Origin of the sequence: Actinocorallia aurantiaca (genome assembly GCF_039533685.1) — a bacterium.
In the GTDB taxonomy this organism is placed as follows: Bacteria; Actinomycetota; Actinomycetes; order Streptosporangiales; family Streptosporangiaceae; genus Actinocorallia; species Actinocorallia aurantiaca.
Genome location: NZ_BAAATZ010000004.1, coordinates 7,713 through 56,586 on the forward strand (window position 1 = coordinate 7,713; position 48,874 = coordinate 56,586).

General features: G+C 71.0%; 57 protein-coding genes, 1 tRNA gene and 2 riboswitches. Of the genes, 25 read left to right on the top strand and 33 right to left on the bottom strand.

The annotated features are described in order from the left end of the window. Positions 1–60 precede the first annotated feature (60 nt). The 8 genes from ABD327_RS05680 to purU form a co-directional block, all read right to left on the bottom strand. Positions 61–1,320, bottom strand: a complete 1,260-nt coding sequence (locus ABD327_RS05680) for a serine hydroxymethyltransferase (RefSeq protein WP_344449098.1) — start codon at positions 1,318–1,320, stop codon at positions 61–63. Continuing rightward, positions 1,317–1,703, bottom strand: coding sequence for a glycine cleavage system protein GcvH (gene gcvH, locus ABD327_RS05685; RefSeq protein ID WP_344449099.1), 387 nt, complete (start codon positions 1,701–1,703; stop codon positions 1,317–1,319). The genes ABD327_RS05680 and gcvH overlap by 4 nt, the downstream gene beginning before the upstream one ends. Beyond that, a complete protein-coding gene (gene gcvT, locus ABD327_RS05690; RefSeq protein WP_344449100.1) occupies positions 1,700–2,794 on the bottom strand; it encodes a glycine cleavage system aminomethyltransferase GcvT in 1,095 nt (364 codons plus the stop codon). The genes gcvH and gcvT overlap by 4 nt, the downstream gene beginning before the upstream one ends. A gap of 104 nt (positions 2,795–2,898) precedes the next feature. Continuing rightward, positions 2,899–2,991: riboswitch (glycine riboswitch) on the bottom strand. Next, positions 2,992–3,091: riboswitch (glycine riboswitch) on the bottom strand. A gap of 65 nt (positions 3,092–3,156) precedes the next feature. Then, positions 3,157–3,939 (bottom strand): TSUP family transporter, encoded by a 783-nt coding sequence (locus ABD327_RS05695; RefSeq protein ID WP_344449102.1) that lies wholly within the window; start codon positions 3,937–3,939, stop codon positions 3,157–3,159. Positions 3,940–4,203: 264 nt separating this feature from the next. Then, the gene (locus ABD327_RS05700) at positions 4,204–4,728 is read right to left on the bottom strand and encodes a hypothetical protein (RefSeq protein WP_344449103.1); all 525 of its coding nucleotides are present in this window, start codon (positions 4,726–4,728) and stop codon (positions 4,204–4,206) included. Further along, positions 4,728–5,330 (bottom strand): DUF6286 domain-containing protein, encoded by a 603-nt coding sequence (locus ABD327_RS05705; protein ID WP_344449104.1) that lies wholly within the window; start codon positions 5,328–5,330, stop codon positions 4,728–4,730. Before ABD327_RS05705 ends, ABD327_RS05700 begins: the two co-directional genes overlap by 1 nt. A gap of 74 nt (positions 5,331–5,404) precedes the next feature. Beyond that, positions 5,405–5,977: a YdeI/OmpD-associated family protein gene (locus tag ABD327_RS05710; RefSeq protein ID WP_344449105.1), complete on the bottom strand. Its 573-nt coding sequence runs from the start codon at positions 5,975–5,977 to the stop codon at positions 5,405–5,407. A 37-nt stretch (positions 5,978–6,014) separates the two neighbouring features. Next, positions 6,015–6,851, bottom strand: a complete 837-nt coding sequence (purU, locus tag ABD327_RS05715) for a formyltetrahydrofolate deformylase (protein ID WP_344449106.1) — start codon at positions 6,849–6,851, stop codon at positions 6,015–6,017. A gap of 146 nt (positions 6,852–6,997) precedes the next feature. Between purU and ABD327_RS05720 the strand changes: the two genes are divergently transcribed. Then, positions 6,998–7,894: a CE1 family esterase gene (locus tag ABD327_RS05720; RefSeq protein ID WP_344449107.1), complete on the top strand. Its 897-nt coding sequence runs from the start codon at positions 6,998–7,000 to the stop codon at positions 7,892–7,894. Positions 7,895–7,950: 56 nt separating this feature from the next. Beyond that, positions 7,951–9,129, top strand: coding sequence for an amino acid deaminase/aldolase (locus tag ABD327_RS05725; RefSeq protein WP_344449108.1), 1,179 nt, complete (start codon positions 7,951–7,953; stop codon positions 9,127–9,129). 53 nt (positions 9,130–9,182) lie between these two features. On the opposite strand, the gene ABD327_RS05730 is transcribed toward ABD327_RS05725, so the two are convergent. Then, positions 9,183–9,485, bottom strand: coding sequence for a DUF3618 domain-containing protein (locus ABD327_RS05730; RefSeq protein ID WP_344449109.1), 303 nt, complete (start codon positions 9,483–9,485; stop codon positions 9,183–9,185). A gap of 116 nt (positions 9,486–9,601) precedes the next feature. Here ABD327_RS05730 and bcp point away from each other — a divergent pair, with 116 nt between their 5' ends. The 6 genes from bcp to ABD327_RS05760 all read left to right on the top strand — a co-directional run bounded on the left by bcp (position 9,602) and on the right by ABD327_RS05760 (position 14,064). Further along, entirely contained in the window at positions 9,602–10,069 is a 468-nt protein-coding gene (gene bcp, locus ABD327_RS05735; protein ID WP_344449110.1) for a thioredoxin-dependent thiol peroxidase, read from the top strand. Positions 10,070–10,094: 25 nt separating this feature from the next. After that, positions 10,095–10,169, top strand: a tRNA-Leu gene (locus tag ABD327_RS05740). A 164-nt stretch (positions 10,170–10,333) separates the two neighbouring features. Then, positions 10,334–11,188, top strand: a complete 855-nt coding sequence (locus ABD327_RS05745; RefSeq protein WP_344449111.1) for an MEDS domain-containing protein — start codon at positions 10,334–10,336, stop codon at positions 11,186–11,188. Beyond that, a complete protein-coding gene (locus tag ABD327_RS05750) occupies positions 11,188–12,105 on the top strand; it encodes an anti-sigma factor RsbA family regulatory protein (RefSeq protein WP_344449112.1) in 918 nt (305 codons plus the stop codon). Before ABD327_RS05745 ends, ABD327_RS05750 begins: the two co-directional genes overlap by 1 nt. A 133-nt stretch (positions 12,106–12,238) precedes the next feature. After that, on the top strand, positions 12,239–13,126 hold the full coding sequence (locus ABD327_RS05755; protein WP_344449113.1) for an MEDS domain-containing protein: 888 nt from the start codon (positions 12,239–12,241) through the stop codon (positions 13,124–13,126). Further along, the gene (locus ABD327_RS05760) at positions 13,108–14,064 is read left to right on the top strand and encodes an anti-sigma factor RsbA family regulatory protein (RefSeq protein WP_344449114.1); all 957 of its coding nucleotides are present in this window, start codon (positions 13,108–13,110) and stop codon (positions 14,062–14,064) included. The genes ABD327_RS05755 and ABD327_RS05760 overlap by 19 nt, the downstream gene beginning before the upstream one ends. 16 nt (positions 14,065–14,080) lie before the next feature. Here ABD327_RS05760 and rdgB read toward each other — a convergent pair whose 3' ends face one another. The 5 genes from rdgB to ABD327_RS05785 are packed head-to-tail and all read right to left on the bottom strand — an operon-like array spanning position 14,081 to position 17,917. Continuing rightward, positions 14,081–14,692, bottom strand: a complete 612-nt coding sequence (rdgB, locus tag ABD327_RS05765; protein ID WP_344449115.1) for an RdgB/HAM1 family non-canonical purine NTP pyrophosphatase — start codon at positions 14,690–14,692, stop codon at positions 14,081–14,083. After that, complete coding sequence (gene rph / locus ABD327_RS05770; RefSeq protein ID WP_344449116.1) at positions 14,689–15,408, bottom strand: ribonuclease PH; 720 nt, start codon at positions 15,406–15,408, stop codon at positions 14,689–14,691. Before rph ends, rdgB begins: the two co-directional genes overlap by 4 nt. Before the next feature lie 40 nt (positions 15,409–15,448). Further along, positions 15,449–16,195, bottom strand: a complete 747-nt coding sequence (locus ABD327_RS05775) for an MBL fold metallo-hydrolase (protein ID WP_344449117.1) — start codon at positions 16,193–16,195, stop codon at positions 15,449–15,451. 27 nt (positions 16,196–16,222) lie between these two features. After that, on the bottom strand, positions 16,223–17,044 hold the full coding sequence (gene murI, locus ABD327_RS05780) for a glutamate racemase (RefSeq protein WP_344449118.1): 822 nt from the start codon (positions 17,042–17,044) through the stop codon (positions 16,223–16,225). Between the two features lie 60 nt (positions 17,045–17,104). Beyond that, the gene (locus tag ABD327_RS05785) at positions 17,105–17,917 is read right to left on the bottom strand and encodes a thioesterase family protein (protein WP_344449119.1); all 813 of its coding nucleotides are present in this window, start codon (positions 17,915–17,917) and stop codon (positions 17,105–17,107) included. A 136-nt stretch (positions 17,918–18,053) separates the two neighbouring features. On the opposite strand from ABD327_RS05785, the gene ABD327_RS05790 reads away from it, so the two are divergent. After that, positions 18,054–18,389 carry a ribosomal protein L7/L12 gene (locus tag ABD327_RS05790; RefSeq protein WP_344449120.1) on the top strand — a complete coding sequence of 112 codons (336 nt, stop codon included), beginning with the start codon at positions 18,054–18,056 and terminating at the stop codon, positions 18,387–18,389. A gap of 84 nt (positions 18,390–18,473) precedes the next feature. Here ABD327_RS05790 and ABD327_RS05795 read toward each other — a convergent pair whose 3' ends face one another. The 5 genes from ABD327_RS05795 to clpS all read right to left on the bottom strand — a co-directional run bounded on the left by ABD327_RS05795 (position 18,474) and on the right by clpS (position 21,120). After that, positions 18,474–19,421 (bottom strand): PLP-dependent cysteine synthase family protein, encoded by a 948-nt coding sequence (locus ABD327_RS05795; RefSeq protein WP_344449121.1) that lies wholly within the window; start codon positions 19,419–19,421, stop codon positions 18,474–18,476. Positions 19,422–19,424: 3 nt separating this feature from the next. Beyond that, the gene (locus ABD327_RS05800; RefSeq protein ID WP_344449194.1) at positions 19,425–19,697 is read right to left on the bottom strand and encodes a MoaD/ThiS family protein; all 273 of its coding nucleotides are present in this window, start codon (positions 19,695–19,697) and stop codon (positions 19,425–19,427) included. A gap of 131 nt (positions 19,698–19,828) precedes the next feature. Beyond that, complete coding sequence (locus ABD327_RS05805) at positions 19,829–20,251, bottom strand: M67 family metallopeptidase (protein WP_344449122.1); 423 nt, start codon at positions 20,249–20,251, stop codon at positions 19,829–19,831. 45 nt (positions 20,252–20,296) lie between these two features. Next, positions 20,297–20,830, bottom strand: coding sequence for a DUF2017 domain-containing protein (locus tag ABD327_RS05810; protein ID WP_344449123.1), 534 nt, complete (start codon positions 20,828–20,830; stop codon positions 20,297–20,299). After that, positions 20,830–21,120 (bottom strand): ATP-dependent Clp protease adapter ClpS, encoded by a 291-nt coding sequence (gene clpS / locus ABD327_RS05815; protein WP_344449124.1) that lies wholly within the window; start codon positions 21,118–21,120, stop codon positions 20,830–20,832. The genes ABD327_RS05810 and clpS overlap by 1 nt, the downstream gene beginning before the upstream one ends. A gap of 72 nt (positions 21,121–21,192) precedes the next feature. On the opposite strand from clpS, the gene ABD327_RS05820 reads away from it, so the two are divergent. Next, a complete protein-coding gene (locus ABD327_RS05820; protein WP_344449125.1) occupies positions 21,193–22,518 on the top strand; it encodes a nicotinate phosphoribosyltransferase in 1,326 nt (441 codons plus the stop codon). A 27-nt stretch (positions 22,519–22,545) separates the two neighbouring features. After that, positions 22,546–23,136 carry an isochorismatase family protein gene (locus ABD327_RS05825; RefSeq protein ID WP_344449126.1) on the top strand — a complete coding sequence of 197 codons (591 nt, stop codon included), beginning with the start codon at positions 22,546–22,548 and terminating at the stop codon, positions 23,134–23,136. A gap of 91 nt (positions 23,137–23,227) precedes the next feature. Here the strand turns inward: ABD327_RS05825 and ABD327_RS05830 are convergent, their stop codons facing one another. From ABD327_RS05830 to ABD327_RS05840, 3 genes are all read right to left on the bottom strand, one after another. Beyond that, positions 23,228–24,961 carry a DEAD/DEAH box helicase gene (locus ABD327_RS05830; protein WP_344449195.1) on the bottom strand — a complete coding sequence of 578 codons (1,734 nt, stop codon included), beginning with the start codon at positions 24,959–24,961 and terminating at the stop codon, positions 23,228–23,230. 89 nt (positions 24,962–25,050) lie between these two features. Then, entirely contained in the window at positions 25,051–25,809 is a 759-nt protein-coding gene (locus ABD327_RS05835; protein WP_344449127.1) for a hypothetical protein, read from the bottom strand. Positions 25,810–25,827: 18 nt separating this feature from the next. Beyond that, positions 25,828–26,232 (bottom strand): hypothetical protein, encoded by a 405-nt coding sequence (locus ABD327_RS05840; protein ID WP_344449128.1) that lies wholly within the window; start codon positions 26,230–26,232, stop codon positions 25,828–25,830. Between ABD327_RS05840 and ABD327_RS05845 the strand changes: the two genes are divergently transcribed. The 4 genes from ABD327_RS05845 to ABD327_RS05860 all read left to right on the top strand — a co-directional run bounded on the left by ABD327_RS05845 (position 26,222) and on the right by ABD327_RS05860 (position 28,683). Then, on the top strand, positions 26,222–26,647 hold the full coding sequence (locus ABD327_RS05845) for a hypothetical protein (protein ID WP_344449129.1): 426 nt from the start codon (positions 26,222–26,224) through the stop codon (positions 26,645–26,647). The genes ABD327_RS05840 and ABD327_RS05845 overlap by 11 nt on opposite strands. 114 nt (positions 26,648–26,761) lie before the next feature. Further along, positions 26,762–27,346, top strand: a complete 585-nt coding sequence (locus tag ABD327_RS05850; RefSeq protein WP_344449130.1) for a YqgE/AlgH family protein — start codon at positions 26,762–26,764, stop codon at positions 27,344–27,346. A gap of 49 nt (positions 27,347–27,395) precedes the next feature. Then, the gene (locus ABD327_RS05855) at positions 27,396–27,632 is read left to right on the top strand and encodes a DUF3039 domain-containing protein (RefSeq protein WP_425547074.1); all 237 of its coding nucleotides are present in this window, start codon (positions 27,396–27,398) and stop codon (positions 27,630–27,632) included. A 103-nt stretch (positions 27,633–27,735) separates the two neighbouring features. Continuing rightward, on the top strand, positions 27,736–28,683 hold the full coding sequence (locus ABD327_RS05860; RefSeq protein ID WP_344449133.1) for a zinc metalloprotease: 948 nt from the start codon (positions 27,736–27,738) through the stop codon (positions 28,681–28,683). A gap of 7 nt (positions 28,684–28,690) precedes the next feature. Here ABD327_RS05860 and ABD327_RS05865 read toward each other — a convergent pair whose 3' ends face one another. Together ABD327_RS05865 and ABD327_RS05870 are read right to left on the bottom strand one after the other, a co-directional pair. Next, positions 28,691–30,097, bottom strand: a complete 1,407-nt coding sequence (locus tag ABD327_RS05865) for an NAD-dependent malic enzyme (protein ID WP_344449134.1) — start codon at positions 30,095–30,097, stop codon at positions 28,691–28,693. Between the two features lie 204 nt (positions 30,098–30,301). Continuing rightward, a complete protein-coding gene (locus ABD327_RS05870) occupies positions 30,302–31,204 on the bottom strand; it encodes a co-chaperone YbbN (RefSeq protein WP_344449135.1) in 903 nt (300 codons plus the stop codon). Positions 31,205–31,501: 297 nt separating this feature from the next. On the opposite strand from ABD327_RS05870, the gene ABD327_RS05875 reads away from it, so the two are divergent. The 3 genes from ABD327_RS05875 to ABD327_RS05885 all read left to right on the top strand — a co-directional run bounded on the left by ABD327_RS05875 (position 31,502) and on the right by ABD327_RS05885 (position 34,317). Then, on the top strand, positions 31,502–32,260 hold the full coding sequence (locus ABD327_RS05875) for an ATP-binding cassette domain-containing protein (RefSeq protein ID WP_344449137.1): 759 nt from the start codon (positions 31,502–31,504) through the stop codon (positions 32,258–32,260). A gap of 70 nt (positions 32,261–32,330) precedes the next feature. Next, complete coding sequence (locus tag ABD327_RS05880) at positions 32,331–33,578, top strand: hypothetical protein (RefSeq protein WP_344449138.1); 1,248 nt, start codon at positions 32,331–32,333, stop codon at positions 33,576–33,578. Between the two features lie 85 nt (positions 33,579–33,663). Further along, the gene (locus ABD327_RS05885; protein ID WP_344449139.1) at positions 33,664–34,317 is read left to right on the top strand and encodes a DUF4230 domain-containing protein; all 654 of its coding nucleotides are present in this window, start codon (positions 33,664–33,666) and stop codon (positions 34,315–34,317) included. Positions 34,318–34,360: 43 nt separating this feature from the next. Here ABD327_RS05885 and ABD327_RS05890 read toward each other — a convergent pair whose 3' ends face one another. Continuing rightward, positions 34,361–35,536, bottom strand: a complete 1,176-nt coding sequence (locus ABD327_RS05890; RefSeq protein WP_344449140.1) for an acetyl-CoA C-acetyltransferase — start codon at positions 35,534–35,536, stop codon at positions 34,361–34,363. An 85-nt stretch (positions 35,537–35,621) separates the two neighbouring features. On the opposite strand from ABD327_RS05890, the gene mce reads away from it, so the two are divergent. The 3 genes from mce to ABD327_RS05905 all read left to right on the top strand — a co-directional run bounded on the left by mce (position 35,622) and on the right by ABD327_RS05905 (position 39,004). Further along, on the top strand, positions 35,622–36,056 hold the full coding sequence (gene mce / locus ABD327_RS05895; RefSeq protein ID WP_344449141.1) for a methylmalonyl-CoA epimerase: 435 nt from the start codon (positions 35,622–35,624) through the stop codon (positions 36,054–36,056). Positions 36,057–36,372: 316 nt separating this feature from the next. Beyond that, positions 36,373–37,674: a DivIVA domain-containing protein gene (locus ABD327_RS05900; protein ID WP_344449142.1), complete on the top strand. Its 1,302-nt coding sequence runs from the start codon at positions 36,373–36,375 to the stop codon at positions 37,672–37,674. Between the two features lie 103 nt (positions 37,675–37,777). After that, positions 37,778–39,004, top strand: a complete 1,227-nt coding sequence (locus ABD327_RS05905) for an AI-2E family transporter (protein ID WP_344449144.1) — start codon at positions 37,778–37,780, stop codon at positions 39,002–39,004. Positions 39,005–39,017: 13 nt separating this feature from the next. Here ABD327_RS05905 and ABD327_RS05910 read toward each other — a convergent pair whose 3' ends face one another. The 4 genes from ABD327_RS05910 to ABD327_RS05925 all read right to left on the bottom strand — a co-directional run bounded on the left by ABD327_RS05910 (position 39,018) and on the right by ABD327_RS05925 (position 41,997). Continuing rightward, complete coding sequence (locus ABD327_RS05910; RefSeq protein WP_344449146.1) at positions 39,018–39,803, bottom strand: alpha/beta fold hydrolase; 786 nt, start codon at positions 39,801–39,803, stop codon at positions 39,018–39,020. A gap of 121 nt (positions 39,804–39,924) precedes the next feature. Further along, complete coding sequence (locus tag ABD327_RS05915) at positions 39,925–40,638, bottom strand: alpha/beta hydrolase (protein ID WP_344449148.1); 714 nt, start codon at positions 40,636–40,638, stop codon at positions 39,925–39,927. Further along, positions 40,635–40,880: an ATP/GTP-binding protein gene (locus tag ABD327_RS05920; protein WP_344449149.1), complete on the bottom strand. Its 246-nt coding sequence runs from the start codon at positions 40,878–40,880 to the stop codon at positions 40,635–40,637. Before ABD327_RS05920 ends, ABD327_RS05915 begins: the two co-directional genes overlap by 4 nt. Positions 40,881–40,935: 55 nt before the next feature. Beyond that, positions 40,936–41,997, bottom strand: a complete 1,062-nt coding sequence (locus ABD327_RS05925) for a 3-hydroxyacyl-CoA dehydrogenase (RefSeq protein WP_344449150.1) — start codon at positions 41,995–41,997, stop codon at positions 40,936–40,938. Between the two features lie 65 nt (positions 41,998–42,062). On the opposite strand from ABD327_RS05925, the gene ABD327_RS05930 reads away from it, so the two are divergent. Next, positions 42,063–43,094, top strand: a complete 1,032-nt coding sequence (locus ABD327_RS05930) for an LLM class flavin-dependent oxidoreductase (RefSeq protein ID WP_344449151.1) — start codon at positions 42,063–42,065, stop codon at positions 43,092–43,094. Here the strand turns inward: ABD327_RS05930 and ABD327_RS05935 are convergent. The 4 genes from ABD327_RS05935 to ABD327_RS05950 all read right to left on the bottom strand — a co-directional run bounded on the left by ABD327_RS05935 (position 43,063) and on the right by ABD327_RS05950 (position 46,536). After that, positions 43,063–43,455, bottom strand: a complete 393-nt coding sequence (locus ABD327_RS05935) for an SCO5389 family protein (RefSeq protein ID WP_344449152.1) — start codon at positions 43,453–43,455, stop codon at positions 43,063–43,065. The genes ABD327_RS05930 and ABD327_RS05935 overlap by 32 nt on opposite strands. 119 nt (positions 43,456–43,574) lie before the next feature. Next, a complete protein-coding gene (locus ABD327_RS05940) occupies positions 43,575–45,074 on the bottom strand; it encodes an aldehyde dehydrogenase family protein (protein WP_344449153.1) in 1,500 nt (499 codons plus the stop codon). A 73-nt stretch (positions 45,075–45,147) separates the two neighbouring features. Next, positions 45,148–45,936, bottom strand: coding sequence for a site-2 protease family protein (locus tag ABD327_RS05945; protein ID WP_344449154.1), 789 nt, complete (start codon positions 45,934–45,936; stop codon positions 45,148–45,150). 36 nt (positions 45,937–45,972) lie between these two features. Next, positions 45,973–46,536 carry a TetR/AcrR family transcriptional regulator gene (locus ABD327_RS05950; protein WP_344449155.1) on the bottom strand — a complete coding sequence of 188 codons (564 nt, stop codon included), beginning with the start codon at positions 46,534–46,536 and terminating at the stop codon, positions 45,973–45,975. Positions 46,537–46,599: 63 nt separating this feature from the next. Between ABD327_RS05950 and ABD327_RS05955 the strand changes: the two genes are divergently transcribed. The 3 genes from ABD327_RS05955 to ABD327_RS05965 all read left to right on the top strand — a co-directional run bounded on the left by ABD327_RS05955 (position 46,600) and on the right by ABD327_RS05965 (position 48,815). Next, positions 46,600–47,490 (top strand): oxygenase MpaB family protein, encoded by an 891-nt coding sequence (locus ABD327_RS05955; RefSeq protein WP_344449157.1) that lies wholly within the window; start codon positions 46,600–46,602, stop codon positions 47,488–47,490. 248 nt (positions 47,491–47,738) lie between these two features. Continuing rightward, positions 47,739–48,257, top strand: a complete 519-nt coding sequence (locus ABD327_RS05960) for a hypothetical protein (protein ID WP_344449158.1) — start codon at positions 47,739–47,741, stop codon at positions 48,255–48,257. A gap of 261 nt (positions 48,258–48,518) precedes the next feature. Next, entirely contained in the window at positions 48,519–48,815 is a 297-nt protein-coding gene (locus tag ABD327_RS05965; RefSeq protein ID WP_344449159.1) for a hypothetical protein, read from the top strand. Positions 48,816–48,874 lie beyond the last annotated feature (59 nt).

A 48,874-nucleotide genomic window follows, 5' to 3' on the forward strand; every position in this document is an offset into this window, starting at 1 on the left:
GGGGCCTCACCTGTGAGCCGTCTCGGCGGCTTCGGGACGGGCCTCGGTGCTCGGGGCGGACTACAGGTCCGGGTAGAGCGGGTGCGCGTCGGCCAGGGCCTTGACGCGGGCGCTCAGGGCCGGGGCGTCGAAGCCGGGCTGGAGGGCCAGGGCGAGGATGTCGGCGACCTCCTCGAAGTCCTCCTTGCCGAAGCCGCGGGTGGCCAGGGCCGGGGTGCCGATCCGCAGGCCGGAGGTGACCATCGGCGGGCGCGAGTCGTTGGGGACGGCGTTGCGGTTGACCGTGATGCCGATCTCGTGCAGCCGGTCCTCGGCGTCGCGGCCGGTCAGCTCGGAGTCCACCAGGTCGACCAGGACCAGGTGCACGTCCGTGCCGCCCGTCAGCACCTTCACACCGGCCTTGGCGGCGTCCTCGCGGAGCAGCCGGTCGGCGATCAGCCGCGCCCCCTCCAGGGTGCGCTGCTGGCGGTCCTTGAACTCCTCGGACGCCGCGACCTTGAGCGCCACGGCCTTGGCCGCGATCACGTGCTCCAGCGGACCGCCCTGCATGCCGGGGAAGACCGCGGAGTTGATCTTCTTGCCGAAGGCCTCCTTCGCCAAGATCAGGCCGCCGCGCGGACCGCCGAGGGTCTTGTGCGTGGTGGTCGTGACGATGTCGGCGTACGGCACCGGCGACGGGTGCAGCCCGGCTGCCACCAGGCCCGCGAAGTGCGCCATGTCGACGAACAGCAGCGCGCCGACCGAGTCGGCGATCTCGCGGAACCGGGCGAAGTCCAGCTGCCGCGGGTAGGCCGACCAGCCCGCGACGATCATCTTGGGCCGGTGTTCGGCGGCCAGCGCCGCGACCTCGTCCATGTCGACCAGGCCGTCGGACTCCCGGACGTGGTAGGGCACCACGTTCAGGAACTTGCCCGAGTAGTTCAGCCGCATGCCGTGCGTCAGGTGCCCGCCGTGCGCCAGGTCGAGGCCGAGGATGGTGTCGCCGTGGTCGAGCAGCGCGAAGTACACGGCCGTGTTGGCCTGCGCGCCCGAGTGCGGCTGGACGTTGGCGTGCTCGGCGCCGAACAGCTCCTTGGCCCGGTCGATCGCCAGCTGCTCGGTGACGTCGACGTACTCGCAGCCGCCGTAGTAGCGCCGGCCCGGGTAGCCCTCGGCGTACTTGTTGGTGAGGACCGACCCCTGCGCCTCGAGCACCGCCACCGGGGCGAAGTTCTCGGAGGCGATCATCTCCAGGGTGTGCTGCTGGCGGCCCAGCTCGGCCCTGACCGCCTCGTGCACCTCCGGGTCGACCTCGGACAGGTGCTGGAAAAGGGTGCTCATGCTTCCTCGATGATCTTGGAGTAGGCCTCGGCGTCGAGCAACTCGGGGTTGTCGTCGTCGATCCGGATCCGGTACAGCCAGCCCTCGCCGTACGGGTCGGCGTTGATCGTGGCGGGGTCCTCGGTGACACCCTGGTTGACCGCCACGACCTCGCCGGACAGCGGCGAGTAGATGTCGGAGACCGACTTGGTGGACTCGGCCTCGCCGCACGGCTCGCCCGCGGTCACCGCCTGCCCCTCCTCGGGCAGCGAGACGTACACGATGTCGCCGAGGGCGTCGGCGGCGTAGTCGGTGATCCCGACGGTCACGACGCCGTCCTCACCGTCCAGGCCCGAGACCCATTCGTGCTCCTCGGTGTAACGGAGCTGCTCAGGAACGCTCACTTGTCTGTTCTCCTGTAGAAGGGCAGGTCGACGACGTCGACCGGTTCGTGCTTTCCGCGGATGTCGACGGCGACCGGCGTGCTGCCGGTCCCGACGTAGGCCATGGCGATGGGCTTGCCCAGAGTCGGAGAAGGCGCTCCGCTGGTCACGACGCCGCATTCGGTGCCGTCGTCGCCGATGACCGCGTATCCCGCGCGCGGGACGCGCCTGCCCCGGGCGACGAGCCCGACGAGCCTGCGGGACGGCTCTGCCTCGGCGACGGCCGCGAGGGCGTCGCGTCCGACGAAGTCCTTCTCCAGCCGTACGACCCGGCCGAGACCAGCATCGTACGGGGTCAGCTCCGCTGTCAGCTCATGCCCGTACAGCGGCATGCCCGCTTCGAGCCGGAGGGTGTCGCGCGCCGACAGCCCGCACGGCACGACCTCGTCGCCGCCCGCCTCGACGATCTTCTGCCAGAGCGGGACCGCGTCGCCCGCCTCGACGAAGAGCTCGAAGCCGTCCTCTCCGGTGTACCCGGTGCGGGCGATGAAGGCGACCACGCCCCCCACCGTGCCGCTGATCATGGCGTAGTACTTCAGCCCGGCCAGGTCGGCGTCGGTCAGCCGCTCCAGGATCGCCTGCGCCTTCGGGCCCTGGACGGCGATCAGCGCGTAGTTCTCGGACTGGTCGTCGACCGAGGCCTCGAAGTCCGCGGCCCGCCGCCGCAGCTCCTCCGCGACCACGGGGGCGTTGGAGGCGTTGGCCACGACGAGGAACCCGTGCAGGCTGAGCCGGTAGACGATCAGGTCGTCCAGCACCCGGCCCTCGGGGTCGACGATCATCGTGTAGCGGGCGCGGCCGGCCTCCAGCGCGGAGGCCTTGCCGACCAGCGCGTGGTCCAGCGCTTCGGCGGCCTGCTCGCCTGTAACGAAGATCTCACCCATGTGCGAGATGTCGAAGATCCCGGCGCTGGTCCGCACGGCCTGGTGCTCGGCCGTCTCGGACCCGTAGCGCAGCGGCATGAGGTACCCCGCGAAGTCGACGAGGTTGCCGCCGAGCTCCTTGTGCAGCTCGTACAGGGGCGTCGTTTTCAGTGTCTTCGATGCATCCATCGAAGCGGGCTTTTCAGAGGCGTTGGACACCGCGGGTGAGCTCCTTGCGACCGGCACACGGCAGAACGTTTCCCATCGTCCCATCCGTACACCTGCTGAGTGGGCCCTCCCCCTCTGTCTCGCTTGCCTGAGAGCTTCACCCGTGAGGGTTTTCACCTTCGGCGGAAGGCTCACGGACCTTCTCTTTCCAGAGGCCGCCCACCCTTGCGGTCCTTGCTGCCTGAGAGGTTCCGGGGAGGAATTGCTCCTTCGGCGGCCCGGACCCGAGGGGCCCGGACGCTCTCCCGCAAGGGATCATTCGGCGCCGCTCCCACTATAGGGCCTGCTCTCCCTCCCGTCTCAGGACGCCTCCCTCCTGCGGCTCAGCCGGCCAGGTAGAGCAGGGCCACGGCGATGGCGAGCCCGCCCAGCAGCAGCCTCAGCGCCTTCTCGGGGAGCCGCGGCTGGAGGCGGGCGCCCAGATAGCCGCCCATCAGGCCGCCCAGCCCGCACAGGAGGCCCAGGGTCCAGTCGGGGGCGATGTCTCCGGGGGTGAGCAGGGAGAGGACGGCGTAGGTGGCGGCTCCCACGATCGAGGTGACGAAGGTGGCGGCCAGCGCGGCGGGGGCCACCACCGCGACGGGCATGCCCCGGCCCACCAGGATCGGGCCGAGCAGGGAGCCGCCGCCGACTCCGTAGATCCCGCCGACGACCCCGACTCCCAGCGCCAGCAGGGACACCGAGGAGCGCGACGGGTCCGCGGCGGGCGGTCCGGCGGAGGGCCTCACCGTCCGCAGGCACAGCCACAGCCCGAGCGGCAGCAGGAAGGCGGCCACCAGCAGCTTGAACACCCGGGGGCCCGGCAGGGCGAAGACCCTGATCACCGCCCCCACGACGACACCGGGGACGGTCCCGGCCAGCAGCAGCCGGGCCAGGGGGCCGGTCAGCTGCCCCGTCCTGCGGAACCTGATCAGCGCTCCGGGGCCCGCCACCACGTTGAACAGCAGGTTGGTGGGGGTGACCGCCGGGCTGGGCACGCCGAGCACGCTCAGTTGGACGGGGAGCAGGAACACCGCTCCGGACACGCCCACGGGCGCGGTCACCACCGAGATCAGCAGCCCGGCGCAGAGGCCGAGGAGGCCGGTCTGCCAGAATTCCCCACTCACCCGACCAGGATCACATAAAACTCCCGCCCCGGGAGCATGAGACCGGCGACGCTGTCACGCGTCGCCGGTCTCGAGCAGAAGGTCTAGCTCTGTTGTCTCGATCTCTCGCAGACCCCCTTCACTGACCGGAACATGGGACAGGATGTCGCTGGTACTGCTGATCGACACCTCCTGTGCGAGGACTAAGAGCAACTTGCTTAGAACTGTACGAAGCGTGGCGATGCCTTGCGCTCTTATAACCGGCAAATGCTGGTAGAGCACTCTTTAGGCGATACGTGTCTCCTGGTAGACCAGCCGGAACCGCAGGACGGCGTGCAGGTCCGGCATCTCGATCACCTCGCGGAAGCGCACCAGCGAGTCCTCTCCGATCCGGGTGAGCAGCAGCCCCAGATCGGCGCTCTCGTGGCAGAGGATCTGCAGCATCACCCGCGGCCTGGACCTGGTGCCGGTGAACCGGACGCGCACGTCGTGCACCCCGGGCATCCCCATCACCTCCCGGGTGAGGGCGGCCACCGCCTCGTTCGTCAGCGCCTTCCTGCGCCCGCCCAGCAGAGTGAGGCGGCGCAGCGCCGCGGCCCGCCCCTGGGCCAGCAGCCAGCACACCCCGAGCACCGCCGTCATGGCCAGCAGGGCCGTCACCACCGGCCAGAACCAGACGTGCCCGGCGATGAAGTCGGAGGTGCCCTCGCCGAGCACCGCCCGGCCCCCCAGGAACCGGTTCATCGCGAGGACCGCCCCGCTCGTCGCGCACAGCGCCAGCCCCGCCAGCGCCAGTCCCCTGCGCGCCATCAGCCGCGCCGGCCCAGCCGGACGACGACCGGCCGGCGGCGCTGCGGGCGGATCTCCTCCAGCCTGGCGTGCACCGCCCTGCGCAGCGGTTCCCGCGCCTCGGGGGGCGTCCCGCGCGGCACGTACCCCCTGACCTTGATCTTCCAGCCGACGCGCACCCTGACCCCCTCGACCACCGGCACCCCCAGGGCCGCGTCCGCGAGCGCCCGCCGCAGCCCCTCCCTGGTCAGAGCGGCCGAGACCGCCGGATCATCGCCTTTGAGCAGTTCCAGCCGCGCGTGGCCCGGCAGCACCGCCAGCAGCAGCAGGACCATGCCCGCGGTCCACAGGAGGTAGCCGGCCAGCTCCACCGAGGGGTCGCCCCACAGCAGCGACCGCAACCCGGTGTTCAGCCGCTCCGTCCACTCGTACGGCACGAGGTAATGGCCGTACCTCCGGGCCAGAGCCTCGGCGGCTCCGACCCCGCCGCACGCCGCCATCGCGAAGGCGACGGTCAGCTCGGCCGCCGTCCGCTCCTTCTGGAACTCCCTGGCCGTACGCCTGCGCGCCTCACGGCGTCGCGCCGAATCCCCGAACAGCTCAGTGACCAGCGTCTCCCCCATAGAGGAACAGTAACCGAGCGAACACCCTCAGCGATCTTCCGGGACCCGAGTCTTTCCCGGTGGTTCCCCGCCGGTCACGGATGGAGCCTGCCGCCCTCCCGCAGCATCGCCACGAACTTCTCGATCCGGGCGGCGCGGGTCTGCGGCCGCTTCGCCTCCTCGACCCGGTGGAGGATGGAGTAGCGGTTGGTGCCGTCGAGGGCGGCGAAGGCCGCCGCGGCGGCGGGCACGGCGTCCAGCGCCGCCCGGAGGTCTTCCGGGACGACTGCGTTCTTCGGCGAGGCGTAGGCCCGCTCCCACCGGCCGTCCGCCTTGGCACGCTCGACCTCGGCCAGCCCCGCCGGGCGCATCCGGCCCTCGGCGGTCAGCTCGGCGACGCGCTCGGTGTTGACCTGCGACCACCTGCTGCGCCGGGCGCGGGGGGTGAACCGCAGCAGGTAGTACGTCTCGTCGAAGGAGGCCTTCTGCCCGTCGATCCAGCCGAAGCACAATGCCGCGTCGCGCGCCTCGGGGTAGGTGACGGACTCCACGCCGGAGCCCTTCTTGGCGAACTTGAGCCACAGCCCCGGCGAGGTCTCGTGCTCGGCCTCCAGCCACTCCTCGAAGGCGGCCCGGGACGGGAAGGCGAGTGTCGGCAGATCCCTCATGCCGCCGACGCTAACGGCCTCCTACGACATTTCCGGCTCAGCGGAAGACGATCGTCTTCTCGCCGTTCAGCAGGATCCGGTGCTCGGCGTGCCAGCGCACGGCGCGGGCCAGGGCCAGGCACTCCATGTCGCGGCCGACCCGGCGCAGGTCCTCGGGGGTGTGGGTGTGGTCGACCCGGGAGACCTCCTGCTCGATGATCGGCCCCTCGTCCAGGTCGGGCGTCACGTAGTGGGCGGTCGCGCCGATCAGCTTCACCCCGCGCTTGTACGCCTGGTGGTAGGGCTTGGCGCCCTTGAAGGACGGCAGGAACGAGTGGTGGATGTTGATCACCTTGCCCTGCAGCTTGGCGCACAGGTCGTCGGTGAGGATCTGCATGTACCGGGCGAGCACCACCAGGTCGGCGTCGTAGTGCTGGACCAGGGTGAGGATCTCGGCCTCCTGCGCGGGCTTGCCCATCGACATCGGCAGGTGGTGGTAGTCGATCCCGAACGACTGGGTGAGCGGGCGCAGGTCGGGGTGGTTGGAGACGACCGCGACCACGTCGATGTCCAGCAGGCCCGAACGCACCCGGAAGAGCAGGTCGTTCAGGCAGTGCCCCTCCTTGGACACCATGATCAGCACCTTCATGCGGGTGGCGGCGTCGCTCAGGTGCCAGTCGAAGGCGAACTCCCGGGCCATCGGCGCGAACAGGCCCTGGAGCTCCTCCAGGCCCTCCTTCGCGCTGAACTGCACGCGCAGGAAGAACCGTCCGGCGTCCTGGTCGCCGTACTGCTGGCTCTCCAGGATGTTGCACTGCCGGGAGGCGAGCAGGCCGGAGACCGCCGCGACGATGCCCGGGCGGTCGGGGCAGGACAGCGTGAGGATGTAGCTCAACTCTTCACCTTCGGTGGGCCGGAGCGGGCCGGGGCTCGGACGCGACGCCTCTGAGCAGGACGTCCGGGGCATGGAGACTTGCAATTTTATGCGCTGTCCGGAGGCGCCGTGTTTGGACGGCGGAGCGTGTGCCTACATTCAAGGACATGCGTCGGCTTCTAGCTATTTTGCTCGCTTTCGTCCTCCTCTCCGGATGCGCCGGATCCGAGGACGGGGACCCCGGCCCGTCCCGGTCCGGCGAGACGCCCGGGGACGGGACCGGGACCCGCCGCCCCGCGGAACAGGACGGCGTCCCCACCACGGCGGGCACCCACAAGCTCAAGCTCGAGGTCGGCACGCCCGGGCACCGCGAGTACCGGCTGCGCGTCCCGCCGGGGCTGCGCGACTCCCCCGGCCCCCTGCCGCTGGTGCTGGCCGTACACGGCGGGGCCTCCAACGCCGAGAAGTTCGAGGAGCTCAGCGGCTTCGACGGGGTCGCGGACGACGAGGGCTTCCTCGTCGCCTACCCCGAGGGCTTCGCCTTCAGCTGGAACGCCGGCCCGTGCTGCGGCCCGGCCAAGCTGGGCCGCGTCGACGACGTCGGGTTCCTGGAGAAGCTGATCGACCGGCTGGTCGGCGCCGGGGTGGCCGACCCGGCGCGGGTCTACGTCTCGGGCTTCTCCAACGGAGGCGGCATGGCCTACCGCATGGCCTGCGAGGGGCCGGGCGGGGTCAAGGCCATCGGAGTCGTCTCGGCCTCGCTGATCATCGACTGCGAGCCGAGCGAGCCCGTGTCCGTGATGATCGTCCACGGGAGGGCCGACAGGTCCGTCCCCTACGGGGGCGGCGGTCAGCGGGACTTCAACGACGAGCGCCCCTTCACCCCCGTCTCCCACGCGGTGGGCTTCTGGCGCAAGGCTCTCGGGGCGGGCTCCCTGCGGAAGGACGGCTCCTGCCGTACCGCCCGGGGCGAGGCCGTGGTGCGGTTCTGCCCGCACGGAGGCGGTCACGTCTGGCCCGAGGGAACCGCCGCCCGGCTCTGGGCGTTCTTCTCCTCGGTCTGACCGCCCAACAGACGCGAATACTTTTCATGTTTCACTTTTTATGGGAAAGTGAACGCATGGATCTCAAGGCGCGCTACGACTTCGCGACCGCGGAGTTCGACCCCCCGTTCGCGATCGTCGACCTCGCCGCCTTCCGCGCCAACGCCGAGGCGCTGGCACGCCGGGCGCACGGCAAGCCGATCAGGGTCGCCAGCAAGTCCGTCCGGGTCCGCGCGCTGCTCGAAGAGGTCCTCGCCATGGACGGCTTCGCGGGCGTCATGGCCTTCACCCTGTCCGAGGCCCTCTGGCTGGCGGAGCACCGCACCAGCGACGACATCCTCGTCGCCTACCCCACGGTCGACCGGGCGGCCCTCCTGCGCCTCACCCGGGACGAGCACGCCGCCCGCGTCGTCACTCTCATGGTGGACTGCCCCGAGCACCTGGAGCTCATCCCCTCCGGCGGCCACCCCGTCCGCGTGTGCCTCGACATGGACGCCGCCTACCCGGTGCTGGGCGGCCGGGTCAAGATCGGCGCGCGACGCTCCCCCCTGGCCACCGCCGGGCAGGCCGCGGCCTTCGCCGAGGAGATCGCCAAACGGCCGCACCTGCGGCTGGTCGGGCTGATGGGCTACGAGTCCCAGATCGCCGGGGTCGGCGACGCGCCCGCCGGACGGCCCGCCTACGGTCTGGCCGTCAAGGCGATGCGCTCCCGCTCCAGGGTGGAGCTCGCGCGGCGGCGCGGCGAGATCGTGCGGGCGGTCCGCGAGGTCGCCGACCTGGAGTTCGTCAACGGCGGCGGCACCGGAAGCCTGGAGTGGACCTCGGCGGAGAAGGCCGTCACCGAGGTCGCCGCCGGGTCGGGCCTGTTCCAGCCGCACCTGTTCGACCACTACAGCATGTTCAAGGCCACTCCCGCCGCCCTGTTCGCGCTGCCCGTCGTCCGGCGCCCCGCACCCGGCACCGTCACCTGCCTGGGCGGCGGATACCTCGCCTCGGGGCCGGCCGACGCGCTGCGGCTGCCGCAGCCCTACCTGCCGTCCGGGTTGAAGTACACCGGCACCGAGGGCGCCGGCGAGGTGCAGACCCCGCTCGTCGGGCCGGGCACCGCCGGGCTGGAGGTCGGCGACCGGGTCTGGTTCCGGCACACCAAGGCCGGCGAGCTGTGCGAACGTTTCGACGCGGTGCACCTGGTGCGCGACGAACGCCTCGTCCGCACCGTCCCCACCTACCGGGGCGAGGGGCGCACCTTCCTGTAGCGGACGCGAGACGGCTCCGGCCCCTCCCGAGAGGAGGGGGCCGGAGCCGTCCGCTACTTTCCGCCGCGCCGCGCCCGCATCACCAGGAGGGTGACACCCACCAGGATCACCCCGCCGATGATGAGCGCGCGCTTGCGCTGCTCGTCGGTCAGCGGCGAGCCGTCCTCGTCCCCCGGGCTCACGATCGAGCCGACCGTCACCGCCACCTGGTGCAGCTCCTCGCGGACCCGGTCCCCGGTCCGGTGGACGACATTGCTCGGGCTGACCCGGTCCGCGATCGCGTCGATGTTCCGGGCGAGGGCCTCGAGTTCGCCCTCGATCTCCTGCTCGATCCGGTCCGGATCTCTGTCGGCCATCCCGCGTCCTTCGTCTAGTTCCGGTGGGCGATCAGTCTTGCAGGTCGGGACCTCCGCCTCCGACCCGAGTGCGGGTAAGTTTGTCCCCCGCACCACCCTCCGCGAAAGGATGCCAGGTGACAGATCGTCTCGAGCCGGGTGACGAGGCCCCCGACTTCACGCTTCCCGACGCCGACGGCGAGCCCTTCTCCCTGTCCTCGCTGCGCGGCCGGAAGGTCTTCCTCTATTTCTACCCCGCGGCCATGACCCCCGGGTGCACGAAGGAGTCCGTGGACTTCGAGGAGTCCCTGCCGGACCTCGCCGAGGCGGGGGTCGCGGTGGTCGGCGTCTCCCCCGACGCCCCCGCCAAGCTCGCCAGGTTCCGCGAGCGCGACGGGCTGACGTTCCCCCTGCTGTCCGACCAGGACAGGACGGTGCTGAAGGCGTACGCCGCCTTCGGGGAGAAGAAGCTCTACGGCAGGGTCATGGAGGGCGTCATCCGCTCCACCTTCCTCATCGACGAGGAGGGGCGGATCGAGAAGGCCTACTACAACGTGAAGGCCACCGGGCACGTGGCCCGTCTTCGCCGGGAACTCGGGTCATAGGCGCGCTGGTAAGGTCTTAGCGCGCGGGGCCGTAGCCCAATCTGGCAGAGGCCGGCGGTTTAGGTCCGTCGTGTTGTGGGTTCGAGTCCCACCGGCCCCACAGAGAAAAGGGACAGCCGCCCGGCTGTCCCTTTCTCCATTCCGGAACCGTTCGCCGCTCTTCTCGCGCCGCCCGAGTCGATATATGAAAAAAAGACCCTTCCGTCAGGGTCGACCCGACGTACATTGGACGGGTCCGCGACGGTGGGAGGGGTCTGAGGCGTCATGTTCGTCCGGAGATCGGTCAGGGACCTGCTTCCGGGTGACCATGCCTGGCTTCCCTTCGGCTCCCCCGACGAGCAGGCCCACGTCATCGGTGCGTGGATCGAGCAGGGCCTGCGCACCCGCGACAGGGTCATCTACGTGACCGACGCCGAGCACTGGGAGCTTCCCGGCCTGTACGGGCGGGACCTTCGCCCCGCCATCAGGGCGGGGTTCCTGAGCCTGATCCCGGTGGGCGAGGCCTGCCTCACCGGCGGGATGTTCGATCCGGAGAAGATGCTCCAGACCCTCTCCGACGAGCTCGCCAAGGCCGAGGAGCAGGAGTTCCGCGGCGTCCGGTTCACCTCCGAGATGTCGTGGGCGCTGGCCCAGCCGTTCGGCGACACCCGCGTCGAGGTGTGCGAGCGGGAGATGGACGAACGCGTCGCGCCGAGCGTGACGGTCACCGCGATCTGCCAGACGGACCTGCGTCGCTGCTCGCCCGCCCAGTTCGACCTGCTGGCCGCCCGCCACGAGGTGCGGGTGGTGCCCGACCCCGACTTCGACGACCCGGTGCTCAGCATCACCCGCACCTACTCGCCGCCCGGCCTGCGGCTGCGCGGCGAGCTCGACGCCGCCCGGCACACGCACTTCGTCGAGGCGCTGAACTCGCTCCCACCCGGCGACGACGAAATTCAGCTTGATCTCTCCGAATTGGACTTTCTCAGCCTCGGTGCTTTGAGGACAATGGTCGAGTACACGCGGAGACGCGGAGCACGCAGTGCCGTGGTGCTGCACCGGGTTCCCCCCGGGGTGCGCGCCACGCTGGAGGTGGTCGGACTGCACCGGCTGCCGGGTATCCGACTGGATGAGGACTGATGGCCCTGACCCATGTGGCGCTTCCCTACGAGGACGACGAGGAGTTCCTGCGGGCCGCTCTCCCCTTCCTGAACGACGGGCTGGAAGAGGACGAGACCGTCCTGGCCGTCACCTGCGAGCGCAAGACGTCCCTGCTCCGCGAGAAGTTCGGGACACAGGTGCGCTATGTGGACCGCTCCTCCTTCTACGAGCATCCGACGCGGGTCGTCTCGCGGGTCCTGCACCAGATGGAGACGGCGGCGGGACGCGGCCGCCGGGTGCGGCTGCTGTGCGAGCCCGAGTGGGCGGACCGCCCGGCGTGGGAGACGGTCGAGTGGCTGCGGCTGGAGGCGCTGGTCAACATGGCGCTGGCCCGCACGGACGGCTCCGTCATGTGCCCCTACCACCAGGGCCTGCCGGAGCCCGTCCTGGCCGGCGCGCGGCGGACCCACCCGCAGGTGGCGCGGGAGGGGCGCTGCCAGGACAACCCGTCCTACCTGGATCCCGCGGCCTTCAGCGCGATGTGCGACCAGCCGCTGACGACGGCGCCCGCGCGCGCCGTCGAGCTGCGCGTGCACTCCCCCGACCTGCGGGACCTGCGCGCCCTGGTCACGGCGTTCGCCCGCCGGCACGGGCTGTCCGGGCATCCGCTGCACCAGCTGCTGGTCGCGGTCACCGAGGTGGTGACCAACGCGCTCGGCCACGGGACTCCGCCCGTCCTGCTGCGGGTGTGGGGCGAGGCGGACGCGCTGCTGTGCGAGGTGAGCGACCGGGGTCACTGGCGACCCGCGGAGCCGGGTCCCGGCTGGCTGCCGCCGAGGGCGTCCGACTCCCCGCGGCTCGGGCTGTGGGCGGTGCGGATGTTGTGCGGCCTGGTCCAGGTCAGAACGGGACCCGAAGGCACACGGGTTCGTATTCGCACTCCGCTGCGCAAATGAAATGCACGTGCAGATGCATTAGCCATGATATTTCCGTATCAGCTCGGGAGAGTCGCACCTGATCGATCCGACCCGGCGTACGCTTGACGCCAGCCGAAGGAAACACTTTTCTGCGCACCATTCAGGATGGAGCATGGACACCTGGTTCACGCAACGCCCGGTCGGTGAACTGCGTCCGGGCGACCACGCGTGGCTGGCGTACTCCCATCCCGACGAGCAGCGGCGGGTGCTGGGCGACTTCATCTACGACGGCCTCGCGGCGGGAGAGAAGGTCATCTACCTGGCGGACACGACCCCGCGCGACCTTCCCGGGCTGCTGTCCCTGCACCGCATCGACGCCACGCCCTTCGCCGAGGCCGGACACCTGTCGGTGATCCCCTGGGACCTGGCCTGCGTCCACGACGGGCAGGGGCTTCCCCGCGCCCTGTTCCGGACCCTGGAAAAGGAGATCTCCCAGGCTCTCGACCAGCGGTTCCGCCGGGTCCGCATCACCGCGGACATGACCTGGGCGGCGGGCGTGCCCGGAGGCGACCGGTTCATGTTCGACTGCGACTGCGAGGTCGAGGCCCTGGTCGGTCCCAGCACTCTGACCACCGCGATCTGCCAGGTGGACCGGCGCCGCTGCACCCCGGAGGCGCTCTCCACACTTCAGAACCACCACGAGGTACTCGTCGAAGTGAACCCCGAATACGACGACGGCGTGCTCCGCATGACCCGGACGTACGCCCCTTACGGCCTCCGCCTGGAAGGGGAGATCGACGGAGCGCGGCACCACGCCTTCACCCGGACCCTCACCGCGGTGAGCGACCCGCGCAACGAGCTCCACCTCGAACTGGCCGACCTGAGATTCATCGACCTGGGCGCGCTGAACCTCCTGGGCACCCACGCCCTGCGCCTCACCCGGGGCGGGCGGCTCGTCCTGGACAATCCCTCACCGGAACTGGAGACCGTGATCGAGATGGTGGGTTTCCACCGGCTGCCCGGCATCGCCAAGGGACGGGGATGGAGGTCGGACTCATGACCGCCGCCACGCCCTCGCTCGTGCACCAGGCCCTCCTGCACAGCGGCACCGAGGAGTTCCTCGGGGCCGCCGTGCCGTTCCTGCGGGAGGGCTTCGCCACCGGCGACCACATCATCGCCGTGATCCCGGGCGTCCGCCGCGACGCGCTGAGGGACGTCCTGGGCCGGGACAAGGAGCGGGTCGAGTTCTTCGACGCGACCGAGTTCTACCGGCATCCCGTCCGCACCATCGCCGCCTACCACGACGTGCTGCGCCAGGTCGGCTCCGTCAGGCTGCGCACGCTGGCGGAGCTGGACTGGAAGAACTGGGACCAGGACTGGGAGCGGCGCGAGTGGAGCCGCTACGAGGCACTGGTGAACGCGGTCTTCGGCGGCTCGAACGCGCAGGTCATCTGCTCCTACGACCGCTCCCTCGCCCCTCCCCCGGTCGTCGAGCAGGCCCGCCGCACCCATCCGGAGATCTTCGAGGGCGGGCTCCACCCGGCCTACAACGACAGCTACACCCGTCCCGAGCACTACGACGCGGGCCGCGACCGGCTCCCTCTGCCGGAGATTCCCGCGGACGCCGCCCGGCTGCCCGTCACCTCGCTGGACCTCTCCCCGATGCGCTCCTTCCTCACCGAGCGGGCGCTGCGGATGGGACTGCCGGAGGACAGGCTCGGCCCGCTCTGCATGGCGGTCAACGAGATCGCCACCAACGCGGTGGTGCACGGAACCCCGCCGATCGAGTTCCGCGTCTGGCGTCAGGACGGGGCGCTGCACTGCGAGGTCGCCGACGTCGGGCTGTGGCACCCCGAGGCGCTGACGGGGTTCCTGCCTCCGGAGACCGCCGTCGACAGCGGCTTCGGACTGTGGAGTGCCCGGCTGCTGGTCGACCTGCTGGAGATACGGGCCGGTTACCACGGCACCCGGGTGCGGCTGCGAACGGCCTGCGAATGACCCGCGGCCGGCCGCCTCAGCCCGCGAGGCCGTCCAGGTAGGCGGCGAGGGCGCGGAAGGCGCGGCCGCGGTGGCTGATCTCCGACTTCTCCCGCGGGGTCAGCTCCGCGGTGGTCCGGCCCAGCTCCGCGACCTCGAAGACGGGGTCGTACCCGAAGCCGCCGGTGCCGCGCGGCTCCCGGATGATCCGGCCCTCCATCCGGCCCTCCACCACGTGCTCGCGCCCGTCCGGGTGCACGAGGGCCGCCGCGCAGACGAAGTGCGCGCCGCGCTCGGCGTCGGCGACGTCGGAGAGCTGGTCGAGGACGAGTTCGAGGTTGGCCCGGTCCCGGCCCTCCGGGTGCCCGGCGCCGAAGCGGCCCGACCAGCGGGCCGACAACACGCCCGGCATGCCGTTCAGCGCGTCCACGCACAGTCCCGAGTCGTCGGAGACCGCGGGGAGCCCGGTGTGCGCGGCGATCGCCCTGGCCTTGAGCAGCGCGTTGCCGGTGAAGGTGAGCTCGGTCTCGGGCACGTCGGGGGCGTCGGGATAGGCCTCCAGGCCCACCACGGCGTAGGAGGTGAGCAGACCCCGCAGCTCGGTGATCTTCCCGGGGTTGCGGGTGGCCAGCACCAGGCCCTCGCTCATCGGGCGAGCGCCTCCTTCTGCATCATGGTGAGGTCGGTGCAGCCGAGCTGGGCCAGGTCGAGCAGCGCGTTGAGCTCCTCGCGGGAGAACGGCGCGCCCTCGGCGGTGCCCTGCACCTCGATGAGCCTTCCGTCGCCGGTGCACACGACGTTCATGTCGGTGCCGGCGACGACGTCCTCCTCGTAGCAGAGGTCGAGCCGGGGCTCGCCCCCCACGACGCCGACGCTGACCGCGCACACCGAGCTGATGAGCGGGTCGCCCTTGGTCATCTTCCGGTCGCGCATCCAGGTGACGGCGTCGGCGAGCGCCACGTAGGCGCCGGTGATGGCCGCGGTGCGGGTGCCGCCGTCGGCCTGCAGGACGTCGCAGTCGATGGTGACGGTGCTGCCGGCGAACGCCTTGAAGTCCACGCACGCCCGCAGGGAGCGGCCGATCAGGCGGGAGATCTCCTGGGTGCGGCCGCCGAGCTTGCCGCGCACCGACTCCCGGTCGTTGCGGGTGTTGGTGGCGCGCGGCAGCATCGCGTACTCGGCGGTCAGCCAGCCCAGCCCGCTGTCGCGCCGCCAGCGCGGCACCGAGTCCTGCACCGAGGCCGCGCACAGGACCCGCGTCCCGCCGAACTCGACCAGCACGGATCCCTCCGCGTGGTCGAGCCAGCCGCGCTGGATACGGACATGTCGGAGCTGGTCGTTCACGCGACCGTCAGGGCGAGCCATGGAGCCAGCCTACCGGTGCGGCCGCCGCCCCCGGTGCGGGCTACAACTCGTAGACGGTCCCGCTCCTGGCCAGGTCGATCGGCCCCCCGTAGGTGGAGGTCTTCGCCTCGACGAGGGACTTCTCCTCGTCGTTCCAGGGCACGAGATGGGTCAGCACCAGACGTCCGGCCTGCGCGCGTTCGGCGTAGTCGGCCGCCTCCTTCGCGGTCAGGTGGAGATTGGGCGGGTTGTCCCCCTCCAGGAAGGAGGCCTCGCACAGGAACAGGTCGACGCCTTCGGCCAGGCCCACCAGGGTGTCGGTCAGCCCGGTGTCGCCGGAGTAGGCGAGCGACCCTCCCCTCGCCGAGGTGATGCGGAACCCGTACGACTCGATGACGTGGTTGACGGGCTCGCAGACGACCTCGAACGGGCCGGCCTCGAACTTGCGGGTCAGCGGGGTGAAGTCGAACGTGTCCGTCATGCCGGGATCCAGGTCCAGGTCGTAGGCCTCGGCCATCCGCGTCGCCGCGTGCTCGGGCCCGAAGACCGGGATCCTGGGCTTGCCGCCGTGCGGGCAGTACTTGCGCGCCACGTAGTAGCCGCACAGGTCCATGCAGTGGTCGGCGTGCAGATGGGAGATCGCGATGGCGTCGATGTCGTACAGGTCGTGATGGCGCTGCAGGGTCCCCAGCGCGCCGTTGCCGAAATCGAGGAGGAGGGAGTAGCCGTCCTCTTCGATCAGATAGCAGGAGGCGGGGCTGTCAGGCCCCGGGAAGCTGCCGGAACAGCCGATCACGGTCACCCGCACGGGGAGCTCCTCTACTTACACTGTGGTTCATGGGGTGAGACGGAACACGCTCGTGTCCGAGGGCGACTCGACATAGCCGAGTACAGGTCCGAGGAAGCGGCGCCCGATCATGCGGAACACCTCGGGGTCACCGGTCGCGCGGAACCGGTGAACGGGTGGGGCGGCGGCCTCCGCGCGGGCCAGCCCCCTGTCGTGCAGCAGTCGGTAGACGTCCTTGGCGGTCTCGTCGGCGCTGGAGACGAGGGTGACCCCGTCGCCGACGACGTAGGAGATCACCCCGGTCAGCAGCGGATAGTGCGTGCAGCCGAGGATCAACGTGTCGCATTCGGCGTCGATGATCGGCTTCAGGTACCCGCGCGCCACGTCGAGCAGCTCCTCGCTCATCGTGACGCCGCTCTCCACGAACTCCACGAAGCGCGGGCAGGCCACGCTGGTGAGCCCGATGTGCGGTGCGATGGCGAAGGCGTCGTCGTAGGCGCGGCTGGTCACCGTGGCGTGGGTCGCGATGAGCCCGACCCTGCTGTTGCGGGTGGCGGAGACGGCGCGCCGGGCGGCCGGGAAGATCACCTCGACGACGGGGACGTCGTAACGCTCCCGGGCGTCGCGCAGCATCGCCGAGCTGGCGCTGTTGCAGGCGATCACGAGCATCTTCACGCCCTCTTTGACCAGCTGGTCGAGCATCTCGAGGGCGTACCCGCGGACCTCGGCGATCGGCCTCGGTCCGTAGGGCTGACGCGCCGAGTCCCCCAGATAGAGGATCGGTTCCCCGGGCAATTGGTCCAGTACGGCCCGGGCTACCGTGAGTCCGCCGAAGCCGCTGTCGAAGATACCGATGGGCGCGTCTGACATGACGACCTAGGCTATGCGAAGACGTCTTCACACATTGTGTGACACTCGATACATCGATGCTTACTCACGAGTACGTGCGGCGCGTGCGAGCTGCCTGCTCTGTGCGACCAGATTTCCAGCGGCATCCCAGACCTCCACGTCCTCGTCACACCACCCTTCGCTCACCATACGTCCCGTGCCGTGCACGGTCAGCCATCCGGGCGCGGGCAGCGTCCGCAGGTGCCAGGTCAGCTCCACCGTGGGCGACCAGCCGGGGAAGCCCGCGTTCGTCACCACCGGGATCAGGGAATCGATGGCCAGCGCGACGACGTAGGGGTCCGGGTGGTCCCCGCCCGCCAGCCGCACGTGGGCCCGCATCTCCGGGCGGCCCGTCGGGCTCCCGTCCAGCCAGCCCATCACCGCCGGGTCGAACCGCATGTCCACGTTGGCGGGGAAGCCCTTCTTCGGGCGCTCCCGCCCGCGCGTGGGGCAGTCCTCGGGCGCGGGCATCGGCGCGGGGGCCTCGCCCAGGTAGACGGGCTTCGCGGCGGGGACGAGCGTGCCGGTCGTGACCAGCGCGTCCAGCAGCGCCTCGCCGTTCTGCACCAGCGAGGCGCGGAGCATCGACGCGGTCCGGCCGTCCTTGCGTCGTTCGACGACGACCTCGGCGGGGCCCGGCAGCCCCGGCCGCAGGAAGTTCACCGCGGTGGAGACGGGGTGGGCGTGCGAGGACTCGGCGACGGCGGCGCGCATCAGCACGGCCATGAGGTAGCCGCCGTTCAGCACGACGGGGCCGCCGGGTCTCGTCTCGAAGCCGAAGGCCTCGTCCAGTCCGGCCCGGTAACGGCCCTCCCCCAGGGAGGTGACGGCCGTCGCCTCGCTGAAAATCGTCATGCCACACCCCATGAAGGTACAGAGATACAGGAATCCGAACCGAACTGCGTTCGGCGGGCAGCCTACCGGCCCCCTTTCCGGCGGAGGCGGATCGGTTAGCCTGAACGCGCGGCCCCCACGAGGAACGGATGAGAGATTGATCTTCAAGAAGCGGCCCGAGCCGTTCGCCCCGCCCCTCATCCTGACCCCCGAACTCCTCGCGGAGATCAGGCGCCTGCTCGCCCGGGAGAAGAAGATCCCCGCGATCAAGCTGCTGCGCGAGCGGACCGGCCTCGGCCTCAAGGACGCCAAGGACCTGGCGGAGGCGATCGAGCGCGGGTACGAGCCGCCCTTGCAGGGGCGGATGCCGCTGTCGGAGCGCGTACGGGCGCTGCGCGACGCCGGAGACCACGCCTCGGCCGTCGCGATGGTCCAGGCGGAGACCGGCATGCAACGGCACGAGGCCGAGAGGTTCGTCAGCGTGCTCGACTGAGCCGCGCTCGATCGGAACGCCTCCCGCCGGAGCCGGGACGGCTCCGCGAGCCGGGGGCCGCGCCCGCCCCCGGCTCGTCAGGGATCAGGCCCAGAGCTGGCCTTCGAGCGCGGACTCGGCCTCGTCCAGGGTGCCGTGGTAGGCGCCCGTGGACAGGTACTTCCAGCCGCCGTCGGCGACCGGGAAGGCGATGTCGGCGCGCTCGGAGGCCTTGACCGCCTTGGCGGCCATGCCCAGGGCCGCGTGCAGCGACGCGCCGGTGGAGATGCCGGCGAAGATGCCCTCCTGCTCCAGCAGCTGGCGGGTGCGGCGCAGCGCGTCCCCGGAGGTGACCGAGAAGCGGGTGGTCAGGACGCTCGCGTCGTACAGCTCGGGCACGAAGCCCTCGTCGATGTTGCGCAGCCCGTAGACCAAGTCCCCGTACCGGGGCTCCGCGGCGACGATCTTGACTCCGGGGACGTGCTCGCGCAGGAACCGCCCGGTGCCCATCAGGGTGCCGGTGGTGCCCAGGCCCGCCACGAAGTGCGTGATCGTCGGCAGGTCCTCCAGCAGCTCGGGGCCGGTCGACTCGTAGTGCGCGAGCGCGTTGGCCTCGTTGCCGTACTGGTAGAGCATGACCCAGTCGGGGTTCTCGGCGGCCAGGCCCTTGGCCACCCGGACCGCCTCGTTGGAACCGCCCGCGGCGGGCGAGGGGATGATCTCCGCCCCCCACATCCGCAGCAGCTGGCGGCGCTCCTCGGAGGTGTTCTCCGGCATCACGCAGATGATCCGGTAGCCCTTGAGCTTGGCGGCCATGGCCAGCGAGATCCCGGTGTTGCCCGAGGTCGGCTCCAGGATCGTGCAGCCGGGCGTGAGCACGCCGTCCTTCTCGGCCTTGTTCACCATCCACAACGCGGGCCGGTCCTTGATGGAGCCGGTCGGGTTGCGGTCCTCCAGCTTGGCCCACAGCCGGACCTCGGGGGACGGCGACAGGCGGGGCAGGCCCACCAGCGGGGTCCGCCCCACCGAGTCCAGCAGGGAGTCGTAGCGCACGGCTCAGCCGCCGGCGACGGCCGGGAGGACGGTGACCGTGTCGCCGTCGGACACCTGGGTGTCCAGGCCTCCCAGGAAGCGGACGTCCTCGTCGTTCAGGTAGACGTTGACGAAACGGCGCAGGCCCTTCTCGTCGACCAGGCGGCCCCGCAGCCCGGGGTGGCGGGCGTCCAGGTCGCCGAACAGCTCGTCCAGGGTGCCGCCCTTGCCTTCGACGGACTTGGCTCCGTCGGTGAGGTTGCGCAGGATCGTGGGGATCCGGACCTCGATCGCCATCTCGGTGATCTCCATTCAAAAAGTCGTTACGGCTCGGGGACGCGCGTCACCGACAGTCGTAGACGACCTCGGCACGCGAGTGGGAGAAGAGGAAACTCTGGACCATGACTCCGAGTTTACCCGGGTTCGGGTCAGGCGGACTCGTAGGCCTCGACGATCTTCACCTCTTCCTCCGTGATGACGCCGTCCACGATCCGGTAGGAACGGAATTCCGTCTCATTCTCTTCCCGGGTGGAGACCAGCACGTAGTGGGCGCCCGGCTCCGCGGCGTAGGACACGTCCGTCCGGGAGGGGTAGGCCTCGGTCGCGGTGTGCGAGTGGTAGATGACCACCGGCTCCTCGTCCCGGTCGTCCATCTCCCGCCAGACCTTGAGCTGCTCGAGCGAGTCGAAGCGGTAGAAGGTCGGCGAGCGCTCGGCGTTCTCCATGGAGACGAAGCGCTCGGGCCGGTCGCTGCCGACCGGCCCCGCCACCACGCCGCAGGCCTCGTCCGGGTGGTCGGCGCGGGCGTGCGCCGTGATCTGGTCGACGATCTCCTGGGTGATGGTCAGCATGAGCCGCATATTACCCAGGGGGAACATGCCGGGCGGACGCCCGTCTCACTCGCCCCACAGGCAGTGGACCAGACCGTCCTGGAGCTGGGTCAGCCAGTCGTAGGTGACGATCATGGTGTACTCCGGGTCGGCCTCGTCGAGGTCGCGGAACCTGTCCTGGTCGTCCTCCGACAACTCCAGCCGGGTGCCCAGGGCCAGCCGCAGGTCGTTGAGCACCCGCAGCCACGCCTGCGCCTGCTCGGTGTCCAGCGGCACGTCGCCGCTCTCCCCGAGGGTGCGCAGGGCGAGCTCGGAGTCGCGGTCCTTGCCCTCGCGCAGGGACGCCTCGGTGTAGCGGCGGAACTCCCCGGACGCCTCGCCGTCCTCGCGGTAGCCGTCGGGGAAGAGCCTGGCCAGCACCGGGTCGCCGGGGGCCTCGGTGCTCTCGGAGATGCCCAGCTCGGCCAGGCCGGGGTCGCCCTTGGGCAGTTCGTCCAGCAACCGCCGCAGCTGGGTGATGAGGTTGGCCAGCACGGCCTTCTCCATCCGCTCCAGCGACATGCGGACGTTCCCGGAGCCCTTCCTGAAACCGCTGCCCATCAGTCGTCCCGCTTCACTGTCGCCCACAGCCCGTAGGAATGGAGCACCTCGACATTGCGTTCCATCTCCTCCCTCGTCCCGGAGTCGACGACGGCCCTGCCCTTGTGGTGCACGTCCAGCATCAGCTTCTCCGCCTTCTCCCTGGCGAACCCGAACACCGTCTGGAAGACGTAGGTGACGTACGACATCAGGTTGACGGGGTCGTTCCAGACGATGGTCAGCCACGGCAGATCAGGACGGGTCTCCTCGTCCGCATCAGGCCTCTGGACTGTGGCGGGCGCGCTGGTCATCGGATTCTCCCTCCCTCGTTGTCGAACCTACCGGGCGCGGCCGGAGGCATCCCTACCCGTAGTCTGCGAAGAGTGGAAACGCAGAGGTCGGCCGTCGCCGCGGACACGGGTGTGAGCACCGCACTGCTCACTGATCATTATGAACTCACCATGCTCCGGGCCGCCCTGCGCGACGGCACCGCGGCGCGGCACTCCGTCTTCGAGGTGTTCGCCCGGCGTCTGCCGCAGGGCCGCCGGTACGGGGTGGCGGCGGGCACCGGACGGTTCCTCGACGCGCTGGAGCGGTTCCGGTTCGGCGCTTCCGAGCTGGACTTCCTCACCTCCCACGGCGTCGTCGACGACGACACCGCCGCCTGGCTGCACGACTTCCGGTTCGGCGGGGACATCTGGGGTTACGCCGAGGGCGAGTGCTATTTTCCGGGCTCGCCCATCCTGCGGGTGGAAGGGACGTTCGCCGAGACGATCCTGCTGGAGACCCTCGCGCTGTCGATCTTCAACCACGACTGCGCGGTGGCGGCCGCGGCCTCCCGCATGGTCCAGGCCGCCGGCGGCCGCCCGCTGATCGAGATGGGGTCCCGCCGCACCCACGAGAAGGCGGCGGTGGCCGCCGCGCGCGTCGCCTACCTCTGCGGCTTCGCCTCGACCTCGAACCTGGAGGCGGGCCGCGTGCACGGCGTGCCCACCGCCGGGACCTCCGCGCACGCCTTCACGCTCCTGCACGACGACGAGCGGCAGGCCTTCCGGTCCCAGATCGCCGCCACCGGGGAGGACACGACCCTCCTCGTCGACACCTACGACGTGGCGGAGGCCGTGCGCACCGCCGTCGAGCTCGCGGGCCCCCGGCTGGGCGCCGTCCGCATCGACAGCGGGGACCTGCGCGTCGTCGCCGAGGAGGTCCGCCGGCAACTCGACGGGCTCGGCGCCCGCGACACCCGGCTCGTCGTCACCGGCGACCTCGACGAGTACGCCATCGCGGCCCTGGCCGCCGCGCCCTGCGACTCCTACGGCGTGGGGACCTCCCTGGTCACCGGCTCCGGAGCCCCCACGGCCTCCCTCGTCTACAAGCTGGTGGCGCGGGAGGACGTCTCAGGCGCCCTCCTGCCGGTCGCCAAGGCCTCCCCCGGCAAATCCGGTACGGGCGGCCGCAAACACGCCCACCGGCGCTTCCAGGACGGCGTGGCACAGGCCGAGCTCGTCTCCGCCTCGCCTCCGGCGCCCGAGCCCGGCACCGAGGACCGCCCCCTGCAGGTCCCCCTGGTGGCCGCCGGGCGGATCATCGGCCGCGAGCCGCTGGAGGCCGCCCGCGAACGCCACCGCCGCGCCCTCGCCGAACTCCCCCCGACCGCCCTCCATCTCACCAAGGGCGACCCGGCCCTGCCCACCCTCGCCGAACGCTGAGACCCGCCCGCGGCACCAGGAGCGAACATGAGCCGAGCTTTGATCATCGTGGACGTGCAGAACGACTTCTGCGAGGGAGGCTCCCTCGCGGTCGAGGGCGGCGCGGCCCTCGCCTCCGCCATCTCCGGGCACGTGACGGCCCGCCGGGAGGAGTACGCCCACGTGGTGGCCACCCGCGACTTCCACCACGACCCCGGCGACCACTTCTCCGAGGAGCCCGACTACGCCGCCTCCTGGCCCCCGCACTGCGTCATCGGCACCGAGGGCGCGGGCTTCCACCCGGAACTGGAGCTCGACCACGTCGAGGCGGTGTTCAGCAAGGGCCACGGGACCGCCGCCTACAGCGGTTTCGAGGGCGAGACGCACGAGGGCGAGACGCTGGAGGAGTGGCTGAGGTCCCGCGGCGTCACCGAGGTCGACGTCGTCGGTATCGCCACCGACCACTGCGTCCGCGCCACGGCCCTGGACGCCGCGGCCGCCGGCCTGAGCACCACCGTCCTGCTGGACCTCACCGTCGGTGTGTCCCCCGCGACCACCGAACACGCCGTCGAGGAGATGCGGGCCGCGGGTGTCACCCTGCTCCGGGGCGCTTCCCCGGACGGCGATTCGGACTCTTAAGACCGGATCACGCTGCTCGCCGCCTCCCCGGCACGCCGGGGAGGCGCTCCCCCGGGCCACGCGGAAAGCCGCGAGGCGCGGGGACGGCCGTTCAGCTCCTTCTGGACGCCCATTCGCGGACCTTGTCGATGCGGCTCTTGACCTGGGCGGCGGTGGCCTGGGGGATGGCGGGGCCGCCGCAGGCCTGGCGCAGCTCGGTGTGGACGACGCCGTGGGGCTTGCCGGTGCGGTGGCTCCAGGCGCCGACCAGGCCGTTGAGCTCGGCGCGGAGGGCGTGCAGGTCCTCCGCGGCGGTGGTGGACTTCGCCGGCTCCTCCTCGCGGGCGGCGCGCTTGCGCTGGGCGGCCAGCTGGCTGGCCTGGCGCTGGCGCAGGAGCTTGGCGACCTGGTCGGGCTCCAGCAGGCCGGGGATGCCGAGGAAGTCCTCCTCCTCCGCCGAGCCGATCTCGGCCTGGAGGCCGAACTCGCCGCCGTCGAACAGCACCCGGTCGAAGGTCGCGCTGGCCTCCATCGTCTCGAAGGGGATCTCCTCCGACAGGTCGGCGCCGTCGTTCTTGCGGTTCGCCTGCTCCAGCGCCTCGTCGTCCAGGCCGTCCTGCTCGCGCTGCTTGCGGTCCAGGACGTGGTCGCGCTCGCGTTCCAGCTCGGCGGCGTGGCCCATGAGGGTGGGCACGCTCGGCAGGAAGACCGAGGCCGTCTCGCCGCGCTTGCGGGCGCGCACGAAGCGTCCGATCGCCTGGGCGAAGAACAGCGGCGTGGCCGTCGAGGTGGCGTAGACGCCGACGGCCAGGCGCGGGATGTCGACGCCCTCGGAGACCATGCGGACCGCGCACAGCCAGCGGTCGTCCGACTCGCCGAACTTCTTGATCTTCTTGCTCGCCCCGGGGTCGTCGGACAGCACGATGGTGGCGCCCTGCCCGGTGATGCCGCGGATCATCTTGGCGTAGGCGCGCGCCGCCTCGTGGTCGGTGGCGATGACCATCGCCCCGGCGTCCGGCATCACCTTGCGGATCTCGGTGAGCCGCTTGTCCGCGGCCTGGATGACCTGGCGGATCCAGTCGCCCTTGGGGTCGAGCGCGGCGCGCCACGCCTGCGACGTCTGGTCCTGGGTGAGCGGCTGGCCGAGCGTGGCGGTCAGCTCGTCCCCCGCGCGGGTGCGCCAGCGCATCTCCCCCGCGTAGGCCATGAACATGACCGGGCGGACGACGCCGTCGGCCAGCGCGGGACCGTACCCGTAGGTGTAGTCGGCGTGGCTGCGGCGGATGCCGTCGGGCCCCTCCTCGTACTCGACGAAGGGGATCGGGTTGATGTCGGTGCGGAACGGCGTGCCCGACAGGGCGAGCCTGCGGGTCGCGGGCTCGAACGCCTCGCGCACCGCGTCGCCCCAGGACAGGCCGTCGCCCGCGTGGTGGACCTCGTCCATGACGATGAGCGTCTTGCGCGCCTCGGTGCGGTTGCGGTGCAGCGCGGGACGGGCGGCGACGGTGGCGTAGGTGACCGCGACGCCGTGGAAGTCCTTGGCGGTCTTGCCCTGGGCGTTGGTGAACTCGGGATCGATCCTGATCCCGACCCGGGCGGCCGACTCGGCCCACTGGCGTTTGAGGTGCTCGGTCGGGCAGACCACGGTGATGCCCTGGATCGCCCGGCGGTCGAGCAGTTCGCGGGCCAGGCGCAGGGCGAAGGTCGTCTTGCCCGCGCCGGGCGTGGCGACCGTCAGGAAGTCCCGCCGCGGCTCCTGGAAGTAGAGCTCCAGCGCCTGCTGCTGCCAGGCGCGCAGCGATCCGGCGGTTCCCCAGGCGGCCCGCTCCGGGAAGGCGGGGGGCATGTCGGGTGCGGCAAAGGTACTCACGATCCTGAAAGGCTACCGATGCCCGCCGACAGGACACGCCTGGAACGCGGTGGGCACCGTCACGATTATGAGCGCTGCCGCGAGGGGAAGGCGGGGTGGCGGCGTCGCGGCCACAGCAGTCCGTACCAGGTCAGGATCCCTCCGGAGGCCGCCGTGCCCGCCGCGGTGAACGCGAGCGCCGGGGAGATTCCCGTCATCGGAAGTGTCTGCGGCTGCTCCCTCCTCCACCTCGCCCCGGCCGAGACGTTCTTCTTCTTTCGCTTCGCGGCCTTCTTCGGCTCGCGCTTCACCGACCCGTTCCCGGAGGCCGAGCGGCCGGGCGCCCTCTCCCCCGCGACCGCCGAGCCCGTCCGGACGCCGGGGGTCCCGCCCTTGGGAGCCGGGACTCCTCTCTCGGACGCGGGCGGCGCGGGGGACGCGGTCTCGGCCCTGGGTTCGAGAGACGCGGACGCCGTCTCCCGCCCGGCTCCGGGAGCGCCGCCCTTGGCCGGCGGCGGGAAGGCCGTGGCGGTGGAGCAGTCGGCGGTGCGGCGGGCCGAACCGGCGGACTCTCCCGCGGTGTGGACGGCCAGGGCCGTGGTCCGGTCCTCGGGCAGGCGTACCCGGCTGATCACCGTGGTGCCCGCCGGGACCAGCTCGGTGCGCTGGACCTTGCCGTCGACGCGCAGGGCGTACCGCTCGTCGACGGTCCCGGTGTTGGCGATGACGACCGCCACGATCCGGCCGGGACAGCTCACCCCGCTGAAGGTGACGTCCAGATCGGCGGGCAGGATGGCGGCCAGCAACTCCCCGAACACCGATCCCACCTCCCGAAGAGTGATCACTCGATCACTCTCGGTGAACTACCCCCGATCGGCCCGTCCGAACACGTTCTCCCGACGCCTCGGCCACAGACCGCCCCACCACAGGATGATCACACCTGTGATCATCGAGGCGACGCCGGTGGCGATCCGGGCGGCCATCACCGTCTCGTCGGATCCGGTGTTCGGCAGCCGCTCGGCGGCGTCCGGCCGCCCACTCGGCTTCTCCGAGGCGCCCGCCCCGGACTTCGCGCAGTTGAGACGGTAGGTGCGGGCGGCCTGCGGCTCGCCGTCGCGGGTGACCCGGACGACCACTTTCTTGTCCTCGGTGAGCTTCACCGAGGACGACCGCGAGGCGTTCGGACCCAGCCGGTCGGCCAGCACGATCGAGCCGTTCCGGGTGATGGCGTACCCCTGGCCCGTCCCGGTGTCATTGGTGACCTTCACCGTCACCCTGTCGCTCGGGCAGTCCACCTTCCCGAAGGACACCGTCAGCGGGCGCGCGGCCGGCGCGGACGTCGTCGGGACTGGGGCCGGCGTGCTCGTGGCGGGCCCCGGGACCGGGGTCGTCTTCGTGGGGGCCGGCGTGGCCGTCTTGGTGGGCGTCGGCGTCGCCGTCTTCGTGGTCGGCGCGGCCGTGGGGGAGGCGCTGCGGCTCGGGCTCGCCGAGGCGGGCGGCGGAGTCCCGGTCGGGGGCGATCCCGTCGCGGAGGGCGAGGGATCCGTCGTGGAGGAGGCGTCCGAGGTGCTGTTCCCGCCCGTGAAGGCGGGGATCACGATCAGCGCTCCTATCACGAAGAAGATCGCTGCAATGATCACCCTGACCGGCTGCATCCCCGCGCCTCCCGAGAGCATCGCTTGATCGTTTCTTTACCCCCCATTGTGACGGTTACGCCCCGGTTCGGTGGGCGCAATGCCCTCACCGCTCTCCGCACGGCGTGTCCGCGGCCCCTCCGGACAGGCGATGATGGAGGCCATGCGGGAACAGGAGGACGACATCCGGCCCGGCCGTCTCTTGGTGGCCACCCCGATCCTGGCGGATCCCAACTTCCGGCGCAGCGTGGTCCTCGTCGTCGACCACGGCCCCGAGGAGGGCACCCTCGGCGTGGTGCTGAACCGGCCCACCGAGGTCGCGGTCGGGCAGATCCTGCCGCCCTGGGCCGGGCTGGCCAGCGGCCCTGACGTGGTGTTCCAGGGCGGTCCGGTGGGGATGGACAGCGCCCTGGCGCTGGCCCGCCTGCCCGGCACGGACGAGCCGCTCGGCTGGCGGGCCCTGGACGGCGTTCCGGCGGTGGCCCGCATCGGGCTGGTCGATCTGGACGGCCCCCCGTCGCTGCTGGCCGACGGCATCGACGGCCTCCGGGTCTTCGCCGGCTACGCCGGATGGGGGCCTGGCCAGCTCCGGTCAGAGATCGCGGAGGGCAGCTGGTACGTGCTCACCGCGGAGCCGGGCGACGTGTTCGCCGAGGCGCCCGGGGAGCTCTGGAAGGCGGTGCTGCGCAGGCAGGGAGGGGACCTGGCCTTCGTCGCGACGTATCCCGAGGATCCGTCACTAAACTGAACGGATGAGCGATCCGACTTACGAGCCCGGGCAGGGCGGCACGGGAACGATGATCAAGCCGGACACCGATGTCCGTCCGGACCTGTCCCACGGTGACGGCGACCACGAGCGCTTCGCGCACTACGTGAAGAAGGCCAAGATCACCGAGAGCGCGCTCACCGGCACCCCGGTGATCGCGCTGTGCGGCAAGGTCTGGGTGCCCAACCGCGACCCGAAGAAGTTTCCGGTCTGCCCGGAATGCAAGGAGATCTACGAGGGGTTCAGCTCCGGCGACTCCGAGGAGTGAGCGTTTCGCTCCGCCCGCCGCGGTCGTGATCATGTAACCTGCCTGCAAATTCAGCTTCAGCGCACGGCAGGTCGGGGGACGGATGCGGCGAGGCGTTGCGGTCATGATCACGATCACGGCGGTGGCGGCCTCCGCCACCGCCGCCTCGGCGCCCGGGCAGGCGGGCTCCGAGACCGGCTGCGCCCCCGGGAGCACGGCCCGGCAGGCCCGCTTCGCGGGCGACGCGCCCGCGACCGACCCGCTCTTCGTCTCCAAGAGCATCACCGCGCTGGACCGGCGGGTCCCCGGCCGGGCGCCCGCCACCTTCACCGTCCCGGTGGCCTTCCACGTGATCACCGACGCCGCCGGCAAGGGGCACCCCGGCCGGGACCGCGTCGACAGGCAGATCGCCACCCTCAACGACGCCTACGGCGGCAGGGCGGGCGGCGCTGACACCGGCGTGCGGTTCCGGCTGATGTCCGTCGACACGCTGGCGAACGACACCTGGTTCAAGCAGCCCCACCGGCACGAGCGCGACTACAAGATCCTGCTGCGCAAGGGCGGCCCGGAGACCCTCAACCTCTACAGCGCCGCCGTCGGCACCGAGGTGCTCGGCCACTCCACCTTCCCCGAGGTGCAGAAGGCCGAGCCCATCCTGGACGGCGTGATCATCGACCACCGCAGCCTGCCCGGCGGCCCCTTCCCGCACTTCAGCCTCGGCTACACCGCGGTCCACGAGGTCGGCCACTGGCTCGGCCTGTTCCACACCTTCGAGAACGGCTGCGGCTCCCCCGGAGACGGCGTCGAGGACACCCCCGACGAGGCGACCCCCACCGAGGGCTGCCCCAAGGGCAAGGACACCTGCACGGCGGCCGGGCTCGACCCGGTGCACAACTTCATGAACTACTCGTGGGACGACTGCATGAGCGAGTTCACCCCCGGCCAGGCGTCCCGGATCCAGCGCAGCTGGCAGGCCTACCGCAGGACCTCCACCGCGGCGGCGGCCGCGGAGCTCGCCCGCAGGTCGCCCCAGGCCGGGGTCTCGCCGGCGCCCGCGGCTCCCGCCGCCTGACGGGCCGTCACTCCTCGTCGTAGGTCTTCCGGCCGCCCGCGGCCTCCCGCACGGCGGCCGCGACGGCCGTGGTGACGTCGGGGTGGAAGACGCTGGGGACGATGTAGTTGGGACCGAGCTCGGCGTCGGTGACCACCTCGGCCAGCGCCTGGGCGGCGGCCACCAGCATGTCCAGGTTGATCACGTCGGCCTGGGCGTCCAGCAGCCCGCGGAAGACCCCGGGGAAGGCCAGCACGTTGTTGATCTGGTTCGGGTAGTCGCTGCGGCCGGTGGCGACCACGGCGGCGTGCTCCCGGGCGTCGTCCGGGCTGACCTCCGGCTCGGGGTTGGCCAGCGCGAACACGATCGCGTCCGGGGCCATGCCCGCGACGTCGTCGCCGGTGAGGATGCCGGGCGCCGAGACTCCGACGAAGACGTCCGCGCCCTTGACCGCGCCCTTGAGGTCGCCGTCGTAGCCCTCGGCGTTGGTGTGCTCGGCGATCCACCGCAGCGAGCCGTCCATGCCTTCGCGGCCCCGGTGGACGGAGCCGTGCATGTCGCAGACGATGACGTTCTTCGCCCCGGCGTGCAGCAGCAGCTTGAGGATGGCGCTGCCCGCCGCGCCCGCGCCCGCCATCGCGATCCGGACCTCGCCCAGGTCCTTGCGGACGACCCGCAGCGCGTTGGTGAGCGCCGCCAGCACGCAGATCGCGGTGCCGTGCTGGTCGTCGTGGAAGACCGGGATGTCCAGCAGCTCCCGCAGCCTCGCCTCGATCTCGAAGCAGCGCGGCGCGGAGATGTCCTCCAGGTTGATGCCGCCGAAGCCGGGGGCGATGCACTGGACGATCCGCACGATCTCGTCGGTGTCCTGGGTGTCCAGGCAGATCGGCCAGGCGTCGATCCCGGCGAAGCGCTTGAACAGCGCGGCCTTGCCCTCCATGACCGGCATGGCGGCCTCCGGGCCGATGTTGCCCAGGCCCAGCACGGCCGAGCCGTCGGTGACCACCGCGACGCTGTTGCGCTTGATCGTCAGCCGGCGGGCGTCCTCCTTGTTGCGCGCGATCGCCAGCGAGACCCGGGCCACGCCCGGGGTGTAGGCCATCGAGAGTTCCTCGCGGTTGCGCAGCGGGACCTTGGACTGCATCTCGATCTTGCCGCCGAGGTGCATGAGGAAGGTGCGGTCGGAGACCTTGTGCACCTTCACCCCGTCGATCGACTCCAGCACCCCGACGATCGCCTCGGCGTGCTCGGTGTCGCGGGTGGCGATGGTGACGTCGATGCGCAGCGTGTCCGTCGCCGCCGTGTTCACGTCCAGCGCGGTCACCACGCCGCCCGCGTGCTCCACGTGGTGGGTGATCCCGCTGACGGCCTTGCCTCCGGCGGGGACCTCGAGGCGGACGGTGATCGAATACGACACGCTCGGCGCGGTGGCCACGGGGAATCTCCTCAACTCGAGAAAGACGAGAGCCCTGACATGGCTTCTGACACATGCCGGGGGCTGTCTCGAGGATACGCCCGAACGCGGCGCCCCCCGACCACCGGGATGAAAGAAGCGACGAAATTTCCAAACGGCTCAGAAAGGAACTGATTCAGAGCGGCGCCGTCTTGCAATTCGGCGCCGCTCCGGGAAGGCCCGGGCTCAGAACAGGGCGGCCTGCAGCGCCCTCCGCGCCTTCGCCACCCGGGGGTCGTCGCCCGGCAGCGCCTCGAACAGGCCCAGCAGGTGCACCCGCGCGGCGTTCTTCTCCTCGCCCGCGCTGGAGCGCACCACCGACAGCAGCAGCTCGAACGCGCCCTCCACGTCGCCCTGCAGCAGCCGGACGTCCGCCTCCTTCAGCGGGTCGGCCTCCACCTGCGCCTGGTCGTAGTCCTTGACCCGCAGGGTCAGTTCGGTGAGCGTCAGCCTGCGCTTGGCCGCCTCGTCCCTCGGGTTCGCGGCCAGGACCTCGCGGAACGCCTCGGCGGCGGCCTCGAAGTCACCGCGGGCCAGGGCGTCCTCCGCCGCGGCGTGCGCCGGGTCGACCGCCTCCTCCTCCTGGAGGGGCTCGGCGCCCTCGGGCGCCTCGCCCAGCAGGCCCTGCTCCTTGAGCGCGGCGAACAGCTCGGCCGTCGCCGCCCGGAGCTCCGCCTCCGGCGGGACGCTGTTGAGGAACGGCATCATCTGGCCCTGGACGACGACGCCGACGAACGGCAGCCGCTGCACCCTCATCTGCTGGAGGTAGCCCTGCAGCTGCTGGTTGACCTCGATGTCGATCGTGGCCAGGTACCAGGAGCCGCCGCCCTCGGCGACCAGCTTCTCCAGGTCCGCCACGAGCGCGTCGCAGGACGGCTCGTTCTCCACCACGAACGCGACCATCACCGGCGTCCTGAGGGAGCGCTCCACCACCTCCGCGCTGAACGTCGCGTCGGTCGCCTCGAAGGAGTACCGCGCTTCCCGCCCGCCGCCCCCGGCCTGCGCGGCGCGCTCCTGCTGCTTCTTCGCCGCCGCTGCCCGGGCGGCGAGGTCGACGGCGCCGTGCAGGGAGAAATCACGCTTCTGCATACGACCCATCCTGCCGTATCCGAGGGGGGACTCGTACGCTCCACCCCGCACCGACCCTCCCCCGTCTGTTTTCCTCCGGCCTGTCCGACACGGCCCCGCGCACCGGAGGCGACGCCGGACGCGACATCGCCGAGAGTGACCAAAAGACCGCTGACAGCGATGGCCAAGCGTCGCTATAGTTCCGCTGTCGATGCGTGATGCGCGGGCAAAAGGCCAGGCTGCGCGGGGTTTGGCGCGCACTGGAACGAGCCCGCGAGGGACGCGCCCGCATCGCGAGGATCGAGGGGGATTGACAGAGTGATCGTGGAGACTTCCGCGATCGTGGCGAGGGGGCTGGGGGTACGGCGCGGCGGACGGTGGGTGCTGCGTCCGGCCTCCTTCGGCCTGCCGGAGGGGATGGTCGGCATCGCCGGCCCGGACCCGTCCGACCGGTCCGACCTGCTCGCCACGCTCGCGACGCTGCGCCGCCCGTACGCCGGCCGGCTCGAGGTGCTCGGCCTCGACACCCGGGCCCGCTCGGCCCTGCGCCGGCTGCGCACCCGGATCGGCTTCCTGCCCGCCCGGACCCGCTGGGCCGACGGGTTCACGGTGCACGACCTGGTCTCCTACGCCGCCTACTACCAGCGCCGCCCTCCCTCGTCCGTCCGGGACGTCCTGACCGCGCTGGAGCTGTCCGACGTCGCCGCCTGGACGTTCGGCGACCTGCCGCCGGACCTGCGCGTGCGCGCCGGGCTGGCCGCCGCCTGCGTGCACCGGCCGCGGATCGCCTTCCTTGAGGAGCCGTTCGGCGCCCTGGGCGACGCCGCGCGCGCCGAGCTCGTCCCGCTGCTGACCGCGCTGGCCCCCACCGTGGTCGTCACCGCTCCCGAACCGGGGTGGCTGGTCCCCTGGTGCGACCACGTCCACCTGCTGGAGCGCGGCCGGCTCGCCCCGGCGGGGGAGGCGCCCGCGCCGGGAGCGAGGGAGCGCCCCGAACCGAAGCCGCGCCACGGCCACTGGCACCTCGTCCGCCGGCCCCAGCGCATGATCCGCCGGGCGGCGGTGCCGCGGGCCTGAACCCGCGGGAGGGCACGGCCGCCTCGACGGCGGGGGCGGGAACGGAGCGGTGGCGACGAGGGGGTGAGCGGTGTCTGATCTGACACGGGCCGTACGGCCCGCACGGATCGCGCGGGTGGCCCGGGTGGTGCGGGTGGACGCCCGGCGGGGCTCGCTGCTGACCGCCGTGCCGCTGCTGGCCCTGCTCGGCGCGGTGGCCGGCTGGCACGAACTGCCGCAGGGGTTCCGCGACTGGGACAGCGTGGTGGGGGCCGCGGAGGCCTCGGTGCGCTGGATCGGCCCGGTCGTGGCGGGCCTGGCCGCGTGGACCGGCATGAGCGGCCGCCGTCTCGACTACCTGCGGGCGCTGACCGCCCGGTCCCCCGCCGCCGCCCCGCTGCACGACCTGGCGCTGCTGAGCGCGGTGGCGCAGTCCGGCTACCTGGCGGGCGCCCTGACGGTGGCGGCCCCCGTGCTGGCCGACGGCGGTTTCCGCGAGGCGCACCTGCTGGGCATCCTGGCCGGGGCGGGGAGCCTCTCCCTGTTCACGGTGGCCGGCTACCTGGCGGGCCTGTCCTGGGCCCACCCGCTGGCCGTGGTCCTCGTGACGGCCACGGCCGCGGGCTGGGCCGCACTGCGTTCCGGGGAGTCCTGGACGGTGCTGCTGCCGCCCTCCCGGCTCGGCCCGATCGACCTCTTCGACATCCTGCGCCCGGGCGTGCTCGCCGCCCAGCTGTGCTGGGCCGCGGGGCTGACCGCCGCCCTCGTGCTCGGCCATCTGGCCTGGATCACCCGGCGCGGCCTCCTGCTCGTCGGAGTCGTCCTCTCCCTGGCCGTGACCGCCCTGTGCACGGCCCGCATCCACGCCGCGGACGGGGTGGCCAGCCGTCCCTCGGAGGTGCGGTACGCCTGCCGCCACTGGCCGGTGAGCGTCTGCGTCCACCCCTCGCTCGCCGAGGCCCTGCCGGTGCTCAGCGCCGCCGTCGCGCCTCTGGCCGCCCGGTTGTCGGGCACTCCCGACGCCATCGTCCGGATCGAGCAGCGCGCCGGCCGCGAACCCGCGTTCTTCGACGGCGGGACCGTCGGGTTCCACCTGCCCGACCTCTCCCCCGGCTACGAGCGCCGCGCCGTCCACGAGATCGAGTCCACCCTCACCCGCTGCCCCTTCGCCCCCACCGGCCTCCAGGCCCAGGTCAGCGCCTGGCTGCGGGACGACCCCGTCCCCCGCCTCCCCGACACCCCCTTCACCCGGTGGACGGAGCGCCAGCGCCGTGCCTGGTTCGCCCTGCGCTATCCCGACTTCCAGTCCTGCGACCTCACCGCGTCATACTTCTTCTAGACCCGCTTCCGCCGGCGGGCCCGTCTTCATCCGAACGTTTCCAGGCTCGCGGAATAGGTGGACCGTCTCAGGGAATACGCAGGGCATGAACCCCTCGAAAACGGCACTTTTCGTGAAGACCGGCGTGGTCGTCATGACGCTGGCCGTGCTGTACGCGGTGGCCCAGAGCATGAGCTGGCTGCCCGACTGGACGAACCCGTTCGGTGAGCGCACGAAGGACCGGTCAGGGCCGGTGGTGCTGCAGTCGATCCGCGACCTGTCGCGGTACGAGGCGGCGACGGGACAGTTCCAGGTGGTGGTGGACCTGGAGAAGGACGCGAAGTTCCTGCCCAGCTCGGTCCGGGGCGAGCGGACGCTGTTCGTCGGGGTGGGCACCGTGGACGCGTACGTGGACTTCTCCAAGATCGCCGACGGCGCGGTGAAGATCAACGCCGAGCGCACCGAGGCGACGATCACGCTGCCCGCGGCCCAGCTGGAGGAGACCTCGCTGGACACCGACGAGTCCCGGGTGTTCGCCACCCAGCGGGGCATCTTCGACCGGCTCGGGGACTTCTTCTCCGGCAACCCCAACGACCAGCAGAAGATGTACCAGCTGGCCTCGCAGAAGATCCAGGAGGCCGCGGGCGGGAGCGGGCTCAAGGAGCGCGCGGACGCCAACACGAAGCTGATGCTGGAGAACCTGCTGAAGGCGCTGGGCTTCGAGAAGGTGACGGTCGTCCAGACCCCGGCGCAGCAGTGAACGCGGAGGGCCGGGGGCATCGGCCCCCGGCCCTCCGCGAAGGTCAGACCTTGATGACCAGGGCGTCGCCCTGGCCGCCGCCGCCGCACAGGGCGGCCGCGCCGGTGCCTCCGCCGCGGCGCTTGAGCTCGTAGGCGAGGGTCAGCACCACCCGGGCGCCGGACATGCCGATCGGGTGGCCCAGCGCGATGCCGCCGCCGTTGACGTTGACGATGTCGGGCGAGAGGCCGAGATCGGCCATCGACTGCAGGCCGACCGAGGCGAACGCCTCGTTGATCTCCACCAGGTCGAGGTCGGAGACGGACAGCCCGGCCTTGCCCAGCGCGTGGGTGATCGCGTTGGACGGCTGGGAGTGCAGCGAGTTGTCCGGGCCCGCCACGTTGCCGTGGGAGACGATCTCGGCCAGCCAGGTCAGGCCCAGCTCCTCGGCCTTGGCCTTGGACATCACCACGACCGCGCAGGCGCCGTCGGAGATCTGCGAGGAGGAGCCCGCGGTGATCGTGCCGCTCCGGTCGAAGGCGGGGCGCAGCCGGCCCAGCGACTCGGCGGTGGTGTCGGGGCGCACGCCCTCGTCGTCCTTGAAGACCACCGGGTCGCCCTTGCGGGACGGGATCTCCACCGGCACGATCTCCTCGGCCAGCAGCCCGTTCTTGATCGCGGCGGCGGCCCGCTGGTGGGAGCGGGCGGCGAACTCGTCCTGCGCCTCGCGGGTGATGCCCAGCTTCGCGTTGACCCGCTCGGTGGCCTCGCCCATCGCGCAGTTCTCGAAGGCGTCGGTCAGGCCGTCGTAGGCCATGTGGTCGAGCACCTCGATGGAGCCGTACTTGTAGCCCGCGCGCGACTTGGGCAGCAGGTGCGGGGCGTTGGTCATCGACTCCATGCCGCCGGCCACCACGATGTCGAACTCGCCGGCCCTGATCAGCTGGTCGGCCAGCGCGATCGCGTCGAGGCCGGACAGGCAGACCTTGTTGATCAGCAGGGAGGGCACGTTCATGGGGATGCCGGCCTTGACCGCGGCCTGACGCGCGGGGAGCTGGCCGGCGCCCGCCTGCAGCACCTGGCCCAGGATCACGTACTGGACGTCGGAGCCCTGGATCCCGGCCCGCTCCAGGGCCTCCTTGACGGCCAGGCCGCCCAGGTCGGCGGCGCTGAAGTCCTTGAGGGAGCCCTGCAGTCGCCCGATGGGCGTGCGGGCACCGGCGACGATGACAGACGACATAACAGGGGGCCTCCCGGGACAGCGGTTCTTCCGTTTGCCACGATACCCAGGGAGTGCATCGGACCTTTCTGGAGGGGGCTGAACCATGCTGAGCCGTATCGACCACATCGGCATCGCCTGTCACGACCTCGACGCGACCGTCGAGTTCTACAAGAAGACCTACGGGTTCACCGACGTCCACTTCGAGGTGAACGAGGAGCAGGGCGTGCGCGAGTGCATGCTCAAGATCAACGCGACCGGCGACGGCGCCGCGTCCTACATCCAGCTCATCACCCCGACCCGGCCGGACTCGACGGTGGCCAAGTGGCTGGAGAAGAACGGCGAGGGCGTGCACCACATCGCCTTCGGCACGGACGGCTCGGACGTCCAGGAGGAGGCCGACGGGATCGCGGCCAAGGGGGTCCGGGTCCTCTACGACGCTCCGCGCCGGGGTTCGATGGGATCGCGGATCACCTTCCTGCACCCCAAGGACTGCCACGGGGTGCTCACCGAACTGGTGCAAAAAGCCTCTGAAGCCTGAGTCATCCAGGAGTGCCTGTTTCGTGACGTGATCGAAACCACGTGGTCACGCACCGGGTTTTCCGTTGGCGTTTATCCCTAATTGTCCGTTCTACCGGAGCGTAGGGAAGGTATGAAGTAGGCCATACGGGGGCTCCGAAGAACGTAACAAATAGGACAATCCACGCAGTGCGTTCAGATGAGCCCCCAACACGGCAGCAGCCGGAGTACGCTGCTCTCGCCGGAAGAAGGTCTGAGCCAGCAGCCAGGCGATCAACCGGTCTGTGAGACACACACCAGAACCCCGGCCGCACTCGTCACACCAGGATTGAGCCTCCATGCAGTCCGACATCGACGCCCAGCTCAGCAACTTCCTCGAAGACAGCAACTCTTCAGAGTCCAAAGAATTCGACGTGGTGCTCAGGGGCTACGACCGGCACCAGGTCGACGAGCACATCAAGGTGCTCGACAACAAGGTGCGCCAGCAACTCGACAAGTCCGAGGCGCTCCAGCGGGAGCTGCGGGACGCCCACCGGCAGCTCCAGGAGCAGGAGCGCCCGACCTACTCCGGTCTCGGCGCCCGCATCGAGCAGCTGCTGCGCCTGGCCGAGGAGCAGGCCACCGAACTCGTCGGCGCCGCCCGCTCCGAGGCCAACGAGATCAAGGCCGCCGCGAAGGTGGACGCCGCCGAACTGCGCGCGACCGCCGAGAACGACGCCGCCGAACTGCGCGCCACCGCCCAGCGCGAGGGCGACGACATGCGCAACACGGCCGAGCGCGAGGCCGAGGAGGTGCGTACCGCCGCCCGCCGCGAGGCCGACGAGCTGACCTCCACCACCGAGCGCGAGGTCGCCAAGCTCCGCGCCACCGCCGACCACGAGGTCGCCGAGAAGCGGGCCACCGCCGAGCGTGAGATCGCCAAGCTCCGCACCACCACCGAGCGCGAGGTCGCCCAGCTGCGCGCCTCGACCAAGCGCGAGCGCGACGAGATCCTCACCACCGCCAAGCGCCAGGCCGACGAGATGCGCGCGCAGGCTCAGCGCATCCTGGAGGAGTCGGAGGCCCAGCGCGCCCAGGCCGAGGCCGAGTTCGAGATCCAGCTCGCGGCCCGCCGCGAGGAGGCCGACCGCCAGGACGCCGAGCGTCACGCCGCCGCCCAGGCCGCCACCCAGAAGCTGGTCGCCGAGGCCGAGCAGCGCGCCTCCTCCGCCGAGCAGCGCGCCGCCAAGGCCACCCAGCAGGCCGAGCAGACCCGCCGCGAGGCCGACCAGCACGCCAAGCAGCTGATGGCCAACGCGCGCAAGAACTCCGACAACGTGATCTCCGAGGCCAAGGCGCAGGCCGAGCAGCTGCTCGCCGAGACCAAGGCCGAGGCCGAGCGCATCCGCACCGCCGCGCAGCGCCAGGTGGACGAGCTCACGCGTCAGCGCGACTCCATCACCAGCCACCTCAACCAGCTGCGCCAGCTCATCGGCGGGGTCTCCCCGGTCATGGGCGGTCCGGAGGCGGTCGCCGCCCCCGAGCCCGCTCCGGCCGTCGCCGCCCCCGAGCCCAAGCCGGCTCCCGCGGCCAAGCCCGCGGCGTCCGCCGCGTCCTCGAAGAAGGCGTCCCAGGACGACGACGACTGGTGGCAGGAGTAGTCTCCCGTTACCGCACGCTGTAGAAAGAGAGCCTGAGGCCAGAACGGCCTTAGGCTCTCTTGCGTCTACAGCTGTGGACACACCGGGTGCGAGGAGAGACCGAGTGCAGGAAAAGACCCCCCCGCCGGACGCGGTGCCCGACGAGCCCGCCGCCGAACCCGGACAGGTGGAAGTCGTCCCCCGGCCCGCCGGGGAGTCCGCTCCGGACGGGCCCTTCCACCCCGACCCCATCACCGACATGGAGCAGCGCCGCCGCGAGGCGGGGGTCACCGACCAGCTCCCCTTCGGCCTGCTCGGCCGCCCGCTGGGCCGCTTCAACCCGTTCTCCCTCGGCTTCACCGGAGCGCTCGGCGTCATCGTCGCCCTGCTGCTGTTCGAGGCGGTCCAGAGCGCCAAGCACGTGCTGCTGCTCATCCTGGTCTCGCTGTTCCTGGCGGTGGGACTGAACCCGGCGGTGGAGCGGCTGGTGCGGGTGGGGCTGTCCCGCGGCAAGTCCGTCGGCCTGGTGTTCCTCGCGGTGCTGCTGTTCTTCACCGCCTTCGGCTGGGCGCTGGTGCCGCCCATCGTGACGGAGATCTCGCACTTCGCCGGCGAGATCCCCACCTACCTCACCCAGCTGCAGAACAACCGCCAGATCGCCGAGTGGGACACCAAGTACAAGCTGCTGGAGAAGGCGCAGGAGAAACTCAGCGAGTCGGACTTCCAGAAGAACGTCGCCGACTGGGCGCTCAGCGTCGGCAAGGGCACGCTGTCGGCCATCTTCAACACCTTCACGGTGCTGATCCTGACGCTGTACTTCCTGGCGGGCCTGCCGCAGATCAAGATGTTCTTCTACCGGTTCACCCCGCGCTCGCGCCGGGCCCGGGTCGCGCTGCTGGGCGACGAGATCCTCGACCAGATCGGCAACTACGTCGGCGGCGCCTTCACCGTCGCGACCATCGCGGGGATCAGCGCCTACCTCTTCCTGGCGATCGCCGGTGTTCCCTACGCCGCGGCGCTCTCCCTGATCGTGGCGCTGACCGGTCTCATCCCCATGGTCGGCGCGACGATCGGCGGCGTCCTGGTGACCATCGTCGGCTTCCTCACCGGACTGCCCGAGGGCATCGCCTGCGCGGTCTTCTTCGTCGTCTACCAGCAGCTGGAGAACTACCTCATCTCGCCGCGCATCATGGAGCGCTCGGTGGACGTGCAGCCGGCCGTGACGGTCGTCGCCGCCCTCATCGGCGGCGCCCTGATGGGGGTCATCGGCGCGCTGCTGGCCATCCCCACCGCGGCCGCGATCTCCCTCATCATCCGCGAGGTGGTGCTGCCCCGCCAGGACGCCAAGTAGCCGGGCCGCGGCTTCAGGGGGTGGAGCGGGCCACCGCCGCGACGAACTCCGCGACGGCCTGGTCGAACAGGTCGGGCTGCTCGATCGGGGTGAGGTGGCCGGCCCGCGGGATGACGGTCAGCTCGGCGTTCGGGAGGGCCTCGGCCATGGTGCGGGCGTCGTCCTCGGTGGCCAGCCGGTCCTCCGAGCCCACGATGACCAGGGCGGGCACCTTGACGCCGCGCAGGGTGTCCGTCGAGTCGGGCCGTGCCGCCATCGCCCGCTGCGCCCAGGCCGCGGCCTTCGGCGGCGCCGACTGCACCAGCCCGCGCACCCGCCCGTAGACGAGGGCGCGCTGGTGCATCGTGGTCGGGCCGAGCAGGCCGGGGAGCACCTCTTCGACCAGCACGTCCGGCCGGTTCTCGGCGGTGAGCCGCTCGGCCATCCGCAGCCGCTTCTCCCTCGCCTCCCCGGTGTCGGCGGAGGCCTTGGTGTCGGCGAGGACGAGCCCGCGGACCCGGTCGGGGTGGCGGCGGCACAACGCCATCGCGACGTAGCCGCCCATCGACACCCCGCCGATGACGGCGCGGCTGATGTTCCTGGCCTTCAGCAGCGCGGCGACGTCGTCGGCCATCACGTCGACGGACGGTTCCGCGTCGCCGAGCACCGAGCCGCCGAATCCGCGCAGGTCGGGGGTGACGATCCTGAAGCGGGACGCGAGGTGTTCGCGCTGCGCCAGCCACATCGCCGATGACAGGGGAAACGCGTGCAGCAGTACGAGTGGAGTCCCCTGCCCGACATCCCGTGCGTACAACTGCATCAGAGCAGCCCTCCCAGTCACCTTGAACGCGGTTCGGCTCAGGTCTCAGTACCCGCACCGGCGTCGGCTCATCTGTCCGTGGCCGCGATCGGACGTTTCCCGGCTTCCGGGAACAGGCGGTTCAGGGGAGTTCGGTCGGCAGCGGCCAGGCGTCCGGCGCCACGTGCCTGACGATCTCGTCGAGCACCACCCGGACGGACGGCTCCCCCACCCACAGGTGCTTGGCGCCGGGGAACCCGATGACCTCGGCCTGCGGGACCCGGGCGAAGCGGGCGGCGGCCTCGTCGGGCCGCAGGTAGTCGTCCAGTTCCGGCACGAGCGCCACGAGCGGGCGGCCGTCGGCGGCCCAGGCGTCCAGGTCTCGGTCGGTGGCGCGGTGCAGCGGCGGAGAGAGCAGGATCGCGCCCCTGACCAGGGGGTCCAGGCCCCACTTGAGGGCCAGTTCGGTGCCGAAGGACCAGCCGACCAGCCAGGGGTTCGGAAGGTCGTGGTACTCGGCGAACTCCAGCGCCGCGGCCACGTCGTACCGTTCGCCCTCGCCGCCGTCGAACGCCCCCTGCGAGGTTCCGCGGTCGGAGGTCGTGCCCCGGGTGTTGAACCGGAGCACCGCCAGGCCGGCCAGTGACGGAAGCCGGTTGGCGGCCTTGCGCAGCACGTGGCTGTCCATCATGCCGCCGTGGGTGGGCAGCGGGTGCAGGCAGACCAGGGTCGCCGCGGGGGGCCCGTCCTCGGGCCGGGCCACTTCGCCGACCAGTTCCAGCCCGTCGGCGGTGTGCAGGGTGATGTCCTCGCGGTGCGCGGGCAGCACCGTGCTCGCCCTGATCTCGGTCGTCACCTTCTGGGTCCTCTCCGCAGCCGGGCCTGCCAGCAGGGCCGGTGCCAGTGCCTTCGGTCGTCCGGCCCGCCGCGGTCGGCGGGCCAGGCGACCAGGTGCGCCGTCCGGGGCGAGATCTCCTGGTCGCAACCGGGGCAACGGTAGGTCTTCAGCGCGGCGGAGGCGAGGATCGTGCGGACGTGCCATTCGCCGTCCGGCTCTCGCCGGGTCTCCTGGATCCCGTAGGACCAGGGGCCTCCCATGTCCCGACCCGCACGACCGTCTCGCCTGTTCTTCCGCGCACACACGGTTTCTAGGCTATTGCTCCCACTGACCCCGGTTGCGCAGTTCGGTGATCGGCCCCACGGGGAAGCCGCAGCCGAGGGTCATCGCCGCGTCGGCCGAGTCCGCGTCGCAGTAGCCGCTGCGCACCATCTCGGCGGCGTCCTGGAGGTAGGGGCCGTAGAGCCGCTCGGAGACCTCCGCGGAGGCCTTGCCCTCGACCGCGTTGACGACGCTTCCGGAGCCGACCTTCTCGTAGGTGTAGAAGCCGCGGCCGGTCTTGCGGCCGAGCGCGCCCTCGGCGACCAGGGAGCGCAGCAGCGCCGCCGGCTCGTGGCGGGCCTCGCCGGAGTCGCGGTGGATGGCCTCCAGCACCTCCAGGCAGGTGTCGAGGCCGATGAGGTCCATCAGGGTGAGCGGGCCCATGGGCAGCCCGATCGCCGTCATGGAGGCGTCGATGTCCTCCTTGCCCGCCTCGCCGGACTCCAGCAGCCGGGCGGCGGGGCCGAGGTAGCCGAAGAGCAGCCGGTTGGCGACGAACCCGGCGCGGTCCCCGATGGTGACGGGAGTCTTGCCCAGGTCGCGGACCAGTTCGGTGACGGCGGAGACGAACTCCGGCCGCGACCGCTCGGTGCCGATGACCTCGACCAGCTTCATCACGGGGGCGGGGTTGAAGAAGTGCACGCCGACGATCGAGTCCGGACGGGTGGTCGCGGCGGCGATCTCGGTCACCGAAAGGGACGAGGTGTTGGTGGCCAGCACCGCGTCCGGGCCGCAGACCTTGTCGAGCTCCGCGAAGACCTTCTCCTTCAGGTCGATGCGCTCGGGCACCGCCTCGATCACCAGGTCGCAGTCGGACAGGGCCGCGAAGTCGGTGGAGAAGACGACGCGCCCGAGGATCTCCGCCTGCGCCTCCTCGCTGAGCCTGCCGCGCTTGACCGCGCGTCCGGTCGAGGCCTCGATGTTGCCCCGGCCCCGCTCCAGCGCCGCGTCGTTGATCTCGACGCCGACGGTCTCGACGCCCCCGCGCGCCAGTACCTCGGCGATCCCGGCACCCATGGTGCCCAGCCCGACCACACCCACCTTGCGGAAACCCATGTCATTCCCTTCCAACGGTTCTGGGTGAAGTCTCGCAGACGCCCCGCCGGGGCATGCCAGGGAGCATGCGCTTTGCTCTCTTCCTCCCCTCCGGGCAGTGGCCGGGCCGCTCCCCCGGCGCGGCTCTGGCACGGACGGTCGGGCTGGCCCGGCTGGCCGAGGAGTACGGGTTCGACGACGTGTGGCTGGCCGAGCACCATTTCATGGGCTACGGGGTCTGCCCGTCCCCGGTCGTCCTGGCCGGGCATCTGCTGGGCGCGACCAGCCGGATCGGGGTGGGCACCGGGGTGGCGGTGCTGCCGGCCCGGCATCCGGTGGCGCTGGCGGAGGAGGCCGCACTGCTGGCCTCGGTGGCGCCCGGCCGTTTCCGGCTGGGGGTGGGCAGGGGCGGCCCGTGGCGGGAGCTGGAGGTCTTCGGCACCGGGCTGGAGCGCTGGGAGCGCGGTTTCCCCGAGGCGCTGGAGTTGATGCTGTCCTGGCTGCGGGCCGCCCCAGGCGGCCGTGTCGGCGCTGACGGCGAGTTCTTCCGGTTCCGGGAGGTGCCGGTGGTGCCCGTGCCCGAGACGCCGCCGGAGGTGTACGTCGCCTGCACGAGCCCGGAGACGGAGGCACTGGCCGCCGCGCACGGACTGCCGATGCTGCTGGGCATGCACGTGGGCGACGCGGAGAAGGCCGAGGCCGTCGCCCGGTACCGGGCCGCGGGCGGTCCGGAGCCGGTGCGGCATGTCTCCACCGGCGTCGCCTGGGTCGCCGATTCCCGGCGGGAGGCGCACGCGACCGTCCAGGCGGAACTGCCCCGGTGGCTGGGACCCGGGCTGGCCGGTTACATGCCCGTGGACGACCGGATGAGGCCGGTGACGGACGCGGCCGCGTACGCGCGGAAGCTGTGCGGGCTGCACGCGGTCGGCACGGTGGAGGACTGCGTGGAGGCGCTGGCCCGCGCCTGCGCGGTCCCCGGAGTCGGGCAGGTGAGCCTGCTGGTGGAGTGCTCGGAGGACGAGGACCGGGTGGCCGAGAACGTGAAACGCCTCGGCAGCGAGGTGCTGCCGAGGCTTCGGGCGGAACTCAGCAGTCGCGCAGTTCCGGCGACTGGTTGAGGATCTGCTCGCGTGCGGTCACGAACCGGCGGTAGGTCTGGGAGTTCGCGGCCGGACCCGAGAAGACCGCGACCCTGTGGCAGTTCTGGAAGGCCAGCTTGACCCCGAAGTAGCGCTCGATGCTGCCCCGCATCGCGTCGCTGGCCAGGACGCGCAGCAACTGGCCGCGCGCCTCCTCGTCCGGGGGCGGGGTCTGGTTGTCGGCGAACTCGCCGCCGGCCACCTCCAGGTCGGCGACCAGACCGCTGATGAGGTCCCAGGCGTAGGGCAGGGAGTCCCGGATGCACTCGACGAACGTGGCGTCGTCGATTTCACCCTGCTTGGCCTGGTCGAGCAACTGGGGGGAGACGTCTAGAGACATGCGTGTGGATTCCTTCCGCCGAGTTGTCCACTCGCGACGCTAATCACCTTTGCGGACCGCGTCCAGAGGTCCGGCCCGGCGGAAGGACGCCCTTCGCTTACCTCACCGAAAGAGTTCCCTTACCGGTAGGTCTTCCCGTGGAGCTTCTTCATCAGGTTGACGATCTGCTCCACCTCCTTCTCCGTACGGGTGAAGGTGGTGGTGTCGAGCGGCGTCTTGAAGCGCTGGCGGGTGATCGCCTTGGCCCGGGCGAACTCGCGCAGGCCGTCCGCGCCGTGGATGCGGCCGAAGCCCGACTCGCCCGTCCCGCCGAAGGGCAGGCCGGGGATCAGCGCGAACGCGAGGGCCGCGTTGATCGAGGTCATGCCGCTGCGCAGCTTCCGCGCCACCTCGATGGCCGACCTGCTGCGCGAGAAGATCGTCGCGGCCAGGCCGTACTCGGTGGCGTTGGCCCGCTCGATCGCCTCGTCGACGTCCTTGACCTTGGAGACGGTGACGGTCGGCCCGAAGGTCTCCTCGCAGATCGCCGAGGAGGTCTCCGGCACGTCCACCAGCACGACCGGGTCGACGAACGGGCGGCGCACCGACTCGGGCCCGCCGACCACGGCCCGTCCGCCACTGGCCAGCGCGTCGTTGATGTGCCGCTCGATGATGTCGAGCTGCCTGGGCATGGTGATGGGCCCGAAGGAGGTTCCCTCCTCCTCGTAACCCGCCTTGAGCTTGTTCGCGCGCTCGGTCAGCTTGCCGAGGAACTCGTCGTAGACGCTCTCCACCACGTAGATGCGCTCGACGCCGGTGCACGTCTGGCCGGCGTTGGACATCGCGCCCCACAGCGCGGACGCCGCGGCGGCGTCGAGGTCGGCGTCGCCGGCCACGATGAAGGCGTCCTTGCCGCCGCATTCGGCGACGATCGGCGTGAGGGTCTCGGCGCAGGCGGCCATGACCTTCTTGGCGGTCGGGCCGGAACCGGTGAAGGCCACCTTGTTCACGCCCGCGCGGCACAGCGCGCCGCCCGTCTCGCCGTAACCGGTGAGGACCTGGAAGACGGGGTGCTCGGGCACTGCCTCGGCCATCAGCTCGCCGAGCAGGACGCCGACGCCGGGGGTGTACTCCGACGGCTTGAACACCACGGTGTTGCCGGCCGCGAGCGCGAAGGCGATCGACCCCATCGGGGTGTAGATCGGGTAGTTCCACGGGCCGATGACGCCGACGACGCCCAGCGGGTGGTACTCCAGGATCGCCTTCTGGTTGATGGCGAGCAGGCCGGGGAAGACGCTGCGCGGCCCGAGCACCTTGCCGGCGTTCCTGGCGGCCCAGTCGAGCAGGTTGATCGCGCCGACGGCCTCGAAGACCGCGTCGCCGACCGGCTTGCCGGTCTCCTCGTGGATCACCCGCGCCACCTCGTTGAGGTTGCGGGCGATGGCGCTCTTGAAGTTGAGCAGCCGGACGCGCCGTCCCTTCCAGCCGAGCCCGGCCCACCACTCCGCGGCGGCCTTGGCCCGCTGGACCGCTTCGAGCACCGCCTTCTCGTCGTGAACGGGGTGCTCTCCGACGACGTCACCGGTCGCCGGGTTGAGGGACGTGAAGGTCGTGCTGCCCGTTTCGGTCGTGACCGACATAACGGGACCTCCCAGAGAGACAGAGACGGCTGTTCCAGCGTAGTAAATCATCACTTACGCCTTCTCGGTAGCTTCACCTCTGCCAGAAGAGGAACAGCAGGTGGCCCAGCCTCGCGGCGTCGGCGTCGATCCCGAACCAGCCCGTGATGCGGTACACGAGATCGAAGAACCAGCCGTTGAAGACCGGGATCCACAGCAGCGCTATGAGCCCCAGGAACGCGTAGCTCCCCCAGGGCGCGACCTTCCGCACGAACGTGCGCGGCAGGTAGGGCTCCCAGACGCCGAAGCCGTCCAGGCCCGGGACCGGCAGCAGGTTCAGCACCGACGCGGTGACCTGCAGGAACCCCAGATAGGCCAGCGCGCACCAGAACACCAGGTGACCGGACCCCGCCAGCCTCGTCAGCGCCAGCCCGACCGCCACCGCGAACACCACGTTCGCCAGCGGCCCGGCCAGCGACACCAGGCTGTGCCGCAGCCTGCCCCGGATCGCGCCCCGGTCCACCCACACCGCGCCGCCGGGCAGGCCGATGCCGCCGAGCAGCAGGAACAGCACCGGCAGGACGATGCTGAGCGTCATGTCGGTGTACTTCAGCGGGTTCAGGGTGAGGTAGCCGCGGGCCTCGATCATCCGGTCGCCGAAGCGGTGCGCCAGGAAGGCGTGCCCGAACTCGTGCAGGCACAGCGACACGATCCAGGCGCCCACCACGAACCCGAACACCGCCAGCCGCGCCGGCTGCTCGTCCAGGGCATCGCCGTAATGCCAGGCGCCCAGCCCGCAGGCGACGGTGAACGCCAGGATCCCCAGGAAGACGGGGCTGATCCCCCGGCCGGAACGGTGCGCCGTCGGCTCTGCTGCTCTCACGGGGCGAACGCTATCCCGCCCGGTGTATGGGGGGAATCAGGGGACCAGGGCGGGCACCACGTACAGGCGCAGGAACCTCCGGGTCTCCTCGTCGGCCCGGACCAGGGGGGCGAGGCTGAGCGAGGCGATCATCCGGAAGAGGAACTCCACGGTCCCGGCGACGTCCAGTTCGGGGCGGAGCAGACCGGCCTCCTGGGCGGCGGCGAAGTAGGGCTCGACCCGTTCGGCGCACATGTCCAGCGCCCGCTGCGAGGCCTGGCTGACCACCTGGTGGGTGTGCCCCACCGCCTCCGGCACGAACAGCGCGGCGAAGCGCGGCTCGCCCTGGACGAACTCGACCGCGTCCATGACCCCGGCCACGACGGCCTCGGCGGGGGTGAACTCCTGCGGCAGCCGGTCCCCCATGCGGTCGAGGAAGCGCCCGACGTCGCGCAGGAAGACGGCCAGGATCAGCTCGTCCCTGCCTCCGGAGAAGTTGCGGTAGAGCGTGGCGCGCGACATGCCCGCCGCGTGCGCGACGTCCTCGACGGTCGTCTTGGCGACTCCGAATTTGGCGAAGCATTCCTCCGCGGCATCGATGATCTTCTCCTGAGGCGACATGGTCACAGCCTAACCGTGAGACACGACTTGTGTTTTGTCTCACGACTGCGTGAGTATGGACCCATGAACCTCCGCAAGACGATCGACGACTCCTACTGGTCCATGCTCGCCGCCGCGCACCTGCCCGGAGAGCAGTACACCGAGCCGGTGGGCGACCCCGGTCTCTTCGGACCCGGCTCCGCCCTGTGGTACGTCCACACCGACGTCACGGGGGTCCTCGGCGGAGTCTCGGGCCTGCTGCTGGGCACCCTGAACGAGCCCGTCACGCACGGCACCAACCAGCACTCCAGCTATCTGGAGGACCCGATGAAGCGGCTCGGCTTCACCAGCAGCTTCATCCGGGGCATGTCCTTCGCCTCCACCCCCGTCGCCGAGAAGCTGGCCGGGATCGTCCGGACCATGCACAAGCGGGTGCACGGCACCATGCCCGACGGCCGCCCCTACTCCGCGACCAGCTCCGACGACATCATCTGGACGGGGACCACCCAGGCCTACCAGGCCGCCCGCGCCCACCTGCGCTACCACCCCAAGCCCCTGGACGGGAAGGGCATCGACGAGTACCTCTCCCAGTACGCCGTCATCTCCGAGAAGCTCGGCGCCACCGACGTCCCCAAGTCCCGCGCCGACGTCGAGGACTACTTCGCCATGATGCGCCCCCGCCTGACCGTCAGCGAGGAGACCCTGGAGGCCATCGGCTTCCTCCGCGGCCCCTACGGCGACGACAAGGTCACCCAGACCACCACCCAGATCGTCAGCCGCGTCGCCACCGACCTCCTTCCCGGCTGGGCCAAGCGCCTCCTCGGCCTGCACCCCACCACCCCTCTGGCACCCCTCGCCGCCCGCGCCGCCGGCCTGGCCATCACCCGGACCCTCCGTTACGGCGTCCACCAGCGCTACGTCGAGCAGGCCCACAAGCGCGTCGGCGCGGCCTTCGTCCCGCCCGGCGACCTGTGACACCCGGCCCGACTCGCCGCGGGTTTCCGCCCCCGGAGGCCGGCCGGCCTCCGGGGGCCTTCGCCTACTGGGGGCAAGAATAGGGACAAAATGGTCTAGTCGGACAAAATAGACTCGGCACTGACCTTAAGGGTGAATGCGTTAATTCTCCCGCCTTCTTGACCGAATGCGAAGCCGAGTGGACATTTCTCAATACTTTATGCCGGACAGATGCTGGGTGAAGTCACACTTCGCATCTGGAGGTTGACATGTTCAAAGAGACTCTCGGAGCCGCGGTACTCGGAGTGACGCTGGCGAGCGTGCCGGGAGCCGCCACGGCCGCGCCCGAGGACGCCGCGGCCACGTCCTCCGCGCCCTCCGCCGCGGCGGCCACCGCCGCGGCCCGGAGAGAGCGGCTCTTCGTCGACATCGACACCGAGCGCGTATGGCGGCGGCGCGGCCACATCGAGATCAAGGTCAGCGAGGCCGACAGCCGCAGGCGGGTGCGGGGGGTCCTGGCCTGCCTGCACACCAAGCGCTGGGGGCGCGGCGGCGGAGGCTGGGAGAGCCTCGGCTGCGAGCGCACCGACTGGAGGGGCGAGGCCGACTGGTACGTCAACCTGGACCGGCGCAGCGTGTACCAGATCCGCATCCACCGGACCTGGCGTTACCACTCCTACCGCAGCGACTGGTTCCGTGTGCTGAACCGGGGCGGATGGGACAACGGCCGGGACCGGGACAACGGCTGGGACCGGAACAACGACATGAACGGTGACCGCCGCAGGTGAGAGGGCGGCTCGGACCGCGCGGAAGAGCTGATCGCTGAATCGCGAATATCACCGTGATCCAGCCAAATCGGATCCCCTGGAATCCTTATGGTTTCCAGGGGATTTACTTATTTCAAGCCAGACCCCGAACCTCCAACAGTGTTTGAGAAGACAGAGCGTCCAGGCCGCCGGTTTTGACCAACAGTAGAACAGCCCGGACATTTCCCAATACCAAATGGCGGACAGATGCCGTTTAGTCACATCTTCACTCTGGAGGTAGACATGATCAAGGAAACCATCGGTGCCGCCGTCCTGGGTGCCGCCCTCTTCGGAGCCCCCGCCGTGGCGAACGCCGGCGAGGTCAGCACCGTCGGCAGCGGGTCGGCCACGGTCACCGCGCACTGCGACGACTGGTGCGACGGCGGCTGGGGCCACCGCCACCACCGCCGCCACGGCTGGGGCCACGGCTGGGGCCACCACGGCTGGGGCGGGGGCTGGGGCCACCACGGCTGGGGCGGGGGCAGCTTCAACAACAACTACAGCGGCAACCAGTACGGCGGCATCAACTTCCGTATCTGACCCTGAGGCCCATCGATGAGGCCATGGCGGTAATGGCCCCATCCGGCCCCTCGGAGACC

Excerpts from the sequence above, each read along its gene's own strand:
- ABD327_RS05680 (WP_344449098.1), bottom strand. The coding sequence starts at position 1,320 with ATGAGCACCCTTTTCCAGCACCTGTCCGAGGTCGACCCGGAGGTGCAC.
- gcvT (WP_344449100.1), bottom strand. The coding sequence starts at position 2,794 with ATGGATGCATCGAAGACACTGAAAACGACGCCCCTGTACGAGCTGCAC.
- ABD327_RS05700 (WP_344449103.1), bottom strand. The coding sequence starts at position 4,728 with ATGGCGCGCAGGGGACTGGCGCTGGCGGGGCTGGCGCTGTGCGCGACG.
- ABD327_RS05705 (WP_344449104.1), bottom strand. The coding sequence starts at position 5,330 with ATGGGGGAGACGCTGGTCACTGAGCTGTTCGGGGATTCGGCGCGACGC.
- ABD327_RS05710 (WP_344449105.1), bottom strand. The coding sequence starts at position 5,977 with ATGAGGGATCTGCCGACACTCGCCTTCCCGTCCCGGGCCGCCTTCGAG.
- ABD327_RS05720 (WP_344449107.1), top strand. The coding sequence starts at position 6,998 with ATGCGTCGGCTTCTAGCTATTTTGCTCGCTTTCGTCCTCCTCTCCGGA.
- ABD327_RS05725 (WP_344449108.1), top strand. The coding sequence starts at position 7,951 with ATGGATCTCAAGGCGCGCTACGACTTCGCGACCGCGGAGTTCGACCCC.
- ABD327_RS05730 (WP_344449109.1), bottom strand. The coding sequence starts at position 9,485 with ATGGCCGACAGAGATCCGGACCGGATCGAGCAGGAGATCGAGGGCGAA.
- ABD327_RS05745 (WP_344449111.1), top strand. The coding sequence starts at position 10,334 with ATGTTCGTCCGGAGATCGGTCAGGGACCTGCTTCCGGGTGACCATGCC.
- ABD327_RS05750 (WP_344449112.1), top strand. The coding sequence starts at position 11,188 with ATGGCCCTGACCCATGTGGCGCTTCCCTACGAGGACGACGAGGAGTTC.
- ABD327_RS05755 (WP_344449113.1), top strand. The coding sequence starts at position 12,239 with ATGGACACCTGGTTCACGCAACGCCCGGTCGGTGAACTGCGTCCGGGC.
- ABD327_RS05760 (WP_344449114.1), top strand. The coding sequence starts at position 13,108 with ATGGAGGTCGGACTCATGACCGCCGCCACGCCCTCGCTCGTGCACCAG.
- rdgB (WP_344449115.1), bottom strand. The coding sequence starts at position 14,692 with ATGAGCGAGGGCCTGGTGCTGGCCACCCGCAACCCCGGGAAGATCACC.
- rph (WP_344449116.1), bottom strand. The coding sequence starts at position 15,408 with ATGGCTCGCCCTGACGGTCGCGTGAACGACCAGCTCCGACATGTCCGT.
- murI (WP_344449118.1), bottom strand. The coding sequence starts at position 17,044 with ATGTCAGACGCGCCCATCGGTATCTTCGACAGCGGCTTCGGCGGACTC.
- ABD327_RS05785 (WP_344449119.1), bottom strand. The coding sequence starts at position 17,917 with ATGACGATTTTCAGCGAGGCGACGGCCGTCACCTCCCTGGGGGAGGGC.
- ABD327_RS05800 (WP_344449194.1), bottom strand. The coding sequence starts at position 19,697 with ATGGCGATCGAGGTCCGGATCCCCACGATCCTGCGCAACCTCACCGAC.
- ABD327_RS05805 (WP_344449122.1), bottom strand. The coding sequence starts at position 20,251 with ATGCTGACCATCACCCAGGAGATCGTCGACCAGATCACGGCGCACGCC.
- ABD327_RS05810 (WP_344449123.1), bottom strand. The coding sequence starts at position 20,830 with ATGGGCAGCGGTTTCAGGAAGGGCTCCGGGAACGTCCGCATGTCGCTG.
- clpS (WP_344449124.1), bottom strand. The coding sequence starts at position 21,120 with ATGACCAGCGCGCCCGCCACAGTCCAGAGGCCTGATGCGGACGAGGAG.
- ABD327_RS05825 (WP_344449126.1), top strand. The coding sequence starts at position 22,546 with ATGAGCCGAGCTTTGATCATCGTGGACGTGCAGAACGACTTCTGCGAG.
- ABD327_RS05830 (WP_344449195.1), bottom strand. The coding sequence starts at position 24,961 with ATGCCCCCCGCCTTCCCGGAGCGGGCCGCCTGGGGAACCGCCGGATCG.
- ABD327_RS05850 (WP_344449130.1), top strand. The coding sequence starts at position 26,762 with ATGCGGGAACAGGAGGACGACATCCGGCCCGGCCGTCTCTTGGTGGCC.
- ABD327_RS05855 (WP_425547074.1), top strand. The coding sequence starts at position 27,396 with ATGATCAAGCCGGACACCGATGTCCGTCCGGACCTGTCCCACGGTGAC.
- ABD327_RS05860 (WP_344449133.1), top strand. The coding sequence starts at position 27,736 with ATGATCACGATCACGGCGGTGGCGGCCTCCGCCACCGCCGCCTCGGCG.
- ABD327_RS05870 (WP_344449135.1), bottom strand. The coding sequence starts at position 31,204 with ATGCAGAAGCGTGATTTCTCCCTGCACGGCGCCGTCGACCTCGCCGCC.
- ABD327_RS05885 (WP_344449139.1), top strand. The coding sequence starts at position 33,664 with ATGAACCCCTCGAAAACGGCACTTTTCGTGAAGACCGGCGTGGTCGTC.
- ABD327_RS05890 (WP_344449140.1), bottom strand. The coding sequence starts at position 35,536 with ATGTCGTCTGTCATCGTCGCCGGTGCCCGCACGCCCATCGGGCGACTG.
- mce (WP_344449141.1), top strand. The coding sequence starts at position 35,622 with ATGCTGAGCCGTATCGACCACATCGGCATCGCCTGTCACGACCTCGAC.
- ABD327_RS05900 (WP_344449142.1), top strand. The coding sequence starts at position 36,373 with ATGCAGTCCGACATCGACGCCCAGCTCAGCAACTTCCTCGAAGACAGC.
- ABD327_RS05910 (WP_344449146.1), bottom strand. The coding sequence starts at position 39,803 with ATGCAGTTGTACGCACGGGATGTCGGGCAGGGGACTCCACTCGTACTG.
- ABD327_RS05920 (WP_344449149.1), bottom strand. The coding sequence starts at position 40,880 with ATGGGAGGCCCCTGGTCCTACGGGATCCAGGAGACCCGGCGAGAGCCG.
- ABD327_RS05925 (WP_344449150.1), bottom strand. The coding sequence starts at position 41,997 with ATGGGTTTCCGCAAGGTGGGTGTGGTCGGGCTGGGCACCATGGGTGCC.
- ABD327_RS05930 (WP_344449151.1), top strand. The coding sequence starts at position 42,063 with ATGCGCTTTGCTCTCTTCCTCCCCTCCGGGCAGTGGCCGGGCCGCTCC.
- ABD327_RS05935 (WP_344449152.1), bottom strand. The coding sequence starts at position 43,455 with ATGTCTCTAGACGTCTCCCCCCAGTTGCTCGACCAGGCCAAGCAGGGT.
- ABD327_RS05940 (WP_344449153.1), bottom strand. The coding sequence starts at position 45,074 with ATGTCGGTCACGACCGAAACGGGCAGCACGACCTTCACGTCCCTCAAC.
- ABD327_RS05950 (WP_344449155.1), bottom strand. The coding sequence starts at position 46,536 with ATGTCGCCTCAGGAGAAGATCATCGATGCCGCGGAGGAATGCTTCGCC.
- ABD327_RS05955 (WP_344449157.1), top strand. The coding sequence starts at position 46,600 with ATGAACCTCCGCAAGACGATCGACGACTCCTACTGGTCCATGCTCGCC.
- ABD327_RS05960 (WP_344449158.1), top strand. The coding sequence starts at position 47,739 with ATGTTCAAAGAGACTCTCGGAGCCGCGGTACTCGGAGTGACGCTGGCG.
- ABD327_RS05965 (WP_344449159.1), top strand. The coding sequence starts at position 48,519 with ATGATCAAGGAAACCATCGGTGCCGCCGTCCTGGGTGCCGCCCTCTTC.